Source organism: Comamonas sp. BIGb0124 (assembly GCF_003752175.1).
GTDB lineage: Bacteria > Pseudomonadota > Gammaproteobacteria > Burkholderiales > Burkholderiaceae_C > Comamonas_F.
In genome coordinates this window covers 1-56,853 of sequence record NZ_RJVF01000010.1, presented here as the reverse complement: position 1 = coordinate 56,853, position 56,853 = coordinate 1, and the positions used below count along the sequence as shown (strand labels likewise).

The window sequence follows — 56,853 nt, the reverse complement described above, 5'->3', positions numbered from 1 at the left end:
GACTGCTGCGACCGTGAGGTGATGGCTTGGCGCGCGTGGGAGGGCAAAGGGCTGCCAGGTGAGCCGGTGCGCGAGATGCTCATTGAAGCTGTGGAGCGCCGCTTCGGCTCGGTCGAAGCGGTCCCGCAGGGCCAGGAGTTGGAGTTCCTCAGTGACAACGGCGGTGCCTACATCGCCGCTGAAACGAGGGCACTGGCACGTGCGCTGGGCCTGAAGCCCATCAACACGCCCGTGTGCAGCCCGCAGAGCAACGGCATGGCCGAGAGCTTCGTCAACACCTTCAAGCGCGACTATGTGGCGCGCATGGACCTGCGTGACGCGCAGACGGTACTGGCGCAACTGCCAGCGGCCTTCGAGCACTTCAACGAGGTGCATCCGCATTCTTCGCTGAAAATGCGTTCGCCTCGGGAGTTCAGGCGGCAACAGGCTGCAGGCGCTGACCAGGCGCTTTATTGCGAATAGGGTGGGGCCGGGAATACAGGGGCAACATCAGGTGCAACTCTTGCCGGGCTACACACAATATGCGTATGGCTCCGATCAGCCTTAAGCTGGCGCACGCCGCGACGACCTCAAGGGCAGTTTCCGGCCAAAAGCGGTCATCAATGTTTCCCTCACAGCGGGCACTAGGTTAGTGTGCCCCTGAACAAGGTCGGTGACCGCGGCTGTGCGGTGTCGAATCCCCTGGCCACACAAACTATCGTTCGTAGAGGAGGCGGTTCCCCGAAGCATGTTCACATGTCATCCCCCGCGATCCATACCCACAGCCCTGAGGGTCGCGCGATCCTAATGATCGTCGACGAGCAGTCGACAGGCCATCTAGCATCTGCGTTCAACCCCTATCCGACCAACGCGACGATGCTACCTTTGGTCAGTTGCCCCCCAGCGCCAGACCAGATAGTGCGTAAGGTCTTACACGCGGGCGGTATGGAAGAGTCCACCGCGAAAAGTGGGCCGACCTTGCCGCCGGATCAACCTCCGTGTTCTCGGCGGATGGCAAGACATTCCGCTTCACCGCCCCCTGCTCAGTTTGCATGGCCTACCGCCTGATCTCCGCACCCATCTTGCGGCGCATGAAACGGCCTGTTCGGGCTGGGGCGGGCCGCTCCTACACGACCTCGATGTGGTCGACCTGACCAACGCCAGTGTGGAGAAGTATGTATCGCTGCCGCAAGCGGCCATACAGCCGCTCGTCCCGCTGCTGGCCACTGCCCCCATGACTTTCGGTGCCTAGTGGTTGCCGCCCCGGTCTCATAGGTTCGCAGCGGATCGCACGGCAGTTGATGAACCGAGGACTTGCGCCCCCCTCAGCGGACATTCACTTTAGTTTCTCGAGGGCATCAACGAACGCCGTAGCCGCTTCGGCGTGGCGGCTGGAACGCTCCATGATCGATGCGAACCTGTTAATAACGCTTGATCGCTGCTCGCCTGCAGCCTCGAGTTTTTGCAGACCAGCAAGCAATTTTTGCAAATTATCACTATCCTTTTTCATATGCCCGGTTTCAAACCGCGACAGTTGGCTGACATCAACTGAAGTAACGTTAGCGATCTCTGTAAGCGTTTTTCCCAGTGATTTTCGACGTTGACGAAGCAGTGCACCGAAGGTCTTCGGATCATCGACGGGCTTGCGTGGCTTTTTCATTTTGCATAAAATTATGCAAATAAATTTGCAAAACATCAAGCATGGCCATTTACGTCGACGACGAGCTAATCTCCTGGCGCGGCAAGTTGTGGTGCCACATGGTGGCTGATACACTCCCCGAGCTGCATACGTTCGCACGGCGGCTTGGACTGCGCGAAGCCTGGTTCCAGGCGAAGTCCGCCTACCCTCACTACGACGTGACCGTGAGCGTGCGCGATCGGGCCCTGGCAATGGGCGCCAGCCTAGGTGACCGACAGACCATCATCTCGCGTGCACGACTACTCAAACACGAGCTTGCGTCCAAGCAAGTTGTTGTGTCACAGGCCTAATCCATATGGAGGGAGCACAACGACATGAAAAACAATATGAGCGCGGCCAACGCAAAGCCACCAATGTCGCTGAAGGACTATCAGATGCGCGCCGATTCGGCGAACCAATTCAAGGGCAAGCCTGATGCACTCGGTCAGTTGCGATTCGGACTCTTCGGCGAGGTAGGTGGTCTCCTCGCCGCCGTCAAGAAGTCCCACCGAGACTTCGGCGCGGCCACGCAGGCCGTCGTCAAAGAAGAGCTGGGCGATTGCTTTTGGTATCTGACCGAGTTGTCATCCGAGTACGGCCACTCGCTCCAAGAGGTCGGGGCCACCGGCCTCAGCGAGTTACAGCGGCGATTCCGTGTCACGAGCCCAGCACCCACGGGACAACTCACCTTCTTACCGTTTGACAGCGTTCACGGCCTGTGCGTGGAGCAACTGGTTGAGCTCGATCGCAGCAAGCAGTTGTCGGATCTTGGAAGCCACGTTGGGCTATTAATGACGGTCTCAAGTAATCCGGATCTTGCCGACCCCGCCCCCATCGGCCTGCTTGCTGGACTTGTGGCGGACATGGTGACAGTGGCCTGGATGTTTAACCTCCAGTTTGCCGATGTCGTCAGTGCCAATTTGGAAAAGTTCGAGTCACGCTGGCCTCGGGCCGGCGCGCAGTACGTGCCGCATTTCGACAGTGCATCGCCGTCGCACGAACGTTTCGAGCGCCAGTTTTCGATGCACTTCGTCGAGCGCTTCTACAACGCGGGCCAGCCAAACGAGCGCGCGTACGTCATTCAGCAGCTACGCCAAGTCAACATCGGCGAGCGCCTCACGGACAATCGCACTATTGCGGACGGCTACCGCTTCCACGATGTCTTCCACCTCGCGTATGTAGCCCACCTGGGCTGGTCGCCCGTCATCCGCGCCCTCCTCAAGCTCAAGCGTAAGAGCAACCCCGAGCTGGACGAAAATGAGGATGGTGCCCGCGCTGCCATCATCGAAGAAGGCATCGCAACTTGGATCTTCAACCATGCCGACCGGCACGACTACTACGAAAACACGGACATGGGCAAGCTTGAATACGGCTTGCTCAAGCAGGTACGGGGCATGGTCGACGGCTACGAGGTTGCGGCATGTCCTCTCTGGCAGTGGGAGCGAGCGATTCTTGAAGGCTTCAAAGTGTTTCGACAACTGCGCGATGCCGGCAGTGGTATCGTCACCGTAGACATGGACGCCCACACCATCTCGTTCGAGGCTGTCGTACAGCCTTCAGACCCTGCACCTGCACCAAAACCACGCAGAGAAATTGGCGCCGCTCTGCTGCCCCAATCCAAGAGGAAGTCATGACTCCGCGCTCATTTGTTACCGCCCTTGCGGATGTCCAATTGCATGGCGTGTTCAATCCATATCGCGACCAGTGCGCGGTGCACGATCTGGCGAACGCGGCTGCAACCAGACGTAAGAACCTACGCGACTACCTCGCTGCCGTTGAAGAGCTTGGCACGGACACGCTCTGGATGGGCCGAGACCTCGGCTATCGCGGCGGTCGTCGAACAGGGTTAGCTCTGACGGACGAGGCACGGTTGCCGATGTTCGCCGCACATTACCCAGGCTCCGCGCCCAGCAAGGCAACAAAGGGCCCATCCGTTGCCGAGCGCACCGCAGCGGAAATCTGGGCGGTGCTTTCGCGACTCGAACTCCCTCCCCTGCTCTGGAATGTTTTCCCCTTTCATCCGCACGAACCGGACGATCCGATGACCAACCGGCGATTCGCTGCTCGCGAGCTTTCCGAAGTCACTGACCTGAACAACATTCTGATCACCTGGCTCGGCATTAAGCGCATAGTGTGCATCGGGCAAGACGCCACTTCTTACGCCGCCACGTTCGGCATTGAGGTCGAATGCGTCCGTCATCCCAGCTACGGCGGCGTCAACGAGTTTCGCCAGGGCATGCAGCGGATCTACGGAAAGCAAATGAAACCAGCCACAGCCTCACTTCAGGAAGCCCTGTTCTAAAGGTACCGGCGAGCACTTTAGACGTTTAAGATGGCGTTCGTTGGCCCTACGCCCCCCCACTCTTTGACGTCTAGTTCGGCGTGCGTCGACAGGCAACTGAGCTTACCGACCTCCAAGCCGCTCTCCTTCGCCACGAACGACAGCAATTGTCCCAAGCCGATGAGATTGCCGAGCGCGCGGGCGCAGTAATGATGCGCTCGGTACACCGCAGTTAGATCGACCGCGTGACCTTTGTTCGTGCCACTCGGCATTCGCTTGAAGCTGAGGTGTGATAGGCACGGGAGGCCCAGCCACTCGCGCATGTCGAGTGCCGGGTCGTAGGTCGGCACGTCGCCGCCAGCGTCAGCCTGCGGCAGCAAATCTTCCTCGGGATCGGCCACGCTCAGCTCATATGTCGAAGCGAACGAAACCTTCACCCCATCCTTGCGTTGCGGCTGACCTTCCGCTTTCAGCTTCTCCACAAGGAAATCGAGCGGGTTGATCGTCGTGCCGACATCCTTGCCGGGCCGCTCGATCATGCGATGGGCGTAGGTTCCCCAAGTGTTCTTCTTCTGGCCACGCTTGAGCATCTCCGTGTACTGCGCGTAGTAGCCGGGTCGACCATACTTCTGATACATCGCGATAGGGAAGATCGTGCCTGCCACCGTCCGCAGCGTAAGGCCCTTTCTTGCCAACGCCACATCTACACGGACCATGATCTCCCTGTCTTCGTCGGTCAGATCTAGCGGTCTTTTGATCTCGAGCAGCAGATTCTGCGCGTTTCGACCACGCTGCGCGTTTAAATGCTGAGCAGCAGCCAGCCAAGTAGGAACGATGCGTTCGTAGGTGTCAAAGAGCTTTGCCATGGTCAGATCAAGAAGCCTTCTATAAGGAGGATTTCGAGCAAGGACAGCGATAGCCAGGCGTGCCCGGCAACGCCCCATGAAGTGCCCCAGGAATTGCGCACTAGGACATGAACTTCGCCGGTGCCGGCGTGCACACCTATACCGACGCCAATGACCGCGTGATACACATCAGGCAGTACGAAGGAATCGAATTTGACAACGCCATTCAGAGGCGACATTAATGCTTGGCAAACTTGGATGACCAGACCGACGGGCTTCTTCGCCTTCAGATGCTGCATTGCTACAGCCACCGTCACATCAGTCCTGCAAGCGCCCGCCGAGGCGTACAGGTCGAACTCGCCCTGCGGCTCAGTGAGCGGCCCTTCGTGGTTGTCCGGCTGATAGGGGTAGTACATCTCCAGCGGCTGGCCCGGCGAGCGGATCGCGCCCAGCACCTCGTCCATCATAAAGCCGCGCCCCGGCTGCCAATTGTCTGCCAGCTTCGCAGCGTGATGACAAAGGAATTCGGCGCTCAGCGCTCCGACGCCATGGGCTGCGGTGTTCAAGTCCGAGCCCGCGAGAACCAAGCACGTCGGCCGCTGCCCTTGATCACGTGCCTCGCCTAGGGTCGATGAGAAATCGATTTGAGTCGAGATCATCGTGCCTGCCGCGTCCTCGTCAGTCGTCGATCACGCTCGGCTTGGGGCAGGCCGTTGCCGAGGCGTTCGAATTCCGCGAATAAGCTGAACTGACCGATGGCGTCGCGTTCGGAATCCCACGGCGTCCTTTCGGTCAGCGAGATCGCTCTTTGCTTCGAGTCTAACGATTGAACGGTTCCATCAGGATCCGACTCTCCAGCAGTGGGCGACACGGGTGGAGTCGTCAATTCGTAGCGCAAGGTCGAGCCGGCTCCTCCGACGACGATGTCTGCTGCACGAGGCTGCGGGGCAATGCAGGCGTCCCGCACGAACGGCTTGAGCATGAATCCTTCGCTTCGCGCCTCGTCGATCGTCCAAAGGTGCCCCGAACCTGCGTGATTGGGCAGGTCGAAAACCATCTGGTCGCCGAGTCCCGGCTCAAGAATCCTGCCGCGATCGGCATCCGTGAGCAGCCAGACGTCGCTTCTAGAATTGTTAGGCGCTGTACCGAGGACGTCATGTTTTAGCCCGATCGGCTGGGTATCGACAATCTCGAGGGACTCCGAAACACTGAGGTGGCCAAGCCGATTGAGCGACCAGACCATCGCCTTGTAGCTCATCCCAAGCCGCAGTGACATCTGGTAGACGATAGCGGGGATGCGCAAGTGACTGCGCGCCCAACGATGACGGCGCATAGTCTGCACCACAAGCCACGAAGGTGCCAGCAAAGCATAGGCAAACTGGTTCGCAGCACGCTCGACAAGATTCGCTTCTTTCGGGATGTCGACGGTGATGTCGGAGGTACTTGCGTGTCCAAGGGAAAAGTGACCCAGCTCGTGGGCGCAGGTCATGTGCACCAAGCCGCGCGGGCGATCCCAGTTGACGATGATCCCCGGGATTCCATCCTCTTCAAGGAAGCCACCCAGCAGCCGTTCGAACTTCCGGTACATGACGACAACGTCCGCGGCCCCGGCGATTTGCTCCGCATCAATGCGGGTGTAGCCCGCCTCCATGCGCTTCTTGGCCTCAAACTCCTCAAGCACTTCAGACGCTCGGCGCGCCGCGTCCAGCAGAACATAGTCATCTCTCATGAGGTACGCCTCTTGGCCTTCGGCGAGTTCTTCAGGAACGCAGCGAAGCGTGCAAGCTCATCGATGTCAGATTCAGAGAGTCCCTTGGTTGCCCTGGCCAGAAATGCCAACCTTGTTTCGTCCGCGGGCGCACCGCCTGTGAGCAGGTAGTCGACAGTCCGCCCGTACAGCTCGCTGAGCTTGCTCAGCTCGGTTGCCTCGACCTTCCGAGCGCCTGACTCAATGTGCCCCACCGCCGGTCGAGACACTGCAAGTGCAAAGGCAACTTCCTCTTGAGAAAGACCGATGTACTCGCGGGCGTCCCGTAACCGCTTAGCGAGCGCCATCCGATCCCGATCATCGAGGCCAGCGGATTCGCTACTCATGACTTTGACTTCTTCGCGACGTAAGCCATGGTGGCCTCCCCAAGTTTTTTTACGAATTCCGCCCGGCTCTCGTAGCCACCGGCCCGGATTAGTGAGTTGGGGAGCTTCATGCCGGTGATTTTATCCAGAGTCACCAAGACAGCCACCGCCGTCATGGATTCAACCGGTCCAATCAGTTCGTCGACAGTGGTGGCTTCACCGCCCTCAGTCGGAAGGGCGTTTTCGTCCCAGAACTCTTTCAGAGCGGCCTTGATCCTGCTTGCCATGTCACTCATCGTAGCCTCCAATAAATTATCATTGACCGTACGAAAATCGTACATCAATATCAGCGACAACGCAAGCGATCGATGTCGGCGAGCTGAGTTCCGAATAGTCCCTAGGATCGCTGCATCACGTGTCCGAGATTTCCGCCGCATCCCTATAGACACCAGGCACGAAAGGTTCCGGACACAATGATTCCCAATAGCTGCCACTGAGTTGTGGGAAACAAAATTCTCACAGTAAAAACTATCCCACCCGCTATTAGCGGAGGGATATGCGCTCCTGTTTGTAGTTAGCAATGAATTCACTAGGCACCCGCTTACGCTTGCTCATCACTATTAGTGATTACAGCCGAAGGTGAAAAGTGCAGGTTGATCAGAAGATGGTAGAAAACGATGTCTTTACGCCCCCTGCGGCGGGTCTCGCTTCCCAACCAGATATGGTCCACATCATGAATTACTTCCAACACACCAAGAGTGCCCTCAACAGCCGTGTACCCTTTGTAAGCCTGATCCGAAACGTACGACTTGTAGCCCTCCACAAGGTTGGAGAAATTCTCCACACCGCAATACCCGACCATCACAACAGGACTGAGAGACTCACCGTCATACCCTGCGATCTTGTTTAGGTGCGCTCCGATCGTCGTAGTGTCGACGGAGAAAAGACGAAACGCTTCAAAGATCCCTATTCGTGTGCTATCACTTGAGGTGATGAAACCGTCTATCTCGCCAGGACCTTTGCCTGAAGCCGAATACCCGCCCCTTTTTTGATCACGCAGCGATAGTCTGGCATGCGACATTCGTTGATCGAACAGTGAGACAAACCAATCGTTGACCCAGTCCTCCAACTTCATACCTTTAAAACTAACGTTGCCTTTTTCATCCCTGTACCCGTACTGCAGGTTGCGTTTGCGAAGGACAAGTTCACTCGCTACTGCTAGCATGGCATCTCTAAGATACTCATAGGGCTTTTGGTGTGGCTTGACCACGTCCACGTAGGCTTCAAAGTCTTTCGCAATGATCTCGTTGTAATGCTTTCGAAGTTGCACAACCGTTCGTTGGGACTTCTCGGTCATGAGCAAAATAAAATCCTTTGTCGAAGGTGCATCTTTCTCAATTTCGGCCAGTTCGAATATCAAGTCATCAATCTCAAGTTCATCCAGCGTCGCATGGTTGATTTCCTTGTAGCGTGCCAAGATTTTCTTGACTGTGAAGGAGTCTCGACGGGCTAAAAGCGCCCTGCAATAGGGGGTAAAAATACGTCTATTCCCTTGCTGATCGGGGCTGAGCTGGGTCCAAAAGTGATCAACGTCCGCCGCTCCGCTGAATTGGTACGCCTCTAAAACGGTTGCAACCCAATACTCATTCATACGATCAGGCGGCCCCTTTCCCGCGCCTGTAAGGAAGGTGGTCAAAGCACTTTTGAGCTCAAGCTTGTTCCGGTCGACGGCGAACAGCTTGACGTGCCCATAAAGCAGTACAAAGCCGTGGTGCTCGCGCCCGGTTTCCTTATATAGCTGTTTCATGAAGCGTACGGTCTTGGCTGGATTCGTATCGCAAAATGCTGTCGCGGTGACCTGGCGTCTGAAATAGTCGCACTCATAATAATGTGCACGGTCATCTGAATGAAACTGAGAGTCGTGGGGCGTTGGAAGGTCGTTCGCGAGCTTTTCAAAGCCGACAGGATCTTGCTTATGGACTTCATACAGCTCAAGGAGCTGGAATTTGTATTCATAGCTCTGCCAAACTTTTCGAATGGGGAAAAAGATACTGCGAGTGGCGTTGGTAAGCCGATCCTGAGTGAGCACTTTCTTCGCAGAGGAAATTATCCGCGATGCGATTTCCATTCGGCCAGCATTAATTGCAGAGGTAAACGTCTCCTCCATCGCACGCAGGCCAAGACCATCATCTGGATCAGCACAGCGCTTATCGATCGCTTCGTGTAGCAGTTGCACCCGAGAGATGACTGACGTCCTCTCCAAGAGCGCGAATAGATGATTCAGAGGCATGTAGGGGACGCACCGATGGATGAAGTCCTTATACAGATTATCTTTAAATGAGTTTGAGTAGATGCACACCTGTTGCCAGAGATCGAATTTTTCCGACCGAAGTCCATCAAAGAGTTGCACATACTTTTCGCGAGATCTGAATCCGCATAGTCGAATAATCTCCTGGACTCTCGACGCTATCGCCTGCTGTGCGCTGATTTCGGCTGAAGCCCGTCCGGCGCTTATCAGGACTTGCAGGTAATGGCAAATTGCATACGCGACTGCGAACGATTGTGGATTTTCGTGGGCGAGCTTTTGAGTCCATTCATCACAGGGGCTAGAGAGTTCAAGCATGAAGTTTTGACCTACTCCTGCGAAAAGCTGTTTCCACGAGAGCGTCGCGAAGAACGAGCTCGCCTCAAGGCTTCGCAAGCCCTTCATGTTGGCGAAAAATTCCGCTTCGTATAACGCACGCAGGGAATCACGGACGGCATCGCAGATGGTCTCTGAAGGGTCTACGCCTGTGCTTTCCATTCGATCAATCAGCCAAAATCCCACAAAATATCGGAAGTGCTGACGCGTGTGCTCGTGAGAAGAATTCACCACATCGAAACCAAGTTCTGCGAATGCCTGCGCAAATACAGAGACCTGTTTTTCTGTCAGTGAATCCAATAGTGTGAGCAAAAGGCGATATTCACGCTCTTTGAAAAAATCAGGTGAGTGAAATGCGCATTTCTCGCCGAGCATTTTCAGCGCGACGACGAAACGAGGTAAAAAATCTGACCTATCTTGAATCGCCTGGACATATTCGCGACACAGCAACTGCTGGTATCCGTCTTCAAGGCATTGAATATAGGCAGTCCCAGGGGATCGAGATCGATCGAAGCTTAGCTTTGTCAGGTGGAAGAACGCGACGTCACTCGTCTCGTTTCGCGCCAACAATAGGGTCATGTAGTTGGGAAGGTCGTAATTTGGCAGGATTACATAAAGTAAGTATTTGAGAACCGGCCGACGGGCATTCGCCAGATCAACCAGCTTCTCCACGAAGCCTGAGGAAGCGAGATGCGCAACTTCAATGCGAATACTGGCTTCTACCACAGTCGAAACTAACCAGCTGTAGAAAATCTCTGGCCCTCGTATCCGCATTTCGTGCGAGCGGATGACGAATTCTAGAGTGCTTGTTGCTTCGCCCGATGATAAGGGGTAGATCCCTTCAAGCGAGCTTAATGTACGCTTCGGCAGCTCTTTCTCCGAGGTGGTTGACGCTGATCGATTTCCATTCTGGTCAATGACATTATCGCTGTGCGCCTCCTTGGCCGAAATTAGGCCTGAAAAATTATGTTCATTGATTGATTGCCTGACAAAGCAATCTAGGGTGGTAGATAACGCCGAATCTTCTGCTATAAACTTAAGCAGCTGTTCGTTGAATTCTTCACGTCCCTCGTACTGGTTTCGATCAAAAATGACGGGCATTGCCCAGTCACAATTCACGCAAAAGCACATAATCCAGCGGCTGAACGTCTCCTCAGGATCATGATGACGTCGTAAATCTACCCACAACTGGGTGCTTATCTCAGCGCTGAAATTCTGATTGCCTGGCTTCAATCTGAACATGTCACCCTCTAATTCAACCTCGGGTAAGAGTTGCTCTACGGAAAGGCGATCACCAAACTCGGTCCGAAGTAAGTTTTTTAGGACACTTTCGTCACAGGCGTAATGAGGCTGGATGCACCCATTCCTACCCCATCGGATATCCTTCAGATGCTCAACGGCCTGAATCACCGGAATCAGAGTCGGATCGACGACACTCTCATCTCTAACAGAGCTTACGTGGGTAGCGCACCAACCTGCATAGAATGACACCAACCCCAACTCTTCGAATCGGGAAAGAGGAATATTGGTGCCGAGATATGGCTCCCCTCCCGTCCGCGACCATTGGATCCGACCAGCCAGAATCGCGTCCACAGTTTCGCGATTTAGCCTAGGGGTCGCCAAGTCGGCATGAGTGAGGAAAATCGATAAGGCCTTGGCATGGCGTTGATCCTCATACGATGGAGCTTTGACTTCTGAATCCCTTTTAGCATAACCCGCCAGCAATGCCTTCAAGTGCCGCCAGCTTTCCGAATACTCATTCATTATGGTGTCTGCCCTTTGCATAAACGTGCACTTCTATCATCCAATATGTTTATTCGCCTGTCCACCCGAAAAGAGAGCGAGATGTCGCGCATTTTATTCGGCGCGTAGGTTTGGATCTGGGAAGGCAATCAGGCTGCGACCACGAACTGGGCTTCCCCCGGCTTCCCGGACGCTTTGCCTAGCCCTTTAAGCGCTGTCGTGACGTGTCCCCCATATCCGGACGCTTTTTAAACTGGAGTTGGGCGGCTTCTCAGCTGTTGATCTGACCTCTTTTTGACGAACTCACTCGGGGTCCGGTGGCCCAGTGAGCCTTGCGGACGGTGATGGTTGTAGTCATGCTGCCAAGCCCTCAATTTCTCACGCGCATCCTGCATCGTAATGAGCTCGTTCACGTTCAGGAACTCGTCACGCAGCCGACCGTTGAATGACTCGATGAGCCCGTTGTCCGTGGGCTTTCCGGGTCGTGTGTAGTCGAGCTTCACACCGCGGCGCCAGGTCCATTCATCGAGTGCCTTGGATGTGAACTCCGTGCCGTTGTCTACGGTGATCGCCCGGGGCCATCCGCGCTGCAGCGCAGCCTCCTCCAGGGCCTTGCCGACGCACCGGCCGGTGAGCCGGAAGTTGGTCTCTAGAGTCACACTCGCGCGACTCCATTGATCGATCACCGTGAGCACCCGAAATGCCCTTCCGTCGAACATCTGATCGTGCACGAAGTCCATTCTCCAGTTCTGATTCGGTCCTGTGGCAGGCGTTGGCCGACCACGTTGCAGGCTGATGCGCTTGCGGCGCTTGACCTTCATGCGCAACTGCAGTCCTTCCAGCCGGTACAGGCGATAGACGCGCTTCTTGCCGATTTCCCAGCCCTCACGATTGAGTATCACCAGCACGCGCAGATACCCGAATCGTGGACGGTCCATCGCGATCTCTCGGATGCGCAGGAGCAGCGCGCTCTGATCGCGTGCCTCGCTCTTTGCATACCAGACCGATGGCCGCAGCAGCGCCAGCCGGCACGACCGGCGCACATTCACTTTGAAGCGTTCTTGCATCCAGGCCGCCAGCTCACGCCGCTTGACAGCCTTCAAAGCTTTTTTCGGACGACCTCCTGCAGGATCTGTTTGTCCAACGTCAGATCGGCCTCGATGCGTCCGAGCCTGGTGTTCTCGTCCTCGAGCATCTTCAGGCGTTTGAGCTCGCTCACGCCCAAGTCCCCGAACTTCTTCTTCCACGTGTAGTACGTCGCCTCGGACACGCCGATCTAGCGGCACACGTCGACCACCGGTGTGCCTGACTCAGCCAATCGCAGTGCGTACGTGTATTGACCCAGCAGAATCTGCACAGGTCAGGCCGCTAATGCGTATGCCTCAGCGGGAGTCTTCATCGCCAGCGCCTGGTGAGGCCGGCGAGTGTTGTAGAAACCAGTCCAGTCACCAATCACCCGGCTCGCGTGCTGGAGACTTTCGAAATCGGTGCCGATGCGTGCACTGCTCCTTGAGTGCGCGAATCACCCGTTCGACCATTCCGCTTTGCTGAGGGCAATGGGGCGTGATGAATTCCTGCTGCAGGCCATAACTCTTGACCAACGCCGTGTAGTTCCGGCTGCAGAACACCAATCCATTGTCAGACCTCAGAAGGAACGGCTGCGGCACACGCCCGAGCCTGCCGAACCGGGCAATCAAGGCCTGCTCCAATGCGCTCGATGCCGTTGTCGCCTTGCCGCTGCGCGAGAGGTGCCAGCCCAGTAACTCCCGGGTATGGCAGTCGATCACCAGCGCCAACGCGGTACAGCCGGCACGGCCGGCACAGATTCGACAAAGATCGGTCGACCATCGCTCGTTGGGCGCTGTGGCCACAGAGGGCAGAGCCTGGATCCGCGGTCGCATGCCAATAGCCCGTTTGCGAACCTGCCAGCCCTTGATCTGGAAGATCCGTTGCACGGTATTCTTGTTGAAGCCCAGCAGATGTGCCACGGTCCTGTAGCCAAACGATGGCGACTCCTCGATCAGCGCCTTGATGGGCTCGGCAAACCGGGGATCGACTTTGGGAGGCACCTTGACTGTCTTGTAATAGACCGTGCGTCGAGGTACTTCAAACCACCGGCATAGTTGGCTCAGGCTGACCGCAACGCCCTCATCGGCCAAGCCTTGCTGTAAGCGCAGGATCACTTCCCGTCCTCGTCCAGCAAGGCGTGTAGCTTTTTTCTCGCACGCAGCTCCAGAATGGCCTCCCCGTAAGCGTCCTGCAGATCACGCAGCTGGCGTTCGTACTGTTCACGAACGTCCTCGGGTTTGGCCCGCAGGGCGTTCTCCATGCCCCGCTTGGCGTCGTCCACCCAGCTCTCTATCTCCGAGGGCGTCAGATCATGCGCTCGGCTGGCCTCTGCCACCGTCGTCTTGCATTGAATGATGTCCATCACCAAGGCGCTCTTGCGCTTGGCCGTCCACCGTTTGATCTCTTCTTCCATCTTCATGCTCAGGTCTCTTTCTTCAAGTTTAAGACCTGTGCAGCTTTTCAGTGGGTCAATACATACGCGATCTGCTCTTCTGAAAATCTCGACCTCTTCATTGCTTCTCCTTGCGCCCCCTGCGGGCATGCTGGAAAGCAACCGTACCTCTAGTTTTGATAAGTCCGGAATTCGGGGGAGATGTCAGGCTCGCACATACGGCAAGAGACGGCCGCACATGAACATGTGATCGCCAATCGCTTGCTGAGCAGTCTCATAAAAAGAAAGAGCCACGGATGCAAACGTACTGTATCGAATTCAACCGCAAGAATCGGGGTGCACCAATGATGAGTAAGTGAAACACTGCTGCGATCGAAGATTGAGAGCACTCATGCAGCCAAACCTTCCTCGCGCATTTCCTTCTTTGGCCTTTACCAATTTGGCCGCCCAATCGGCCGAACAAGTGAGCTTGGCGGCAGCGCCGCTTGTGGCTGTTCTGGCCTTTGATGCTGGGCCCGGAGAAATCGGCCTGCTGGCCGCTGTACAAACCCTGCTATTCCTCTTATTAGCGCTGCCGTTGGGAGTGCTGGCAGACCGGATGCCGCGCCGGCGATTGATGCTTGGCGGCGAAGCGCTGCGCTTGTTGTCGTTGCTGCTCATGCTTGCCGGTCTACTATCCTCGCAACTTTCTATAGCTTGGTTGGCGATACTGGGCTTTTTCGGCGCAGTTGGCACCGTTGTGTCCAGCGTGGCGGCGCCCGGCCTAGTCGCTTCACTGGTTCCGCGAAATTACCTTGCATATGCCAATGCGCGCTTAGAGCTAGCCCGAAGCGTCGCTTTCGCCACTGGGCCAGCACTGGCAGGTTCTCTCGTCTCTTGGGCGGGTGCTTCGGCAGCATTCGTCCTGGCGGCCATACTTTCGTCGGTCTCCATCAGCCTCCTCCTACGTGTGGCTGCATCGACCGCTACAGCACGCGCCGCGCACGGGCACCCATTGCGAGAGATCACGGATGGGGCTGTCTTCGTGTGGCGCAACACGCCTTGACGCTATATCACCAGGCCTCGGGTTGTAATAAACCAGTGCCTGGTCCATTCGAGTCCAGCCAAACATCTTGCACAGATCCATCACCGCCTGCTGGGCCGGAACGTCTTTGGACCGCAAACGGCCCGCGATGTGGGTCGCAGCTGTATGCCGACTGTCATGGAACGTGAAACCCGACAGGCCTGCCCGGGCGCGATACTTCCTGAACATGGCATCTAGCGACTGACTGGTCAACCCAAAGACCAGTTCATCGTCCCAGCCGCGCATCCTCTGGAAAATCAGCCGAGCACGGGTCGACAGCGGCACCTCTCTCCTCCGGCCATTCTTCGTAATCTTCAGTACGCAGTGGTCTTCCTTCACGTCCTCCCAGGCCAATGCACACAGCTCGCCCGCCCGCATGCCAGTCAGCAGTGCGGCAACAAAAGCCATAGCCACAGCCTGTCGGATTGACCGCACCTCTGTCGCATAATCCAGCGCACGTAACATCGTGACAATCTGCCGGCGGGAAATCACGACTTCACGGTGATCAGGCTCTTGCGGCCGTCTTACATCCGACATCGGCGTACCGTTGATCCAGCGCCACTCACGACGGGCGGTGTTCAGAATCGACGATATCAGGTTCATATCCCGAAGCACAGACCCTCTTGAGACAACCTTAAGGCGAGAATCACGCCATGCAGCCAAGTGATCGGGAGTCAACGACGAAAGCTTCACATGGCCGGGAAAATTGGTATGTCCCTGGATCGCATTGATCCGGATACCCTCCGCACGCCAACCTCGCTTGGTCGTGGTGACCTCCTCAGCGTAGCGGGTCATGGCCAGGCTGAGGGTCTTGAGCTCCCCCGTCGTGCCGTTGGTAGCAGCCTTGGCTTCCATTCTGGACCGGGCAATCCAGTCGTCGGCCTCGCGCTTGGTCGCAAAGGTGCTGCTGAGCCTCTGCCCGCCCAACTGCATCTGCACCCGCCAGGTGCCTTCGGAGGTCTTTTTAGGTGTCGCCATGCTGTTCCGTGAAGCGCCCGATCCGTGAAGTTCCCCGTGCATTTCCCGGGAAATACGGATAAAGAACTCTGGATCCAGGTCGTTAAGTCCGGATAGATGGTACACGTAACCCCATGAAATCTAACAACATCCATGAGGTGTTGTCAGACTTCGCGAGGCCGTTTCTTATAAATGGTGCCCGAGACCGGAATCGAACCGGTACGCCTTGCGGCGAGGGATTTTCTTACCCACTACGGCTTTCGCCGCCAGCGCCGGCCTGTGTCGAAGAACGACTGGCCGGCCCTGTTCGGGGTCTGGAGTACGCCTTTACCGTGGCCTCGGGCTTGGTTGAAAAGCCCGGGGCTTTAGGTACCCGCCGTCTACTCTCTACACCTTCAACCTGCATGGCGAACCATTCAGGCGCTTGGCTCGGCGTTGGCTCGAACCTGTCGTCAGACAGATCCAGGGCGTTCGCCGAATTTGACGGGCGTCACCCTGCACGTTTCCATGCAGGGGCTCAAATTGCAATCGATCGTGTGTCCGGCTCATCCGACCACCGCTCGATTGAAGCGATGGACGATTGAACCGGGTTGCGTTCAAGTCCCTTGTGTCTACCAATTTCACCACTCGGGCAGCACCGCACGGAGCCATCAGGCACTGCACGGGCGCAGCGCATTCTAACCGCTCGCGGCCCGCCATCCGGCACTGGCGGGCCGCCTGCCATGCCAGAGCCATGCACCGCGTACTCTTTGCCGATGACTCCCATCGAAGGAGCAGGGCTTCCGCTAAACTGGTCGTGATTCCACAGCAGGCTGCGTCCCTCACATTCGGATATGACCTTCAGCCAAAGCGTGCTAGCCCTCCTGGCGCTCATCGCCGCATGCGCCTTCTTTTCCATTGCAGAAATCGCCATGGCGGCCTCGCGCCGCCTGCGCTTGCGCCAGATGGCCGACGACGGCGACGCGCGTGCCCAGAAAGTCATGCGCATCCAGGAACAGCCCGGCAACTACTTCACGGTGGTGCAGGTCGGCGTGAACGCACTGGCCATCCTCGGCGGTATCGTCGGCGAAGGCATGCTGAGCCCTTATTTCACCGATCTCTACCTGTGGTGGCTGCCCGAGCCCACCGCCGGCACGATGGGTTTCCTCACCTCGTTCCTGCTGGTGACCTCCCTCTTCATCCTGGGCGCCGATCTCATGCCCAAGCGCCTGAGCATGGCCATCCCCGAAGAACTGGCCGTGCGCGTGATCGGCCCGATGATCCTGCTGATGACCGTATTCCGGCCGCTGGTGTGGTTCTACGCCAAGGTTGCAGAAAAACTCATGAAGCTCTTCAAGCTGCCCCAGCAGCGCGACGAGCGCATCACCTCCGACGACATCCTCGCCCTTACCGAGGCCGGTGCCCTCTCGGGGGCACTGGCGCGGCGCGAGCAGCAGGTCATCGAGAACGTGTTCGAGCTCGACACACGCACCGTGCCCAGCGCCATGACGCAACGCGACCGCATTGCGTTTTTTCTGCGCGACGATCCCGACACGGTCGTCCGTGCGCGCATCGCCGCCGAGCCCTACTCCACCTATCCGGTCTGCGATCACGACATCGACCACGTCATCGGTTATGTCGACGCCAAGGATCTGTTCCAGCGGGTGCTCAACAACCAGCCGATCTCGCTCTCGGACGGGTCGTTGCTGCGCAAGGTGCTGATCGTGCCCGACCGCCTGACGCTGGCCGAGGTGCTCGATCAGTTCCGGCAGGTGGGCGAAGACTTCGCCATGATCGTCAACGAGTACAGCCTGGTGGTGGGCGTGGTCACGCTCAACGACGTGATGAGCACGGTCATGGGCGACCTGGTCTCGCCCTGGGACGAAGAACAGATCGTGCGACGCGACGAGAACTCGTGGCTCATCGACGGCGTCACGCCCATCCAGGACGTGCAGCGCGTGCTGGGCATCGACGCCCTGCTGCACGAGGACGAGTACGAGACCCTGGCCGGTTTCCTCATGGTCATGCTGCGCCGCGTGCCCCGTCGCACGGATACCGTCACCTGGGGCGGCTACCAGTTCGAAGTCATGGACGTCGACAGCTACCGCATCGACCAGGTGATGGTCACGCGCGTGGCGCCGCCAGAAAAAAAGGCCTGAGTCGGACTCAGGCCTCGCGACACGAAGACACCGGCCAGGAGCCGCACGCGGGTCGTCGGCGACGACCTGGGTGATACCGCCGGGACCGGGCCCGCTTGCCTCAGGCCTCGCGCTTGAAGAACGCCTCGGTCAGCCGCACCCAGTAGGTGGCGCCGATGGGCAGCAACGCATCGTTGAAGTCGTAGCTCGGGTTGTGCAGTTCGCAAGGGCCCGGTCCCCGATCGGTGGCGCGGTGCGTGCCGTCGCCATTGCCCAGAAACAGATAGCTGCCGGGCACCGCTTCGAGGAAAAACGAGAAGTCCTCGGATCCGCTCATCGGGTGGGCTTCGCGCTGCACCTTGTCTTCGCCAAAGGTCGCTGCCGCCACGTCGGCCGCAAAGTGCGTCTGGGTGGCATGGTTGACCAGCGGCGGGTAGGCGCGGATGAACTTCAGCTCGCCGCGCGCACCGTAGACCTGAGGCAGCGTCGTCGCCACGCGCTGCAGGTTGGCCTCGATCTGGTCGAGCACGTCGCGGTTGAAGGTGCGCACCGTGCCGCGGATCACGGCCTGGTCGGGGATCACGTTGTAGGCATCGCCGGCGTGCACCTGCGTGATCGACAGCACGGCGGTCTCGAACGGCGACTTGTTGCGCGAGATGAGTGTCTGCAGCACCCCGATCATTTCGGCGGCGATGATGATGGGGTCGACCGCCTTTTCGGGCGTGGCGGCGTGGCCGCCCGTGCCGTGGATCACGATGTCGAAACGATTGCTCGAAGCCATCATCGGGCCGGCGCAGAAACCGAAGGTGCCCACCGGGGTGCCGGGCATGTTGTGGATGCCGTAGACCTCGTCGCAGGGAAACCGGTCGAACAGGCCGTCGACCATCATGGCGCGGGCGCCTGCGTTGCCGCCCTCTTCCGCCGGTTGGAAAATGAAGTTCACCGTGCCGTCGAACTCACGGTGCTGCGCCAGATACTGCGCCGCGCCCAGCAGCATGGTGGTGTGGCCGTCGTGGCCGCAACCGTGCATGCGGCCCGGGTTGGTCGATGCGTGGGCAAACTTGTTGTATTCGGGCATGGGCAGTGCGTCCATGTCGGCGCGCAGGCCGATGGCGCGGGTGCCGGTTCCGCCCGTGCCCTTGAGCACGCCGACCAGGCCGGTCTTGCCCAGGCCGCGGTGCACCTCGATGCCCCACGAGGTCAGCAGTTCGGCCACCAGCGCCGAGGTGCGCACTTCTTCGAAGGCGATCTCGGGGTGGGCATGGATGTCGTGGCGAATGGCTTCGAGCGAGGTCTTCTGCTCGGCGATTTCCTGGATGATGGTCATGGGTGTTGCTCCTTCACATAGTCAGCGATATCACGTGAGACGATGGCCAGCTTGCGCTGCAGGTCGTCGAACCCGGCACTGCGCTCACGCGTCATCTCGTCGAGGTACAGCCCGCGGTGGATCTCCACCTGCAGGCTGTGGCGGTTCTCTGCCGGCCGGCCCAGTCGAGCGATCAGGGCCACGCCCTTGAACGGATCGTTGATCGCCACGCTGTAGCCCTGCCGCCGCAGCGAGCCGGCGACCACGTCGATGAACTCGGGCGAACAGGTCGTGCCGTCGCGGTCGCCCAGCACGAAGTCGGCCAGCGGGTGATCGGATTCGATCTGCAGGCCCTCGTACGAGTTGGCGGGCATCGAGTGCAGATTCAAGTGCCACACCCCGCCGAAGCGTGCGTAGGCCGCTTCGATCTGCTCGCGCATGGCGGCGTGATAGGGCTTGTGATAGGTGTCGATGCGGGCCTGGACTTCGGCGGGCGTCAGCAACCGATCATAGATGGGCTTGCGGCCGTTCTGACCCGAATGCCGCCAGATCAGGCCGATGCCCAGGCGGGTCTTCTCGCTGGGCTTGAGCTCGCCGGGCCAGGGCTGCGAGAGCATCTCGGGATCGATGTCCTCGATGTCGCGATTGGGATCGATGTAGCTGCGCGGAAACTCGGCGGCCAGCAGGGTGGCACCGACGCCGGGCAGCGACTGCCACAGCTCGTGCACATGGGTGTCTTCGCCGGCACGCAGAGCCTCGAACGCCAGCACGTGACCGAAATCTTCCGGGTAACGGGTGCCGCTGTGCGGCGAATCCGCGACCAGTGCAATCGGATCGCCGGGCGGCAGGCTCAGCGTGTACGGAGGAAACGGGGTCTTGGCGCGAGGGTCGACGGCTGAATCGGTCATGCGGGTAGGGGCTCGGGTATGGATGGAAGGGTGTGCACCGGCACGGCAAAACGGGCAGCGGCTTGACCGCCGGGCTCGTCGTTGAGGTGACAGGCACTCTGATGGCCGCCCGAAATCTGGCGCAGGGCGGGAACCTCGCTCTTGCAACGCGCCATGGCATGCGGGCAGCGGGGGTGAAAGGTGCAGCCCGAAGGCGGCGACAGCGGCGACGGCAGTTCGCCGGCAATGGGTTTGTAGGCGCGGCGCACGGTGTCGAGCGTCGGCAGTTCGGCCAGCAGCGCGCGGGTGTACGGATGGTTGGCGCCGCCGAAGATCACATCGGTCGGGGCCACCTCGACGATGCGGCCCAGGTACATGATGACCACGCGATCGGAGATATGCCCCACCACGCCCAGGTTGTGGCTGATGAACAGGTAGGTCAGATCGTGCTGCTCGCGCAGTTGCGTGAACAGGTTGAGCACCTGGGCCTGAATGGACACGTCCAGCGCCGCCACGGCTTCGTCGCAGACGATGACACGCGGCTTCAGGGCCAGCGCACGGGCGATGCCGATACGCTGGCGCTGGCCGCCCGAGAACTGGTGCGGATAACGCTGGGCGTACTCCGGATCCAGCCCCACCTGGCGCATCAGGTCGGCCACGTAGGTGGCTTTGTCGGCGGCTTTCACCAGTCCGTGCACCACGGGTGCCTCGCCGACGATGTCGACCACCCGCATGCGCGGATTGAGCGAGGCCATGGGGTTCTGGAAAATCATCTGCACGCCCAGCTCATAGGCCTTGCGCTGGGACGCCGTCATGGTGCGGGTGTCTTGGCCCTGGTAGCTGACGTGGCCCGATGTGGGCGGGTTGATGCCGGCCACCACACGGCCCAGCGTCGACTTGCCGCAGCCGGACTCGCCCACGATGCCGATGACCTCGCCGGCCTGCACCTCGAGGTCGACACCGTCGACCGCATGCACCACTGTGGCACGGTTGCCCGCGCCCAGCAGATTGGCGATGCGTCCGGCCAGGTCCAGCGGATTCACAAACTTCTTTTCGATCCCCGACAGCTTGAGCAAAGGTTGCTGCTGTCCGGCGGCCTGGTCCGCGCGTGCAGGCGGTTTGGCTTGATTCATCGTCATCGTGGCTCTCCGGATAGGCTCTCGTCAGGCTGCGGCATGCCAGCAGCGCACCGTGCGCGCGGGCACGGGATGGCTGGGCACGGGCACGTCCAGGCATTGGTCGGTGGCGCGGTCGCAGCGCGGGCGGAACGCACAGCCCTTGGGCAGATTCAGCAGCGACGGCGTCATGCCCGGAATCTGCTGCAGCGGCTGGCCATGGGTCTCGCGGGTGGGAATGGAGTGGATCAGCCCCTGCGTGTAGGGGTGACGCGGTGCATGGATGACATCCGCCGTGGCGCCCGTCTCGACAATGCGACCCGCATACATCACGGCGATGCGGTCGGCCAGGCCGGATACCACGGCCAGGTCATGCGTGATCCAGATCATGGCCGTGCCGGTCTCGCGGCACAGTTTCTGCACTTCGTACAGGATCTGGGCCTGGATGGTCACGTCCAGCGCCGTGGTGGGCTCGTCGGCGATGATGAGTTTCGGATGGTTGAGCAGCGCGATGGCGATCGCCACCCGCTGGCGCATGCCGCCCGACAACTGGTGCGGGTACGCCATCAGCCGCTCCTCGGGCGACGGAATGCCCACCATCGCCAGCGCCTGCCGTGCACGATCGCGCGCCGCGGCGGCCGAGACTTTCTCGTGCGCCAGGATGGTCTCGGTCATCTGCGTGTCGATGCGCAGAACCGGATTGAGCGTCATCATCGGATCCTGGAAGATCATGGCGATCTCGTTGCCGCGCAACTGCCGCATGGCCCCATCGGACAGGGTCGTCAGGTCGCGGCCCTGGTAGCGGATGTGACCGCCGGCGATGCGGCCGGGCGCATCGATCAGGCCCATGATCGAAAAACCGGTGATGCTCTTGCCCGAGCCCGACTCGCCCACCAGGCCCAGGATCTCGCCGGCACGAACGTGCAGATCGACGCCGTCGACGGCTTTGACCACGCCGGCGCGTGTGTGGAAGTGGGTCTGCAGGCCCGACACCTCGAGCACCGGGGCAAGCGTGGCTGCCGGGCTGCCGGCAGCGGATGTGTCTGAGTGAAAAACGTCCATGGCGGTCAGTGCGCGTTGTGCGGATTGAGGACGTCGCGCAGGTGGTCGCCCACCAGGTTCAGCCCGATGATGGCCAGCGCCAGGGCGATGCCGGGAAAAAACGAGATCCAGTAGGAACCCGACAGCAGGAACTCGAAACCGTTGGCGATCAGCATGCCCAGAGAAGGCTCGGTCACCGGCACGCCCACGCCCAGGAAGGACAGCGTCGATTCGAGCGCGATGGCGTGCGCGAGGTCGATGGTGGCGATCACGATCAGCGGCGGCATGCAGTTGGGCAGCATGTGGCGCAGCATCACGCGCGGCCAAGACAAGCCCATGCACTTGGCGGCCTCGACATACTCCTTGGCCCGCTCGACCAGGGCCGCGCCGCGCGCCGCCCGGGCAAAGTAAGCCCACTGCACGATGATGAGCGCGATGATCACCTTGTCCACGCCCTTGCCCAGGGCCGCCAGCAGCACCAAGGCGACCAGGATCGACGGCAGCGACAGCTGGATGTCCACGATGCGCATCAGCAGCGCGTCGACCCAGCCGCCGAAATAGGCCGCCATCAGGCCGACGAAGGCACCGATGGCCAGCGCCGCGCTCACCGAAACGCCGCCCACGATGAGGCTGGTGCGCATGCCGTAGAACATGGCCGACATCAGGTCGCGCGCCTGCCCATCGGTGCCCAGCCAGTAGGTCATGGTGCCGTCCGCATTGGCGCTACCGGGCGGCAGCTTGGAGTCGAAGATGTCCAGGTTGCCGATGTCGTAGGGGTTCTGCGGCGAAATCCAGGGTGCCAGCACCGCAACGCCGACCGCCAGCAACAACAACACCAGTCCAAAAACGGCCGTGCGGTTGGCAAAGAAATCACGACGAATGCGTTGCCACGGGGTTTCGACAGGTGCGCGCACCGGGGCCGTCTCGGCAGACGCAGACGCTGCGGCAGAGGCAGCCGAAGCCGCACCGCCGTCACGGGTCGCCGACGGCGCCGACGAGGGATGCAGGGTACTCATGCCTTGGCTCCTTGCAGGCGCACCCGCGGATCGAGAACGGAATACAGGATGTCCACCAGCAGGTTGAGCATCACCAGGAAAAACACGATCAGCATCAGGTACGCGACCACCACCGGCCGGTCCAGCGTGACGATGGAGTCGAGCAGCAGCTTGCCCATGCCCGGCCAGGCAAAGATGGTTTCGGTCACCACCGCGAACGCCACCACCTGGCCGAACTCCAGCCCGCCGATGGTGACGATGGGAATCATGATGTTCTTGAGCAAGTGCACCCGCAGGATGCGGCTCCAGCTCAGGCCCTTGGCGCGCGCGAACTTGATGTAGTCCATGGGCAGGGCTTCGCGTGTCGCCGCCCGCGTGACACGGATGATCAGCGCCGCCTTGGTCATGGCGATGGTCAGGGCCGGCAGCAGGATCTTCTGCCAGCCATCGAGCGTCAGCACGCTCAGGCTCAGCGAGCCGATCGAAGCCGTCTGCCCGCGGCCGCCGGCCGGCAGCCAGCCCAGGTAGACCGAGAAGATCATGATCAGCATCAGGCCGACCCAGAAATTGGGCAGCGAGAAACCGAGCACCGAACCGGTCATGATGCCGCGCGAGCTGATGGCCTGGGGCCGCAGACCCGCCCAGATGCCCAGCGGCACGCCGACCAGCAGTGCGATCAGCATGGCGACGCAGGCCAGTTCCAGCGTGGCGGGCATGCGCTCGAGGATCAGGCTCATGGCCGGCTGGCCGGTCAGGAAACTCTTGCCGAAGTCGAACTGCACGGCGTGCCCGATGAAGGTCGCGTACTGCGCCCACAACGGGCGGTCGAGACCGAAGGATGCACGGATGGCTTCGCGTTCGAGTTCGGTCGCCTCCGGGCTGGCCATCATGGAGACGGGGTCGCCGACGACGAACAGTCCGAGAAAGACGAGGCCGGACATCACGACCATGACCAGCATGGCCTGAAGCACGCGGCGGATGATGAATGCGAGCATGTGGGGCTTATGGTGAATGGGCGCCGCCGCCAGCGGACGCCGAATCAAAAACAGGGCATGTTGCCGATTCGCGGGCCCGCGGCACTTGGCTCGCCGGGCCATCGGTCCGCAGCAATCGAACCGATCGGAAAAAGAGCGGCCTTGCCGCCGGATGCCGGAAAGCCTGTTGCAGCAGTTCGGCAGCGCGGCTGCGTCGACCGCCGATGCGGCCGACGGGGCGCATGGCGATTACTTCGCCGGCGTGATGGAGTGCACCATGGTCTGCTGGTCGGCACGGCCGGCAAACTTCACGTCCTTCTTCATGGCCCACACCGAGTGTTCGTAATGGATGGGCAGCATGGCGTAGTCGGCCATGGCGACTTCGCTGGCCTTGGCCAGCAGCGCGGCGCGCTGGGCGTCGTCCATGGTGGTGGCCGAATCGGCGACCAGCTTGTCGACCTCGGGGTTGGAGTAGCGGCTGCGGTTGGTCGTGCCCACACCCTTGTCCTTGTCGGGCGTGACCAGCAGCGAGTTCAGCGTGTTCGACATCTCGCCCGTCGACGTGCCCCAGCCGGCCAGATAGGCGCTGTAGGCGTAGCTGTCGCGGTTCTTGAAGAACACCGCAGGCGCCACGGCATCGACCGAGGTCTTCACGCCGATGCGCGACCACATCGAGGCCAGCGTCTGCGCGACCTTGCTGTCGTTGATGTAGCGGCCGTTGGGTGTACCCAGCGTGATGGAGAAACCGTTCGGATAACCGGCATCGGCCAGCAACTGCTTGGCCTTGGCGGCATCGGCTTTCTCGGCCTTGACCAGGTTCTTGCTGGTGCCGAACATGGGCGGGGGCAGCAGTTGTGCGGCCGGCGTGGCCACGCCGCCCATGATGCGGTCGACCAGCGCCTGGCGGTCGATGGCCAGCGACAGCGCCTGGCGCACGCGCTTGTCGAGCAGCGGGTTCTTGCCGGCGGTGTCCGGAATGCCGGGCGTGGTCTCGCCGTTCTGGTCCAGGGCCACATAGATCACGCGGTTCGACGGCTTGGTCGTGACCGTGAGCTTGCTGTCCTTGCGCAGGCGTTCCAGATCGTCCGTGGGCGGATCCTCGACCAGATCGACGTCGCCCGACAGCAGGGCCGCCACACGAGCGGCCGGATTGCTGATCGGCCGGTAGATCACCTTGTCCCAGGCGGGCTTGCCGCCCCAGTAATGATCGTTGCGCTCGAACACGATCTCGGCGCCGCGTTTCCAGGACGCGAACTTGTACGGGCCCGTGCCCACCAGACCATTGCCGCCGTTGAGCTCGGTGGTGGTCTTGCCTTCAGGTGCCGATCCCGAGGCGGCCTTGGCCGACATGATGGGCACACCCACCAGGTTGTTGGGCAGCAGCGGATAGGGCTCGTCGGTGGTGATGCGCACGGTCATCGGATCCAGCGCCTCGACCTTCACGATGTGCTGCAGGTAGATCTTGAAAGACGACGGGCTGTTGGGCACCTTGGGCACGCGGTCGTAGGTGAAGAGCACGTCTTCTGCCGTGAACGGCGAGCCGTCCGAGAACTTCACGTTGGGGCGCAGCTTGAAGGTCCAGGTATTGCCGTCGGCTTTCCACGATTCGGCCAGCCCGGGCTTGATCGCCAGGTTCTCGTCGGACACCACCAGCGATTCGAACAGCGTCTGCGACAGCTGGATGTTCGGGGTCAGCGCATGGTACTGAGGATCCATCGAGGTGGGCTCGGTCTTGAGCGCGACCACGAGGTCGCGTGCCATGGCGGAGCCGCCCCAGGCCATGGCGACGGCCAGGGCTGCGGCAGTCCAGGCGCGCACCGCGGGACGGCTGCTGGAGTGGGTGGAATGTCGTGGTCGCATACTCATACTGACTCCTCAAATTGGTGCATACAAAGATGACGGGGTTCTCCGGCTTTGCCCATCAGGAGAACCCTGAACTGGAAACCACGCAATTTGCGAACCAACCCGACGCAGGCGAAGCGCATGCCGTCAACCTATGATTGACACTTGCGCATTCGATTCACACCCCCGCCATGAAACTCCACCAACTCCTCTACTTTGCCGCGACCGCCGAACAAGGCAGCGTGCGCAGCGCGGCGCAGGCGCTGGGCATTTCCGCGGCAGCGGTCAGCCGCGCCATCATCGAACTCGAAGACGAAGTGAAGACGCCGCTCATCGAACGGCAATCGCAGGGCACCTCGCTCACCGAGGCCGGACGCACGCTGCTGATGCATGCCAAGCTGATGCGCAGCCAGATGGAAAAGGCCGAAGACGAGATGCGGGCCGTGCGCGAGGGCCGCACGACCCGCCTGACGATCGGCGTCACGCCCTGGTTCTCGCTGTCGCTCATGCCCATGGTGGTCACCGAGTTCCTCCGGCTGCGCCAGGACGTGAAGATCGAGATCCAGGAAATCCTGGGCACGGGCTACGCTTCCCTGCGCGACGGCACGCTGGACCTCGCCATCGGCCTGGGACCGCGCCAGCCGCTGCCCGATCTCGATGTCGTGCCGTTGTTCTCGTATGCCTCGACCATCGTCTGCCGCAACGACCACCCGCTGGCCCAGGCGCGCACCATCGCCGAGCTGCAGGGACAGAGCTGGACGCTGAGCCGCGACGCCTACGAGTTCGAGTCGCCCTACGACGAGCTGTTCGGACAGAGCCTGCCGGGCAAGGCCGCGCCCCGCGTGCATGTCATCCGCTCGGCGCTGCTGTCCATGACCATGGTGGAGATGACGGACATGCTGTCGGTCACGCCCTGGCCGCTGCTCGAAAGCCCGTGGCTGCGCGGGCGCATCCAGCCCATCAACCTGGCGGTGCCGCTGGCCGACCGCCAGACGGCACTCATCACGCGGCGCAACAACCTGCCGACACCGACCTCACGTCAATTCATCGACTGCCTGGTCCGCACCATCGGCCGGGCCCGCCAGGCAGAGGACGGCGTGCTCAAACGCATCTTCCGGACCATCGACCTTCACGACAATCTCGACCGGATGATTCAGGACAGGGCCTGAGTCCCGGGCAGCTCGACATGCCAACGCTGCCGGGCGGCCAGCACGGCCTGCGGATAGGGTGCCCTGCCCCGGCTGCCGTTGTAGCGGCCCAGGGCCATGAAGAGGTCGCCCCGTTCGCGATCCAGGTAGTAGCGCAGGATCACGCAGCCAAAACGGATGTTGGTCTGGGCATGGAAAAGCTTGCCCTCGTCGCCGTCGCCGATGCTGCGCACCCAGAAGGGCATGACCTGCATGTAGCCGCGCGCACTGGCGCTCGAGATGGCGAACTTGCGGAACCCGCTCTCGACTTCGATCAGGCCCAGCACCAATGCGGTCTCGAGGCCGGCGCGGCGGCTTTCGTACCAGACGGTGTGCAGGAAATCCTCGCGAACCCGTGCCTGCGGCATGCGCCGGGCCAGACGTTCGTCCATGTGAGCCAGCCACTGGCTGAATCGCAGGCGTTCGGCTTCGGAAGAAAAAACCGGTTTCGGCGGCGCGGCAAAGGCCACGGCAGCGCTGAGCGCCGTGCGAACCGAATCGGCCAGGTCTTCCTCGACCTGGCCATTGGCATGGACGGTGAGCGGCAGCAGGCCGGCCACGCCCGCGCAACCGTATCCCAGGCCCGCGCCCAGCCAGCGCAGCAGACCGCGCCGGGGCCATGCGGACCAGCCGTCCGGGTCGACGCGGGGCCGCGGGCTCACATCGCGCCTCAGATCTTGAGCTGCGACAGCACCTTGGAGAGCACATCCGTCAGCGCGACCTTGGTGGCCTGCGCGTCGCGGCGCTGCTGGTACTCGACTTCGCCCTCCTTGAGACCGCGGTCGGACAGCACCACCCGGTGCGGCACGCCGATCAGTTCCCAGTCGGCGAACATCGCGCCCGGGCGCTCGCCGCGATCGTCGAGGATCACGTCCACCCCCTTGTCGAGCAGCTCGGCATGCAGGTTGTCGGCGGCGGCCTTGACCTCGGCGCTGCGGTCGTAGCCGATCGGGCAGATCACCACGGTGAACGGGGCGATCGCATCCGGCCAGATGATGCCGCGCTCGTCATGGTTCTGTTCGACGGCGGCGGCCGGCAGACGCGTGATGCCGATGCCGTAGCAACCCATCTCGAAATGCTTGGGCTTGCCGTCCTCGTCCAGGAACGTGGCGGCCATGGCCTTGCTGTACTTGGTGCCCAGATAGAACACGTGGCCAATCTCGATGCCGCGCTCGATGGCCAGCACGCCCTTGCCGTCGGGCGACAGATCGCCCTCGACGATGTTGCGGATGTCGGCCACCAGATCGGGCTCGGGCAGGTCGCGGCCCCAGTTCACACCGGTGTAGTGGAAGTCGGCCGCATTGGCACCGCAGATCCAGTCCGCCATCAGCGCCACGTCGCGATCGGCAACGATCTTGAGCGGCTGGGCCAACGCGATCGGTCCCAGATAACCGGGCTTTGCACCGAAGTGGGCCTCGATCTCGGGCACGGTCGCGAAGCGGAAGTTGGCCAGGCCCGGCAGCTTGCCGACCTTGACTTCGTTCATGTCGTGGTCGCCGCGCAGCAGCAGCAGCCAGACCTGCGTCTTGACCACGGCACCCTGCTCGTCGAGCGTGTCGGTGGCCAGCACCAGCGACTTGACGGTCGTCTGCAAGGGCACGCCCAGCAGTTCGGCGACATCGGCGCAGGTGCTCTTGCCCGGCGTGGGCGTCTTGACCAGATCGGCGCCGGCCGCAGGGCGGGCATGGCTCGGCGCCAGGGCCTCGGCCTTTTCGATATTGGCTGCGTAGTCGCTCTCGGGGCAGTAGACGATGGCGTCTTCGCCGGTCGAGGCGATGACCTGGAACTCCTCGGACAGGTCGCCGCCGATCGCACCGCTGTCGGCGGCCACGGCCCGGTAGCGCAGGCCGAAGCGATCGAAGATCTTGCGGTAGGCGCCGGCCATGACCTGGTAGCTGGCCTTGGCCGCCTCCGGGCTGCGGTCGAAGCTGTACGCATCCTTCATGATGAACTCGCGCCCGCGCATCAGACCGAAACGGGGCCGGCGCTCGTCGCGGAACTTGGTCTGGATCTGGTAGAAGTTGCGCGGCAGTTGTTTGTAGCTGCGCAGTTCCTGGCGAGCGATGTCGGTCACCACTTCCTCGCTGGTGGGCTGGATCACGAAATCGCGGTCATGGCGATCCTTGATGCGCAGCAGCTCGGCGCCCATCTTGTCGAAGCGGCCGGTCTCCTGCCAGAGCTCGGCCGGCTGCACCACCGGCATGGTCAGCTCGACGGCGCCGGCGCGGTTCATTTCCTCGCGCACGATGGCGTCGACCTTGCGGATCACGCGCAGCCCCATGGGCATGTAGCTGTAGATGCCCGTGCCCAGTTTCTTGATGAGCCCGGCGCGCATCATCAGCTTGTGGCTGACCACTTCGGCATCGGCCGGTGCTTCCTTGTAGGTGGAAACAAAAAATTGAGAGGCTTTCATGGCACTTTCGTTGCTTTTCCGTCCGGGTCCCGGGCACGGTTCATGGGACTGTCATGGCAATCGGCGAGGCCCCCAGGCATTGAAGGCCCGAACTTGCCGTGCATAATGGACTCAGTTTAAAAATTAGGGGTTTGATTATGCTCGACCGGGATGGCTTCAGGCCTAACGTCGGCATCATCTTGCTCAACCAGAACAACCAGGTTTTTTGGGGCAAGCGGATCCGCACCCACTCCTGGCAGTTCCCGCAAGGCGGCATAGACCGGGGCGAAAACCCCGAGCAGGCCATGTTCCGCGAACTGCACGAGGAAGTCGGGCTGAGGCCGGAACATGTCCGCATCCTGGCCCGCACACGCGACTGGTTGCGCTATGAGGTGCCTGACCGGTACATACGCCGCGACGCCCGCGGCCATTACAAGGGTCAAAAGCAGATCTGGTACCTGCTCCAGTTGGTCGGTCACGACTGGGATCTGAACCTGCGTGCCACCGATCACCCCGAGTTCGACGCCTGGCGCTGGAACGACTATTGGGTGCCGCTGGATGTCGTGGTGGAGTTCAAGCGCGGGGTCTACCAGATGGCGCTCAACGAACTCGCGCGTTACCTGCCGCGCGGCGATTCGCGCAACCGTTATCTGCGCGGCAACCTGCGCCATCGCGACGACGGCAGCCCGGCCCAGTTTCTCGACGCCGAGCACCCGGAAGGCGTGCAAGCCCAGCCGTCCCAAGGCATGGCCGTGCAGCAGCAGCCCCGGCCGCAGACAGCCGGACTGCGCCGTCAGGGCGCCATGCCCGAACTGCCGCCGGGCGCCACCTTCGAGCCGCCGCCGGCCAGCCGGCAGCCTCGCCGCACGCCCGCCGACGACTGAGCGTGTCCATCCGCGCACTGAACGATTGGTGCGCGGACGACTCTGTCCTGAGTCTGCCATGACCGCATGGCTGCGAGCCACCGGCCTGCCCGGTCGTGCAGCCCTTGCCCGCGAACGGTGCAGCCTCACTTCTTTCGGAATGTTCTCGACATGAAATCCCAGGCCTCTGCCCTGCTCATCCTCTCCCTGCTGTGCGGCGCCGCATCGGCACAGGAGATGCCGCCTCCCGACGACTACCTCGACAAGCAATGGACGGAAAGCGCCACGCCGCCGCCGCCCACTTTCGATATCGACCACCTGATCCCGGTCTACGTGGGTCCGAAATCCAGCCTCTCGTACGGCGTCGACCCCAAGACCCTGAACATCACGCTCGAAGACCGCCTGGTCCGCTACGTCATGGTCGCCCGCAGCACCAGCGGCACCCTCAACGTCACCTACGACGCCATCCGCTGTGCGACCGGCGAGTACAAGACGTATGCCCGCTACAACGAGGGCTCGGGCTGGACCACCATGGACAACGCCGAATGGCGGCCGATGAGCGGACAACGCATGGGCATCAGCTATCCGCTGGCACTGGCCGACAGCGGCGTGTGCGTGGGCACCGTGGTCAACGGCCCGGTGTCGCGCATGATCGAATCGCTCAAGCGCGGGGGCATGCCCGAACACCCCCTGCGCTGATCTCGGGCTCGTCAGATCCGGACGAGCGTGAAGTCAGACGAGCACCAGATTGGAGCGATGGATCATTTCCGGCTCGGCCACATAGCCCAGCACACGCTCGATCTCGCTCGAGGCCAGCCGGCACAGCTGCTGTGCCTCGGTCGCCGAGTAGTTGGCCAGGCCGCGTGCGATCTCCTTGCCGGCCTGATCGTGCACCGCGATCACGTCGCCGCGTGAAAACGAGCCCGTGACCCCTGTGATGCCGATCGGCAGCAGGCTCTTGCCATCCTCGCGCAGCTTGGCTGCCGCACCCGCATCGACGATGACCGATCCCACCAGTTGCAGGTGATCGGCAATCCAGCGCTTGCGTGCATGGGCCTTGCGCGTCTGCGCCACCAGATGGGTGCCGATGGACTCGCCGGCCACCAGGCGGATCAGCACGTCGGACTCACGCCCCCACGCGATGACGGTCGAGGCCCCCGAACGGGCGGCCCGCTTGGCGGCCAGAATCTTCGTCAGCATGCCGCCACGGCCGATGGCCGAACCGGCCCCCCCCGCCATCAACTCGAGCTCAGGGTCGCCCGCACGGGCCTCGTGCACGAACTGGGCATCGGGGTTCTTGCGCGGATCGGCGGTGTACAGGCCGGGCTGATCCGTCAGGATGACCAGGGTGTCGGCCTCGATCAGATTGGCGACCAGCGCACCCAGGGTGTCGTTGTCGCCGAACTTGATTTCGTCGTTGACGACGGTGTCGTTCTCGTTGATCACCGGGACCACGCCCAGCTCGAGCAGCGTGAGCAGCGTCGAACGTGCATTGAGATAACGCTCGCGATCGGCCAGATCGGCATGCGTGAGCAGCACCTGCGCGCTGCCGATGCCGCTTTCGCGCATCTTGCTTTCGTACATCTGGGCCAGACCCATCTGGCCCACGGCGGCTGCAGCCTGCAACTCGTGCAGTTGTTTGGGACGAGACGCCCAGCCCAGCCGTTTCATGCCTTCGGCCACGGCGCCGCTCGACACCATGACCACTTCGCGGCCGTCGCGCACCAGCGCCGTCAGTTGCCGGCACCACTCGCCGATGGCCTGTTCGTCCAGCCCGCGGCCCTCGTTGGTCACGAGGCTGGAGCCCACTTTCACCACGATACGTCGGGCCTGACGCAGATCGTGGCCCTCAATTTTCTGAATCATTGCCGTTGTCGCCATTCACCACAAACAAATCATCCCAGGGCCGGAACGAGGCCCCGGCCACCCGACGGACACCGGCCAGCGGTGCCCGTGCCCGTCACGGCTGCGCAAATCGCGGGTCGACTTCCAGCTGCGGCTGCTCGGCCTCGAACGTCGTGCGCACGTGTTTGTAGATGTCGCGGATCAGGGCTTCGCAGCCTTCGCGCGTCAGGGCCGAGATCTCGTACACCGGGCCCTTGTAGCGCAGGCGCTTGACGATGCCCTTGACCAGTGCTTCACGCTCTTCGAGCGGCACCATGTCCAGCTTGTTCAACACCAGCCAGCGCGGCTTGGCATACAGCTCGGGATCGTATTTCTTGAGCTCGGCCGCGATCGCCTTGGCTTGCGCGACCGGATCCACGTTGTCGTCGAAAGGCGCGACGTCGACGATATGCAGCAGCAGACGGGTGCGCTGCAGATGACGCAGGAACTGGTGTCCCAGGCCCGCACCATCGGAAGCGCCCTCGATCAGACCCGGCACGTCCGCGATCACGAAACTCTGCTCGGGCCCCACCCGCACCACACCCAGGTTGGGGTGCAGCGTGGTGAAGGGATAGTCGGCGATCTTCGGGCGGGCATTGGAGACCGCGGCGATAAAAGTCGACTTGCCCGCATTGGGCATGCCCAGCAGGCCGACATCGGCCAGCACCTTGAGCTCGAGCTTGAGGCTCTTGCGTTCACCCGGCCAGCCCGGCGTCTTCTGACGCGGCGCGCGGTTGATCGCGCTCTTGAAACGCATGTTGCCGTAGCCGCCGTCGCCGCCCTTGGCGATCATCACGGTTTCGCCCGGCACCAGCAGTTCGTACAGATGGTCGCCCGTCTCGGCGTCGGTGATGATGGTGCCGACCGGCACCTTGAGCAGGACATCGTCGCCCGCCGCGCCAAACATGTCCGAACCCATGCCGTGCTCGCCGCGCTTGGCTTCGTGACGCCGCGAGTAGCGGAAGTCGACCAGCGTGTTGAGGTTGGGGTCGACGTAGGCAAACACGTGCCCGCCACGGCCACCGTCACCGCCATTGGGTCCGCCGAATTCCTTGTATTTCTCGTGGCGGAACGACACACAGCCGTTGCCGCCGTCGCCAGCGGCAACGTCGATAAAAGCTTCGTCGACAAATTTCATGGTGTTCCCATCTAGGTTTGCGGGCGGCTGCCTCAAGGAGGCGGCGGCCTTGGCCGGGCCGAATGTGCGCCGGCCGACAGGTGCCACACGCGCCGTCCGGGCCAGTGGCTCAGCGGCAAGTTTGGCACAGAGCACACGCCGAGCGTGCACTCCGGGTTTTCAAAAACAACAAAGCCCCGGCAATGCGGGGCTTCGCGACAGTCACGGCCTGCGCTTATTCAGCAGCGGGCGTCACGATCACGGTGTGCTTGTTCAGCGCACCCTTGGTGGCGAACGACACGTGGCCGTCGACCAGGGCAAACAGCGTGTGGTCCTTGCCCACGCCGACATTGGTGCCGGGGTGGAACTTGGTGCCGCGCTGGCGAACGATGATGGAACCGGCGCTGATGAGTTCACCGCCGAAAGCCTTCACACCGAGCATCTTGGGCTTGGAATCGCGCCCGTTTCGCGTAGAGCCGCCGCCTTTTTTCTGTGCCATGTCAATGCTCCTTAAGCAGCAATTGCACCGATTTGCAGTTCGGTGAACTGCTGACGGTGGCCTTGACGTTTCTGATAGTGCTTACGACGACGCATCTTGAAGATGCGAACCTTGTCGTGCTTGCCATGGGACAGGACCGTTGCCGTCACCGTAGCGCCGGACACCAGAGGCGTGCCGATCTTGATCTCGCTGCCGCTTCCGACTGCCAGAACTTGGTCGATCACGATCTCTTGGCCTACGTCCGCAGCAATCTGTTCTACCTTAATTTTTTCGCCAGCAGCAACACGATACTGTTTGCCGCCGGTTTTTATGACCGCGTACATAATGAACCTTTGAAAGGATGGATTCCCCAAAACGATTTCTGAGGAACCCAGGATTCTAGCACCGATTGGCACAACTGGCCACCCCTTCGTGCTACAACCCCGCATCGTGTGCAAGCCCTCGCGGCGTGTGATACTTTTTGCCTGTCGGCAGCCACTGCCTTCCGCCCAGCGCCTGGCGCTTCCTATAATTCGGCGCAGTTTTGCCGGTGACCGCCTTGACCCTCACAGCCCCTCCTTCATACCTCACCCTGATCGCCGACGACATGCGCGGCGTCGATCGCGTCATTGCGCAACGCCTGGATTCGGGCGTGCCGCTGGTCGGCAACGTGGCCCAGCACATCATCTCGGCCGGCGGCAAGCGCCTGCGGCCCGTGCTGCTGCTGCTCATGAGCCGTGCCCTGGGCTACCAGGGCAGCCAGCACCACAATCTGGCGGCGGTCGTCGAGTTCATCCACACCTCGACGCTGCTGCACGACGACGTGGTGGATGAATCCAGCCTGCGCCGCGGCCGCCCCACGGCCAACGAGACCTTCGGCAATTCGGCCAGCGTGCTGGTCGGTGACTTCCTGTATTCACGCGCTTTCCAGATGATGGTCGAAGCCGACGACATGCGTGTCATGCAGGTGCTGGCCGACGCCACCAACGTGATCGCCGAAGGCGAAGTGCTGCAGCTCATGAACATGCACGACGCCGATCTGGGCGTCGAGGGCTACCTGCAGGTCATTCGCTCCAAGACCGCCAAGCTCTTCGAGGCCAGCGCCCGCCTCGGCGCCATTCTCTGCAAGGCCGACCCCGACACCGAGGAAGCCTGCGCCCAGTATGGCCAGGCCCTGGGCACGGCTTTCCAGATCATCGACGACGCACTCGACTACGACGGCGAAGCCAACGAACTGGGCAAGAACCTGGGCGACGACCTGCGCGAAGGCAAGATCACCCTGCCGCTCATCCTGGCCCTTCAGCGCGCCAGCGCCGAAGAACAGGCGCTCATCCGTGCGGCCATCGAAGAAGGCGGTGCCACCGAACGCCTGGGCGACATCCTGTCCATCATTCAGCGTACGGGCGCCCTCGAATCGTCGCGCGAAGCCGCAGCCGACGAAGCCAAGCGTGCAATTTCTGTAATTGGCCCGCTCGAACAGAACGCATACACCAAAGCCCTGCTACAATTAGCGGCTCAGCTACTTGAGCGGCGTTCATAAAGACTGCCGTTTCGACGTGAGCATCGGGGTGTAGCTTAGCCTGGTAGAGCGCTACGTTCGGGACGTAGAGGCCGGAGGTTCGAATCCTCTCACCCCGACCAGATTTCCTGGTCGATCGAGAATCGACAAACAAAAGCCGCGGTTTCCGCGGCTTTTGTTGTTTCTGGCAGGCACCGGCCGTCCATCACCGCCTGTGCCGGGGCCGCCATGGCCCCTCCATCCGAACTCGATCAGAACTGCGCGCGCACCGTCAACGTGGCATTGGCCGGCTCGCCGTAGTAGGTCTGGCGGGCAGAACCACCGGCGAAGCGTTCAAAATACTTCTTGTCGAAGACGTTGTTGAGCGTGAGCGATGCGCTCCAGCCCGGTGCCCACGAATAACCCGCCTGCAGCGCGAACACCGAGAATCCGCCCTGCGTCCAGCGCGAGCCGCTGTAGTCCGCATAGGTCTTGCTGCTGGAGCGGACGCCCCCGCCGACAAAGGCGCCCCGCAGCAGGGCGGTGGGCAACTGGTAACGGGTCCACAGCGAGAATTGATGGCGCGGGAAGGTCGAGTCGAAAGGCTGCCCGACATCTGCGGCGGCGCCGTTCCGATGCACGGTGTGGGTGTAGGCATACCCCGCGATCAGGTTCCAGCCCGGCGTGATCTGTCCACTGATCTCGGCTTCGATGCCCTGGCTGCGCACATGGCCCGCGGCCACCGAGAAGTCGTCGTTCTCCAGGTCGTCGATGGCACGGCCGTTGTCTTCGATGCGGAACACGGCCAGGTGCGTGTTGACCCGCTGGTCGAACAGTTCGCCCTTGACACCCACTTCGTACTGCTCTCCGGTCCGGGGAGCCAGGTACGCGCCGCTGGCCTGCCGTTCGGTCTGCGGACTGAAGATCCTGTTGTAGCTGCCGTAGACCGACCATTGCGGATGGAAGTCATGGATCACGCCCAGATTGGGCACAAAACGCGAGCTGATCGACTGGCGCTCACCCGACTGGCCGGGGTCGCGGCTGTCCCACCAGGCCAGCCGTCCACCGGCCAGTACCGTGAGCCGGTCGACCGGATGCAACCGCACGCTGCCGTACAGCCCCCGATCGCGGGCGCGCGGCTGCGGCACTTCGCCGAGGTCGGTCTCGGGCAGGGACAAGTCGTGCTGCGGCGCATCGACGTTCTGGCGCCAGATGGCATGACGGCGCTGGATCTGTCCGCCTTTGAATATCTGATGGCTGGCGCCCACGGTGAACTCGTGCGACTGTCCGCCCAAAACGAAGGGCTGTGTGTAGAAGCTGTCGAAGCCCCGGTTGACCTGCAAGGACTTTTGCCAGGCCCCTTCGAGATCGAATTGACGGGTCACCGGGTCGACCATGCTGTTGGCGATGAAACGATCCAGGGTGTTGCGCGTCACGTACTCGTTGAGATGGGTGCGCCAGACGCCGCCGGCGTCCGTGCGGTGCTCGAGCTCGGCAAAACTGCTGCGCCCCCGGTCCTGCTTGATGCCGTTGCGCGAGCCGAGGAAGGTCGATCGGGCGTAGTCGGGCGACTGGCCACCTGCGATCAGCGGCAGGCCGGCAAAGGCCACCGAGCGCCCGCGCTGGGCGGTGTGCCCCACGGACACGGTGGTCGACGGGCTGAAATCGTATTCAAGGGTTCCGTAGACCGTGTTGCTGCGCTGCATGACCTCGTCGACAAAGCTGTCGCGCTGGTCATGCACGGCCACCACGCGGCCACGAAGACTGCCCGCCTCGTTCAAGGGGCGGTTGAGATCGAGTTCGGTGCGCAGCTTGTTCCAACTGCCGGCCATGCCTGCCGCCTGCAGCGAGGGCTCGCCGTGCGCGCGCTTGCGCGCCAGATTCAAGGTGCCGCTGGGCTCGCCGGCGCCTTCGAGCAACCCCGCCGGACCACGCCAGACCTCGATCCGGTCGTACAGCGCGACATCCATCAGCGCACTGCCCCACATGCCCTGCCCGCCCCTCAGCGGCACGCCGTCGAGCAGGTAGTTGTTGAGGCGGAATCCGCGTGACCGCAGATTGACCACGCCCGTGGACGTGCTGAGCACCCGAATGCCGGTGACATAGGACATGGCATCGCCCAGCGACGCGGCATTCTGGTCGTCGAGCTGCTGGCGCGTCACCACCGACACGGAATACGGCGTCTCGCGCAGCGTCGCCAGCCCCTTGCCCATGGACATGAACGCCGCGCCATACGAGCCGCTGCCCTGCGTGTCTGCGCTGACCGGTGCGGCCGTGACGATCACGGGAGCCAGTTGCGGAGTTCTTTGAGGAACGCCCTGGGACGACGGAGCGGCGACGGGCGCAAGGGTCAACGCCCCGCTGGGCGTGGTCACGACGGCCAGGCCCGTGCCGGCCAGGGCTTGCCCCAAGGCCTCGCGCGGCGAATAGCGCCCCTGCACGCCCTGGCTGCTGCGGCCCTCGATCAGCCCGGCCGGAATGGCCAGCGCCAGCCCGCTGCCCGAGACGATCCGATGCAGAACCGTGCCGAGATCGCCTGCTGCAAGCGCGTAGCTCTGCGGACTCTCGGAGAGGGCGTTCGCAGCATTCTGGGCATGCGCCCCAGGGAAGACGATCGCCAAGGCGCCCGCGGTCAGCAGGGCCAGCGATGAGTGGCGGACAAACATGAATGTTCCTGAAGTGATGAGAGGATTCACTTGAGGAGTGCCTTCCCGTCCCGCGGATCGGACAAGGCGTTGCAATTTCTTACAAAAACAGGCCATGGAATGGCCGAGGGGCCATCAGCGCACATCGATGCGCGTCCACCATCCTCCCCACTGGCGGATCCGGATCGGCAGCACGTCTTCCAGCGCACGCAGCGACCGGTCCACATCGTCGAGCGGCAGGCTGGCCTGCACGGCCAGACGCGCCGCATCGGCCGAGACCTGCATCACCCGAGGCGTGTAGCGCTGCAGGGCAGCGATCACGTCGCCCAGCGAGAGCGGCGCGGCCGTGAGATACCCGCGCAGCCAGTCGGCCTCGGTCGCAACCACCGGCGCAGCCGGGCGCACGCCCTGAGCGTCCAGTTCGGCCCCCTGAAGGGCATCGAGGAAACGCACCTCGCCCGCGGCCGTGACCACACGCATCGGCGCTTGCAAGGCAAACAGCCGGGTGTACCCGTCCTGCACCTGTGCATAGACCTGGCCCCGGGTGTAGGCCGCAGCGTGCCGGGTCGAGAGGCACAGCGGCAGCCGCGAGCCTGCCGCCCCCTCGGCGGCCTGGACGACCGCCTCGCCCGTCAGCAGTTCGACACGGCGCACATCCGCGCCGAATGCCAGGTCGGCCGCGGAGCGCGCATTGAGGTCGAGCCGGCTGTTGTCCGGCAAGCTGAAGGTCCGGCGCTCGGCGGTCCGGGTCCGCAGATCGGCCATCAGGTGAGTGACCGGGGCATAACGATCGACCGCCAGGGTGAGGCCGCCCGAGCCGGTCGCCAGCAGTGCCACGGCACCCAGCGCCGAACGGCGTGTCGGCCGGACGAGCATGTTGCGGATCCGGGCCTTGCCGCCGGGCAGGTCGTTGTCGAGCCGGGCAATGGCCTGGACCGGCTGCGCCAGCTTGTCCTCCAGGCGCTGCCAGGCCTGGGCATGCCGGGCATCGCTGTCGCACCATCGCTCGAAACGGCGCCGCTCGGCCTCGGTGACCCGACCCGACCGCAGCAAAACCATCCAGTCGATTGCGGCTTCCATCACGGCATCCGGCGGTGTCGTGAGCGGGTTCATCAGAAGAACCCGTTGCGCCAGCAGCAGCTCAGGGCCTGCTTCATGTAGCGCGCCACCGTGCGCGAAGAAATCTGGAGTTGGACGGCGATCTCGTCGTAAGACAGGCCGTCGAGCTGACTCAGCAGAAAGGCTTCACGCACCGATGCCGGCAGGCCATACAGGGCCTCGTCCAGGCGCACCACGGCCTGTGTGACGCTGGCCAGTTCCTCGGCCGACGGAGCCGTGTCCTCTGCCAGCAGGGCAACGGCTTCGAGCAGGCGGGCCTGCAGTTCCCGCTCGCGCCGCCGACGGTAGACCACACGCTGGCCGATCTTGATCAGAAACGCCCGCGGGTGCTCGATGAGCCCCGGGTCCATGCGCCCTGCCACGACCTGTTCGAAGGTTTCCGACGAAATGTCCTGCGCGTCGTGAAGGTCGTCGGCGTGCCTCAGCAACCGCGAGGTCAGCCAACGATGCTGGCTGACGAACAGCTCGTGAAGCAACAGATTCCGACTGACATCAACCATGGGTCGCCAAGCGCTTTGATAATGCGAATGGATTGCATTGTAATTTATTCCTCGCAACGCGCGCCGTCCCAGCGCAGGGCCGTGTTGAACACGAAGGGCGTGTCCGGCAGATGGGTGTAGCGATCCACCAGCTCGCGGTAACTGCGGTCGGCATCGATGTCTGGAAAGAGCGCGGGATGAATGACTTTGGCCAGGAACTCCACGGCCACGATGTTCAACGGCGTGTCGTAGAACTGGTGGGTGACGGCGTGCACGCAAGCCTGCGGCGCGTTTGCAGCCCACGACAATCCCTGCCGTGCCATGAGTGCCTGCAGCGCCGCGCGTGTCGTGTCGGGCTCGGCGCCGTAGCCGAAAGGAATGAGGCGGCTGCCCTTGCGATTCTGGGGCGTGCCGGTCATCAGATACACCTCGGGCTTGTCATGGATCAGCCGTTCGATCGGCACTTCGCCGGTACGGCCCCGCAGCAGCTCCGAGCCCAGGTTCCGTCCGCCGGCGGCCTCGATCAACCGGCCCCAGGTGGTGTCGCCCTGGGTGTAGCAGCATTGATCGAGCCCCATGCGCCCTGCCCTGGCCTCGATGAACACGCGGGGCCGCACGGCCGTGCCGGCAAGCCCCTGCCGGATGCGAGCCAGGCGGCGGCCGTAGTCCTGCACGAACGCGGCGGCACGCGTCTCGTGCCCCAGCGCACGCCCCAGGACGGCAACGGTCTTCGGCGCGTGCTCGACGGCATCGCGCGAGGTGTCGACATACAGGATCGGAATCGCCAGGCGCCGTGCCACCGAGGCCAGGGGGCCGGATTCGATCTCGGCTTGTTTTTCGACATTGAAGACGAGCAGGTCGGGCCGGAGTGCGAGCAGTTGTTCGATGCCGGCGTTGATGTCGCCGTTGAGGTTGAGAACCGGCACCTGCGCGGTTTCGGGCCAGCGCTCTTGCAAGACTCGCCACAGGCTGGGATCGGAGGCGCGAATGCCGTCGTTCCAGCCGGCCAGGCGTTGCAGCGGATTCTCGCGGTCCAGCAGCGCCAGCACCATCAGATGGTTGCCATTGGCGAGGTAGATACGGCGCGGCGCCTGGCTCAGCACCACGTCGCGGCCGGCCAGGTCGGTCACGCGGCGAGGATAGCCCGGGTCGACCGAAAGAGGGGCCGGGGCGGTCTGCCCTGCCTGCGCGGTTCGAGCCGAACGCGCCGCCGGCAGCGATTGGGCCGCCTGCGCAAGCTGTGTCGCCTGCGCGGCCTGCACGACCAGAAGCACGAGCAGGAAAACGATCTGCATCGGGCGTGTCGTCATGCCGGCACGCCCTCGAGCGCGCCGTCCACGGCCACATGCAGCCAGCCCCGGCTGCACGCCTCGATGCGGGCGTCGACACGGTACACGCGTGCCAGGGTCTCAGGGGTCAGCACCTCTTGCGGCGAACCGAAGGCCATCAGTTGCCCGTCTTCGAGCAGCGCCAGCCGGTGGCACCAGCGCGCGGCCAGGTCGAGGTCGTGCAGCACGGCCACCACGATGCGCCCCTGGGCCGCATAGGCCTGAACAGCCGCCATCACCCGGGCCTGGAAACGCAGGTCGAGCGCACTGGTCGGCTCGTCCAGCAGCAGCACGGCGGGTTGGCGCACCAGCGTCTGCGCCAGGCTGACCAACTGCCGCTGCCCCCCTGACAGGCTGCCGATGGACTTCAGCGCGAGTGGGCGTATATCCAACTGGGCCAGCACGGCGTCGATCCGCAAGAGCACCTGGCCGTCGTCGCCGACGTCGCCGGTGGCACGCAAGACGCTGACCATGCTGTCGAGCACCGACAAGCCCAGGTCGTCGGATGCGGATTGCGGCATGTAGCCGACCCGGCCGGCCCACTCGACGGGCGTGCAGTGCGCGAGATCGACACCGGCGAGACGCACGATGCCACGCAAAGGGATGAGGCCGGCCAGGCTTTTGAGCAACGTGCTTTTGCCCGCGCCGTTGGCCCCGAGCAAACCCACGACCTGCCCCCCTGTCACCGGCGGCAGGCTGAAGGCGCGGATGATGGCCGTGCGTCCATAGGCCACGCTCACGGACTGCAGCGACAGTTGCAACGAAACCGACCCGGCGGCATTCAACGGACGCGATGTCGTCATGTCCGGCCTCCCTTGCGAAAGATCAGCCACAGCAGCACCGGCACCCCCACGATCGCCGTCACGATGCCGATCGGCAGGACGGCGCCTGCGACCAGCGTCTTGCTGGCCATGGAAGCCAGCGACAGCAGCAAGGCGCCCACCAGTGCACTGCCGGGAACGAGGAAACGGTGGTCTTCCCCCAGCAGCATCCGGGCGATGTGGGGGCCGACCAGTCCGACGAAGCCGATGGTGCCCGCAAACGCCACCGCAGTGGCCGCCAGCACACTGATGCGCAGCAGGCTCCAGAATTGAATTTCACGGACATCCAGCCCCAGGCTGCGCGCACGCGGCACACCGAGCCGCAGCACATTGAGCGACCAGGCCGCTCGCATGGCGAACGGCAAGGTCAGCAGCAGCACCGCGGCCATGATCTGCAGCTTGGGCCAACTGGCGCGCGAAAGACTGCCCATGCTCCAGAACACCAGTTGCTGCAGTGCATCCGGGCTGGCGACGTACTGCAACAGGGCCACCAGCGCATTGAAGGTGAACACCATGGCCACGCCGCACAGCACCAGCACGTGACGGTTGCCGGCCACTGCGCGTGTCGCCGCCTGCAGCAGCAGCACCGATCCAAACGCAAACACAAACGCATTGACCGAGACCAGCCATTCGACCGGCACCCCGGGCAGGCCCAGCCCCAGCACAAAACCGAGGGCCGCGCCCAGCGACGCGGCCGACGAAACCCCGAGCGTGAACGGACTGGCCAGCGGGTTGTCGAGCACCGTCTGCATTTCGGCGCCCGCCAGCGACAGACTGGCGCCCACCAACACCGCCATCAAGGTAAAAGGCAGCCGCAGTTCCTGCACCACGATGCGTGTCTGCGCATCGACCGTATCGGGCAACCCGACGGCGCGCAGGATGTCTCCCGCACCGATGTCGGTTGCGCCCAGTCCGACATCGGTCAGCACGGCCCACAGCAAAGCAGCGAGCAGCGCCGCCAACCCACTCATGCGCCGCCGCTGGGTGCGGCGGTATTCGAGCCTCAACGTGCCCACGGACTCGGGCACCACCGGCGCCCCCTGTGGCAAAGGCCTTCTTCGATCGAGCTGATTCATCCTGTCCTCTCCAAGTCTTGCGATCTGCTTCAAGACGAGTGCGAAGGGGACAGAAAAACATGACAGCCTATTACATTTTGTTTCAATTTATGGAATGGCGGAAAGACGATAGCCATGCACACGCAGTTGCAGCGAATCGATCGAATCGGTCGAATCGGTCGATGGCCGGCTACTCCGCCGTCGCAGAGAATCGGCCATCGTCGTCTTTTTGAACGGAGACCTCGGTCACGGGAATGGGTGATGCAGCCCCCTGATCGCTTCTTTCACCACCCACATCCAGCGCTTTGATCAAAGGCTGCCCGCCTTGTGCAAAATCGATCTGCACCGTTGCGATGCGCCCGTTGGCCCTTGCATAGTTGTTGATGCCGATACGGTACACACCCTCTTCGAGCACATTCGGATCACATGAGGCGTAGTCATGCTCGGGACCGCTGGCCGAGGTGTGGTCGACATCGAGCTCCCCGACCGGTCCTCTTTTATGGGCATAAAAGACATGTGTCCCGTTGGGCTCGAGCGCGTGCAGATCGACATCCCCTTCGCCATCCCAGGTCAGGGTGGCGGTGAAGAATCCTCGGTGGCCTTTTTCGTCTTGAGGTGAACTCAATTCCTCAAGCGTCGCCGTGATGATACTTTTGATGACCACCAGCGAAGCTCTCAACTCGTGAAGATACGTATTCGCAAGGGTATGACCTGAAATATCCGCACTTGAAAAAGCAAGATTCATATTCACTGGCGGAACGGAAGTGAAGCCCTGCATACGTAAACTATTGATGACCGTATCGATGTCTGCCAGCACGTAGTCACCCCGCACCGTCGGAGACGCCGGGGCAATATGCACCACAGCCACGCTGGACTTACCCAGCTTGGGGGCCACGTAATCGTAAGCCTGGTTGACAAAAAGATTACCCTGAGAATGAGCGACCCGGAGAATTTTCCGCCGCTCGACAGCCAGGGTGTCAAGCATGATTCTGTGCTTGGCCTACGTTTCCTGTAGTGGGGGATGACTGATCATCGATGCCACGGCAGCCATGACTCGACTGATCACGCTCGTATAGATGGCCTCGAAAAAAGACAGGCTGGCGCCCATCGCACGAGCCAGTCTGGTGAAAAACGGCTTGTCTGCAGACATGCTTTCCCAGATGTATTCGAATCGCCGCCCCAGCTCTCCCGATGCATCGATTTCATCCGCTCGTTGCATGAACACCTCTGCAACGTCTTGCCCCATCGTCGAGTCATTCTCCGAGCCGGTCTCGTTGTGAAAAACGCGATACTCGATCGGCTCTTCCTCATATTTCTCTCCGATGACACCTGCAACCAGCTGAGTGCTATCCGTAGCCGTCAGAATGGTATTCCAGACACCGTTGAAAAAGCCGACCGTATACCCCGTCTTCGAACACATATCGGCCTGCGCATGCACAGGCATCTGCACGAATACAAAGACAACCACGAACACCCGTCGCACGGCCATTTGCACAACACGTTCAATCGACGTCATCTCAAGCACAGACGGGACTCCGCGGAAGGGCGATGACAATCCCGGACATCGACTGATTGAATCTCAGGTAGACATCGTATCGAGCCCGGGTATTCACCGTCAACTTCTGCATCTCTTGTGATTTATCGAATGCAATGCGCTCTATATCGTATGCACGGAACACGCAGGCGGAAGCGATATTGATTTTATCGACGGCCATACGAGACATTTTCACATCCCCGGATTCGCCGGCCTCGAGAGCCGATTGGACTGCACGGGCCGTTCGGCGCAACGCCTTCTTCTGCACTTCCGTATCCGGCAAAGAATCGATGTAGGCGGCCAAATCGTCACGGACCCCATCCTCATTCGAATCGATACCGAGCAGGGCATCCGTTCTATCCAATTTCGGAAGGCTGCCATTCGCTTCGAGCGAAGCCAGAGCCTGCTGCACGGTGAAAGGCTTGGCTTCGTCGATGCGTCCTTCGACCAAGCCCGTTTGAGGTTCATCCGAACCGCCACAAGCGGACATCGAGAAAACCAGCACCGATACCATCGATATTGTTAAATATCTCAATTTACACTCCATTGATAACATGCATTGGAGCTATATTGTCACAACACCCGTCTGGTAAAAAATTCAGAATCTCACATGAAGCCCATCGAATCATCGACAGCCCCCAATATCCCTATAAAATCACTAGCCCTCACAAAAACCGACACATCCCATCGCCCATAAATTAATATTCTTCTTTTTATTATTAATTTCAAATCACCGGAATCAGAAGGTCGCATGATCAATGCAAAAACGCTTCAGGCCATCAGGACGGCCATCGACAGCGCACCCAGGAACGCCTATGTCGCAGAGCTCCACCTCCAGATCGTCAAATACGCCAACGAATTGCAGCCGCTGTCGGGCAAGGCGTTTTGCGAGGCCCTCGGAATTTCCCAGGCCTACGGCACCGAGTTCACGAAGATGTTGAAAATCGCCCCGCGATTGCGCTTGGCAGGCATGGATCAGACGAGGATCTGACGATCGGAAACGCCGGACCGAGCCCGCGCCCGCAAGGACAGGACGCGATCAGATCACGCCGTCGAATCGCGCCGCCAGCCACTGCGAGAACACCCGCACCCGCGCCGACAGTTGCCGATGCTGCGGATACAGCACGGAGACCGGCATGGGCGCCGGCGGATTCGCGGGCAACACGATGCGCAGGAGATCCTGTGCGATGGCCTCTTCGATGCGATAGCGTGGAATCTGGACCAGGCCCATGCCCGCCAGCGAGGCGGCGGTGTACAGATCGGTGCCGGTGACGGCGATCCTCGCCTTCAACCGGCGTTCCACCTGCTCCTTGCCGACCTGGAAATCCAGGACGACGGGGCGGCCGGTGGCGCTGGACACGTAGTCGACCGCGTAGTGATGCTGCAGATCGTCCAGGGTCTGCGGCACGCCGTGGCGCGCCAGATAGGACGGGCTGGCCACGGTGACCTGCTCCAGCGAAGCCACCTGCCGTGCGATCAGCGAGGAGTCCTGCAGCACCCCGGCGCGCAGCACGCAGTCGACGCCTTCGCGCACGAGATCGACCAGCCGGTCGTCCTCGCCCACATGCAGGCTGATGTCCGGGTACAGGTCGAGGAAATCGCCCAGCGCCGGCACGACGAAGTGTTGGGCCAGGGTGCCCTGCAGGTTCACGCGCAGCAGCCCCTTGGGCGGCGCCTGGTGGAAGAGGTTCTCGGTTTCCTCGAGATCGGCCAGCAGCCGCGCGCAGCGATGGTAATAGGCCTCGCCCTCGTGGGTGAGCCGGACATGCCGTGTCGTGCGTTCGAGCAGGCGTGCGCCGACCCGGGCCTCCAGCCGCTTGATGAGATGGGTCACGGTGGCACGCGGAATCTGCAGATCGTCGGCGGCCAAAGAGAAGCTGTGGCGCTCGGCGATCCGCACGAACACCCGCATCTCCTGAAAGCGGTCCATGTCGGGCTCTCACTGGTTCATGAAAAATTCATGGGTTCGGGAAATTCTAGACACTCGCAGCAGCCTCCCGGACCTGGCCGCCGCTCAAGGCCTGCCCGGACAGGCCTGCGCGATCTGCCGGGCCTGCTCCGCAGTGCGTGCCTCCGGACCCGGTCCCAGCAGGGCGACGAGGCCGCAGCCCAGGCCACCTTGCCATTGCTGATAGTCGTGACCGCTGGCCCACTCGGCGTGGGTGACGGCATACCCCCGGGCTCGCAGCACGTCGCGCAGATGGCGGGTGCTCTCGAGGATGCCGCCTCCGCCCGAGCCGCTTTCGAACAGGCCGGCCTCGAGGTAAAAACGCAGCGGCAGGCGTTCGCGCGCCGCATACTGCCGTGTCAGCCAGCCGGGCTCGTAGGCCGCATCGAACGCGCTGGAGCCGGCCGGACGCTCGTCGGGCAGGCGCCACCAGAACGAACCCGAGAGGCTGAGCACCTGGCCGAACAGTTCGGGATGACGCAGGGCCGCATAGGCCGCGGCCAGGCCTCCGTAGCTGGAGCCGGCGACCACCGTCCGCCCGGCCGGTGCCGCCTGGCCGACGGTCCGCGCCCAGGGCATCAGCTCTTCGGCCAGAAAACGCGCAAACCGAGGATTGGGCGGCAGCTCGTCGCCCCGTGCCGATCCGGGTCCGTTGCCGACGATGAGGGCCGCCGTCCTGCCCAGCAGGCCGTCGGCCATGAGGTTGTCGAGCATGGTGGGCGTCGGCACCTGACGGGCATAGGCATGGGCATCGAACAGCACCAGCAGGTTCTGGTCCGCCGCACGGGGATCCCGGGGATCCTCGATCCACCCGGGGGGACGATAGAGCACGAGCTCGCGGCGATTGCCCAGCAGCGCGCTGTCGAACTGCACCCGTTCGACAACGCCTTGCGACACGCCCTTGCGCTGCGCCACCCAGGGCTGCGGCGGCGCATGAGGCAAGCTCAGCACGGATTCGCCGTCGTAGGGATCGACCGGAGGCTCGCCTGTGGCGGTCATCCAGCGGGGGTTGCCCGGGTCGCGCTGCGCGGTTGCAAGCAGGTTGCGCCTTTGCTGTGCGGCAGGCACCGGCAACCGGGGGACATCGGGTGCCAGCGTGTAGCCCATGTGGGTGCTGTCGGGCACCGCGTAGGTCCGCCACCAGATGTCGGTTCCCGCAAGCCGTGTCATCGGATCGTGATCACCCGAAGGGCTGCCCACCACCCGCACATCGGCACGGGCGCCACGCCACAGAAACGTGACCTGGACCAGGCAGGGCGCCCAGGGCTCGGCGCGGGTGGCGGCCGTCACGCCTGTTTTTGCTCCCGCCCGCAGGGGCGCGCCGGTCTCGCCGGACGGCACACGCTTCAGGCAGGCCGCACCGGGGGTGTCCTCGACCAGAGGGGTTCCACGCGTGGCCATGTCCTGCCAGAAGGCATCGATCAGTTGGGCGGGCCGCGCATCGGGCTCTGCCAGCCGGTCGGCCAACTGCTGCAACAGAGGACTGGGCAGGCGCTCGGGCAGGGATTGTTGCTCGGCGCGCGGCACCACGGGCGCGAGCGCCAGGACCAGCGCGTCGGCCCGAGGCCCCGTCGCCACCAGTTGGTATCGGCCCGCACCGGGTGCGACAAACATGAACCGGTCACGCCCCTCCCCCTCGGCAAGCAGCCGGCGGACCGGTTGGCCGTCGGCGTGCCGCAGGTCGAGCGGCGTGGGCGGACCCTCGACACGGCCCCGCACGAAGTCGCCGGCTTGCAGGTCGAGAGACCACGACTGCGTGTCCGCCTGCGCGGCGGCAGCCATCAGCGCCAGGGTGGATACGGCCACCCGCAAGGGCCATGGCACCTGGCGTTCAGCCGGGATCGGGCGTGGGCGAGTCCGTTCGAGCGGACTCCTTCGAAGTCCAGACAACAAAAAATCGAAGCAGACGGCCATCTCAAAATCACGTAACAAGAATTCTCTCCATTCTCACATGTCACGCCATGACACTGCCGAAGATCGATTGCCACCCCCCATCGGCCGTTGCAAAACCGCGCGGGCACGGCGCAGGCTTGTCGGACAACGCCTACCGGCACCGTCGGAAACGGGCTGCATCCAGGCTCCTGGCACGCGTTCGGCGCAATGCGGCGTTTAGCATGTGACGCTGTTGCATCGCAGCAAATCCAACGACAAGCCATGCCCTCATTCACACCATCGACTCCCGCCCTGCCGCACCGCCGGCCGATCCGTGGCCTTCTGACGTCGGCCGTCGCAGCCTGTCTGCTGACCGTCTGGCCGATCGCCCAGGCCGACACCATCTGGCTCAACAACGGAGACCGGTTGACCGGCACCATCAAGTCGCTCGACGGCGGCGTGCTGCTCGTGGGCACCGCGTACGGGGGCGATATCCGCGTGAAGTTCGACCAGGTCAAGACGCTGCAGAGCGACACGGCACTGGTCATCCGCGACACGACGCTGGACAACGAGTACCGAGCCAAGCTGGTCCGCGCCGACGAAGGCCTGGTCACGCTGAACGGGGTGCAGCAGGACGGCGGCACGGCGCAACCGGTGAGCCGCCCGGTGGAACTGAGCGAGCTCGAACGGGTGACCCGGCCGCATTTCCTGCTTCGCGACGTGGCGTTCAAGGGCAAGTTCGACCTCTCGGCCAATCGCAAGTCGGCCTCGACGGATGCCGAGGACATTGCTGCCGCAGTCGAGGGCGAGGCACGGCACGGGCTGTGGCGGCATCAGGCAGGCGCCAACTACGCACGCAGCGAAGACGACGACAACGTCAACACCAACAACTACGGCGCCAACTACACGCTCGACCGCTTCCTGACGGAAAAAGCGTTCTGGCAAGGCCGCGCGTCGCACAAACGCGATTTCGTGGAAGAACTCGACCGGCAGACCGCTTACGGCACGGGCCCCGGTTACCAGTTCTGGGATGACGAGCTGGGCGCCTTCTCGCTGTCCGGCCTGATCGGCCGCGTGCATTACGGTTACGCCGACTCGGGCAGCGAAGCCTTCTACGCTGCTAGCCTGCGCTGGAACTATGTGCGCTACCTGCGCGGCAAACAGTTCGAGCTCTACACCCGCGGCGAAGTCAGCCGGCCCCTGGGCAACAACGCAGAGTACGCATTCAATGCCGAAGCCGGACTGCGCTACAACGTGACGGACTGGATGGCGCTCTACGTGAAGTACATGCGCGACCGTGTGAGCGGCTCGCGTGAAAACCTCAACGAGTCGACCTACGGAACCGGGGTCGGCATTTCCTGGTAGGCCACTGACCGGCTGCGGCTGCCCCTGTGCTGAGAGCATGGAGCGCGGCCAGCACACAGCGCTGAAGCGCCAGAAACCGAGCCATCACGGCCCTGTCGACCTCCTGTCGATGGGGGAGCCTCGTCTGTAGGCGCCTCGTGTCCAAGGCTGCCCTCGCTTGGGTGTATTTTCATCGAGCGGCAGCCGGGTCGCGCAAATTCCGGACGCCCCAAGGCCAGCAGACGCTGGCCTTTTTTCATGCGCGTGGCGTGGGGTCGGTGCAACCTCGGGAAACTACTATGTAAGGCTCAGAGCCTTACATACAACAATCGCGGCACACGGTGAAAAACCCTGTCCGCCCTGGCAAGACCGGGCCGGCAGGCATGTTCCAAATCAAAGGATTCAATAAAGATGATTCGCAGATTCGACGTCGAGATGCCCAAGTCCCTGACCGAAATCGTGGCGGCGCGGCTGCGCCAGGCCATCATGGACGGCGAATTCGCACTGGGCGAGTTGATCTCGGAAGAGTCGCTGGCCGAGTCCTTCGGAGTCAGCCGCACGCCGGTGCGCGATGCCCTGACGCTGCTGCAGCACACCGGCCTGGTGCAGATCCGGCCCAAGCGCGGCAGCTTCGTCTACAGCCCGAGTGCCGACGATGTGCGCGAGATCTGCGACTTCCGCATCATCCTGGAGCTGCAGGCGCTGCGCCGGGCCCACAGCCTGGATCGCTCGGGCACGGCCCAGGCCCTGCAGTCGCTGCACGCGCAGATGCAGGCCGCCGCCCAGCACGACGATGCGGTTCACTACGGACGCCTGGATCTGCAGTTCCACGAAGCCTTCTTTTCGCACGCAGGCAACCGCTATCTGGAAGAGTCGTACGGCCTCGTCACCGGCAAGATCGGCGCGCTGCGCACCAGCATGTCGCAGCAGTTCTCCAATGCACGCGAGGTTTCGCTGGCCGAGCACCAGAGCGTCATCGATCTGTTCCTCCAAGGCGACTTCGACGGCCTGCACTCGCTCCTGGCCGATCACATCGGCCGCACCGTCGAGGCTTTCCGCCTGGCCAGCACCAGCGGCCAGCTCGGCGAACACCATGCGGCACTGGCGGCCCGGGCACGCCGTCCGCTGCGCATGGTTTCCGGCAATTGACCGCCGGCCCATCGATCGCCGGCATCCCGTCCTTCTCTGAAAGCAGTCCATGACCCCCGCCAGACAACTCGGCAACCTGATCGCCAGCGGCGACATCGTGATGGCCCCGGGCGCACCCGACGCGCTCACGGCTCGCCTGGTCGAACGTGCCGGTTTCCCGGCCGTCTACATGACGGGTTTCGGCGCCACGGCCGTGCGCCTGGGCATGCCCGACATCGGCCTGCTCAGCCAGACCGAGATGACCGCGCATGCCCGCAACATGGCGCTCGCGACACGCATCCCCATCATCGCCGATGCGGACACCGGCTATGGCGGTCCTTCGAACATCCACCGCACCGTGCGCGAGTACGTGCAAGCCGGCGTGGCGGCCATCCACCTCGAGGACCAGGTGGCCCCCAAGCGCTGCGGCCAGATGGCCGGCATCCGCCTGATGGACATGGCCGAGAGCGGCAAGCGCCTGCGCTGCGCCCTGGCGGCCCGCGGCAGCGACGAGCTCCTCGTCATCGGCCGCACCGATGCCCTGCCCGCGCAAGGGCTGGACGAAGCGGTGCGGCGCGCCCACCACTACCGGGAGTGCGGCGTGGACCTGGTCTTCGTGGACGGCGTCAAGAAGATCGCTGAAATCGAGGCCATCGCACGCGCCGTTCCAGGGCCCAAGGTGGTGTCCATCGTCGATGGCAACGAGACCACGCAGCTGACCGCGAAAGACCTGCAGGAGCTGGGCTTCTCGGTCGTCCTGTATGCCGTGACCACACTGTTCACGGCCGTGCATGCGGTCTCGCAGGCCCTGGCCGGCCTGCAGCGGCACGGCACGCCGGCCGCCTCCGCCGCCTCGCAGATCGACTACGCGGGCTTCACCGAGCGGGTCGACCTCGACTTCCACAAAGACCTCGACGACCGCTACGGCGTCTGAGCCGCATCGCCCCTTTTCCCGCTTTTTTCTGCTTGGATTCGTCCACCTCGCCATGCCCACGCCCCTCAACATCTCCCAGGCTCTCGAAGAGCTGACCGCCGCACTCGGCCCCAACGCCGTGTTTGCAGAGGCCGACGTTCCCCTGCGCAACCGAAACGACTACAGCGGCCTGCTGCCGACGCAACCGCTGGCGATGCTCAGGCCCGCCGACACGAAAGGTGTCTCGGATGCCCTGCGCATCTGCCATGCGCACGGCCTGTCGGTCGTGCCTCAAGGGGGCCTCACGGGCCTGGTCGGCGGAGCCCGCGCCGAAGCGCACGAGATCGCCCTGTCGCTCGAACGCCTGGTGGGCATCGAGGAAATCGACAGCGACGCAGCGACGCTCACGGCCTGGGCCGGAACCCCGCTCGAAACCGTCCAGCAGGCGGCACTCGACGCCGGCTATTTCTGCCCGCTCGACCTCGGCGCCCGCGGCTCCTGCGCCATCGGCGGCAATCTGTCGACCAACGCCGGCGGCAACCGGGTGATCCGCTACGGCATGGCCCGCGAGATGGTGCTGGGCCTCGAGGTGGTGCTGGCCGACGGCACCGTGATCACCAGCCTCAACAAGATGATCAAGAACAATGCGGGCTTCGACCTCAAGCACCTGTTCATCGGCAGCGAAGGCACGCTGGGCATCATCACCCGGGTCGTGCTCAAGCTGTTCCCCAAGCCCGGTTCCACCATGGTGGCGATGTGCGCGGCACCCGACTACGCCACCGTGCTCAAGCTGCTGTCGTCGGCGCGTGCCTCGCTGGGCCCTCTGCTGTCGGCCTTCGAGGTGATGTGGCCCGACTACTGGCAGTTCGCGACCACCCAGGCCCCCGGCGTGCGCAACCCGTTTGCAGGCGACGACACCGCCTATGCCGCGTATGTGCTGATCGAGGCCCAGGGCACCGATCCGGAGGCCGATGCGCCCCGTTTCGAACAATGGCTGGGTGGACTGCTCGAGGACGGCACCCTGCCCAACGCGGCGGTGGCGCAGTCGCTGTCCGGCGAAAAGGCCTTCTGGGGCGTGCGCGACGCGTGCGGTGAACTCCATCAGTTCTGGCCCCGCCACCTGGCCTTCGACATCGGCCTGCCGGTGACCCGCATGGACGAGTACGCACGGCGCTTCAAGCAACAGCTGGGCGACCTGGTACCGGGCTGCAAAAGCGTGTTCTACGGCCACATCGGCGACAGCAACGTGCACATCGTCACCCATCTCGACGGCGTGGCGGAACAGCCCAAGGATGCCGTCGAGCAGATCGTCTACGGCCTCGTGCGCGAGTACGGCGGCACGGTCTCGGCGGAACACGGCATCGGCACCATCAAGCGCCGCTGGCTCGGCCATGCCCGATCGCCGGAGCAGATCGCGCTCATGCAGACCCTCAAGGCAGCGCTCGATCCCAAGAACATCCTCAACCCCGGCAAGGTGATCTGACGACCCCCCTGGCCGATCTCGCCCGCACCCTGGAGCGCCGAAGCCGGCGCCCCTCAAAAAAAACCAACCCAAAACAGGAGACAGACATGACCATCGCCCAAACCCCGACCCTGCATCGCCGCCAGTTGCTCAAAGGAGCCGCCGCCGGTGCGGCCGCATCCTGCTTCCCGCTGCTGTCTCTGGCCGCAGCGCCCATCCGCATGCGGGTCTCGTCGTCTGCACCGCCCGAGCGCTTCGGTGCACATTACCTCTGGTACAAGCCTTTCGAGGAGCAACTCAAGCAGTTGTTGGGCGACCGGATCGTGCTCGAGTATTTCCCCAACGGCCAGTTGGGCAAGGAAGCCGATGTGGTGCAGCAGGTCAAGACCGGTTCGGTCGACATGATGCTCACCGGCCTGTCGATCTGGTCCACGGTGGTGCCCGAAGTCGGCATGCTCGACTACGGTTACCTCTTCGACAGCTACGCCCATGCCGCAACGGCGCTCGACGGCGGCGTCTCCGCGGCGCTCGAGCAGATGCTGATCCAGCGCACCGGCGTCTCCGTTCTGGGCTGGGGATTCCAGGTCGGTTCGCGCAGCGTCTACACCAAGGTTCCCAAGGACACGCTGGCCTCGCTCAAGGGCACCAAGCTGCGGGTGCTGCCCACGAAGGGGCTGATCGACACGTTCGATGCGATGGGGGCCACGCCCACGCCGATTCCGATCAACGAGGTCTATACCGCCGTGCAGACCGGCGTGGTCGACGGCTTCGAACACGACCCGGGCACGGTGCTGGCATACAAGTGGTCCGAAGTCTCGCGCCAGTGCCTGCTGACGCGCCACATGTACAGCACCATGTGCGCGTTCATCGGCAAACGCGGCCTGGCCAAGATCCCGGCCGATCTGAGGCCCGCTTTCATGCAGGCTGCCAAGGCCGCGACCGTCTCGGCTCGCGAACAGGCCGCCGCGACCGAAGACGAAGCCATGACCGAGCTCAAGAAGAAGGGCATCGTCTTCACGGAAATGAACCCTGCCGAACGCACGGCCATCAGCGAGAAGATCGCGAAGACCCTGCACCCCGAGTTCATCGCCAAGTATCCGGCCACCCAAGCCCTGTTCGACCAGATCGCCGCTGCACGCAAGGCCTGAAGCAGGCCGACCCGCACGACCGAGCCGCCCATCCTTCTCGCCTCTCGCATTGGGGAACACACACATGACTGCCATACTCCATGGCCAAGACACGCTGACCCCGCCCGCCGGCGGTCACGTTCGCCGGCTCAACGATGCCGTTCTTTTTTTCATCGAGCATCTGGCCGGCCTCATCCTCGCGGTCGACGTCCTGGTGGTGTTCGCGTCGGTGTTCTACCGCTATGCGCTGCACACGCCGCTCGAATGGGCCGAGGAAGTCGCCAGCGGGCTGATGACCGCCATCATCTTCCTGGGGGCGGGCAGCGTGCTGGGGCGCAACCAGCATGTGGGGATCGACTTCTTCCTCAACCGCTTCCCGGCCCGCGTGCGGCCGGTGCTGCTGCAGGTCGGGGCCTGGCTGACGGCCATGATGTGCGTGGGGTTCGCGCTGTCGACCTATGAACTCATCGTCGATTCCGAAGGGCAGACGACGCCCTTCGGTTTCCAGCAGGTGTACCTGCTCTACCCGGTGCTGTTCGGCTCGCTGGTGATGAGTCTGTTCTCGGTCTCCAACGCACTCAAGGGCGGCACGACCAGCCGCTGGGTCACGCTGGCCGCATGCACGCTGTTCGCAGCCGCAAACTACTACTGGAACCTGTCGCAGCCGGAGCTGGCGGTACCGCCCATCGTCTATCTGGTGGTGAGCTTTTTCGGCTGCATCGTGATCGGCATCCCCATCGCGTTCGCGATTGCGCTGTCGGCGATGCTGTACTTCCTGTTCGAGCCCTCGCTGCCCATGCTGATCTACTCGCAGCAGGTGGTCGCAGGCGCCAATCACTTCGTGCTGCTGGCGATTCCGTTCTTTGTGCTCGCCGGGCTGACCATGGAAGCCAACGGCATGTCGACGCGGCTGATCGAACTGCTGCTGCGCGTGTTCGGCCGCTTTCGCGGCGGCCTCAACCTCATCACCATCATCTCCACCACCCTGTTCTCGGGTGTCTCGGGCTCCAAGCTCGCCGACATCGCTGCGGTGGGCGGCATCATCGTGCCGGCCGTGCGCCGCACCAAGCAGGATCCCAACGACGCAGCGGCCCTGCTGGCCTGTACGGCCATCATGTCCGAGACCATCCCGCCCTGCGTGAACATGATCATCTTCGGCTTCGTCGCCAGCATCTCCATCGGCGGTCTGTTCATGGCCGGGGTGGTGCCTGCCATCATCCTCGCGATCTCGCTGTCCATCGTGGCCGTGATCTACGGCAAACGCATCGACCCCAAGGACGCCATCACCACCCAGCGCACGCTGATCCGCTTGATCGGGGGCTCCATGGTCGCCCTGGCCATGATCGTGATGATCGGCAAGGGCGTGACTTCGGGCGTGGCCACCTCGACCGAGATCTCGGCGTTTGCCGTCATCTACGCGCTGCTCGTCGGCGGCCTGGCTTTCCGCGAGCTCACGCTCAAGAAAGTCGTCCATCTGTTCGTCAAGTCCGCTTCGATGACCGGCGTCATCCTGTTCATCGTGGCCGCGGCGTCCAGCCTGTCGTATGCGCTGACCATCGAACGCATCCCGCACGCATTGGCCACGGTGCTGATCGACATGGGCCAGCACTACGGCGCCATCACCTTCGTCCTGCTGTCGGCACTGATCATGATCGTCTTCGGCATGGTGCTGGAAGGCGCGCCCGCCCTGATCCTGTTCGGCCCGCTGCTGACCCCGATCGCCACGCAACTCGGCGTCAACCCGCTGCAGTTCGGCACGGTCATGGTCATCGCCATGGGACTGGGCTTCTTTGCGCCGCCCCTGGGGCTGGGCCTGTTCGCCACCTGTGCGATCACGGGCACCCGCGTGCAGGACGTGGTGCGGCCCATGATGAAGTACCTGGTCGTGCTGCTGGCCGGACTGGTTCTGCTGATCTTCGTGCCCGAGTTCTCGCTCTGGCTGCCGCGCCTGCTCGGCTTGACCTGAGCCCGGATGCGCACCATGACGCCATCCGCCAACCCAGCGGCGTGCAAGTACTGCACGCCGCCATCGCAGCCCCGCGCGCACGACATGCCTTTCGTGCAGGGCCTGCGCTGCTCGGAGCTGTTCCTGTTTCCCGACCAGACCCACTTCGGGCGTGCCGTGCTGGCGCTCGACAGCCACCACACCGAACTCTTCCAACTGAGCGCGTCCAAGCTCGCGGCCTTCATGGCCGACGTGGCCGATGTCGCCGCCGTGATCCAGCAGATCAGCCGCTGCGACAAGGTGAACTACGCGTCGTACGGTGACGTGTTCAGCCATCTGCACATGCATGTGGTGCCCAAGCACCGCGAGGACTTCGACTGGGGACGGCCGTTCGACCTCGAATCCCGGTCCCCTTGCCTGCTCGATCCCACCCAGCGGGATGCGCTCGTCGCTCGTTTTCGCGACGGGCTGTCACTTCGCCTGCAGGCCTCGGCGTCCGCACGGCGCTGACAGGGCACACGCGAGTCGCTTGCGGCCCGAATCGCCGCGCCGGCAAGGCCCTTCGATTTCCCGTTTTTTTGTTTTCTTCAGGAATCCGACATGAAAGTATTGGTCGCCGTCAAAAGAGTCGTGGACTACAACGTGAAAGTCCGCGTGAAGTCCGATGGCAGCGGTGTGGACATCGCCAACGTCAAGATGAGCATGAATCCGTTCGA

Annotated in this window: 53 protein-coding genes, 1 tRNA gene and 2 pseudogenes (1 of these 56 only partly in view); 20 read left to right on the top strand and 36 right to left on the bottom strand. The window is 62.7% G+C overall.

Annotation, left to right across the window (positions count from 1 at the left end):
• Positions 1-462 (top strand): IS3 family transposase gene (locus EC845_RS10920; RefSeq protein ID WP_233598030.1) (it extends 797 nt beyond the left edge of the window). Within the gene, positions 1-462 belong to an annotated coding region that runs on past the window's edge; the region does not span the whole gene.
• A gap of 853 nt (positions 463-1,315) precedes the next feature.
• On the opposite strand, the gene EC845_RS10915 is transcribed toward EC845_RS10920, so the two are convergent.
• A complete protein-coding gene (locus EC845_RS10915) occupies positions 1,316-1,639 on the bottom strand; it encodes a helix-turn-helix domain-containing protein (protein ID WP_158615677.1) in 324 nt (107 codons plus the stop codon).
• A 41-nt stretch (positions 1,640-1,680) separates the two neighbouring features.
• On the opposite strand from EC845_RS10915, the gene EC845_RS10910 reads away from it, so the two are divergent.
• Genes EC845_RS10910 through EC845_RS10900 form a run of 3 tightly spaced genes read left to right on the top strand, consistent with a single transcriptional unit; the run spans position 1,681 to position 3,959 of the window.
• Complete coding sequence (locus EC845_RS10910) at positions 1,681-1,968, top strand: DUF4031 domain-containing protein (RefSeq protein ID WP_123298144.1); 288 nt, start codon at positions 1,681-1,683, stop codon at positions 1,966-1,968.
• Between the two features lie 24 nt (positions 1,969-1,992).
• Complete coding sequence (locus EC845_RS22475) at positions 1,993-3,291, top strand: nucleoside triphosphate pyrophosphohydrolase family protein (RefSeq protein ID WP_199739780.1); 1,299 nt, start codon at positions 1,993-1,995, stop codon at positions 3,289-3,291.
• Entirely contained in the window at positions 3,288-3,959 is a 672-nt protein-coding gene (locus EC845_RS10900; protein ID WP_123298143.1) for a uracil-DNA glycosylase, read from the top strand. The genes EC845_RS22475 and EC845_RS10900 overlap by 4 nt, the downstream gene beginning before the upstream one ends.
• Positions 3,960-3,976: 17 nt before the next feature.
• Here the strand turns inward: EC845_RS10900 and EC845_RS10895 are convergent, their stop codons facing one another.
• The 10 genes and pseudogenes from EC845_RS10895 to EC845_RS10855 all read right to left on the bottom strand — a co-directional run bounded on the left by EC845_RS10895 (position 3,977) and on the right by EC845_RS10855 (position 13,851).
• Positions 3,977-4,804 (bottom strand): hypothetical protein, encoded by an 828-nt coding sequence (locus EC845_RS10895; RefSeq protein ID WP_123298142.1) that lies wholly within the window; start codon positions 4,802-4,804, stop codon positions 3,977-3,979.
• Between the two features lie 2 nt (positions 4,805-4,806).
• Positions 4,807-5,349 (bottom strand): C1 family peptidase, encoded by a 543-nt coding sequence (locus EC845_RS10890; RefSeq protein ID WP_158615676.1) that lies wholly within the window; start codon positions 5,347-5,349, stop codon positions 4,807-4,809.
• Positions 5,350-5,438: 89 nt separating this feature from the next.
• Positions 5,439-6,512: an ImmA/IrrE family metallo-endopeptidase gene (locus EC845_RS10885; protein WP_123298140.1), complete on the bottom strand. Its 1,074-nt coding sequence runs from the start codon at positions 6,510-6,512 to the stop codon at positions 5,439-5,441.
• Positions 6,509-6,877 carry a helix-turn-helix domain-containing protein gene (locus tag EC845_RS10880; RefSeq protein WP_123298139.1) on the bottom strand — a complete coding sequence of 123 codons (369 nt, stop codon included), beginning with the start codon at positions 6,875-6,877 and terminating at the stop codon, positions 6,509-6,511. The genes EC845_RS10885 and EC845_RS10880 overlap by 4 nt, the downstream gene beginning before the upstream one ends.
• Positions 6,874-7,152: a hypothetical protein gene (locus tag EC845_RS10875; protein WP_148077285.1), complete on the bottom strand. Its 279-nt coding sequence runs from the start codon at positions 7,150-7,152 to the stop codon at positions 6,874-6,876. Before EC845_RS10875 ends, EC845_RS10880 begins: the two co-directional genes overlap by 4 nt.
• Positions 7,153-7,457: 305 nt before the next feature.
• Positions 7,458-11,261 (bottom strand): hypothetical protein, encoded by a 3,804-nt coding sequence (locus EC845_RS22470; RefSeq protein ID WP_199739779.1) that lies wholly within the window; start codon positions 11,259-11,261, stop codon positions 7,458-7,460.
• Between the two features lie 227 nt (positions 11,262-11,488).
• A pseudogene (locus EC845_RS10865) lies at positions 11,489-12,597 on the bottom strand (IS3 family transposase).
• Between the two features lie 3 nt (positions 12,598-12,600).
• Positions 12,601-12,696 (bottom strand): integrase core domain-containing protein, encoded by a 96-nt coding sequence (locus EC845_RS22630; RefSeq protein WP_233598029.1) that lies wholly within the window; start codon positions 12,694-12,696, stop codon positions 12,601-12,603.
• The gene (locus EC845_RS10860; protein WP_233598028.1) at positions 12,686-13,423 is read right to left on the bottom strand and encodes a DDE-type integrase/transposase/recombinase; all 738 of its coding nucleotides are present in this window, start codon (positions 13,421-13,423) and stop codon (positions 12,686-12,688) included. Before EC845_RS10860 ends, EC845_RS22630 begins: the two co-directional genes overlap by 11 nt.
• Positions 13,420-13,851 (bottom strand): DUF1153 domain-containing protein, encoded by a 432-nt coding sequence (locus EC845_RS10855; protein WP_255416907.1) that lies wholly within the window; start codon positions 13,849-13,851, stop codon positions 13,420-13,422. The genes EC845_RS10860 and EC845_RS10855 overlap by 4 nt, the downstream gene beginning before the upstream one ends.
• A gap of 241 nt (positions 13,852-14,092) precedes the next feature.
• Here EC845_RS10855 and EC845_RS10850 point away from each other — a divergent pair, with 241 nt between their 5' ends.
• Positions 14,093-14,746, top strand: coding sequence for an MFS transporter (locus EC845_RS10850; protein ID WP_123298137.1), 654 nt, complete (start codon positions 14,093-14,095; stop codon positions 14,744-14,746).
• Here EC845_RS10850 and EC845_RS10845 read toward each other — a convergent pair.
• On the bottom strand, positions 14,645-15,742 hold the full coding sequence (locus EC845_RS10845; protein WP_123298136.1) for a site-specific integrase: 1,098 nt from the start codon (positions 15,740-15,742) through the stop codon (positions 14,645-14,647). The genes EC845_RS10850 and EC845_RS10845 overlap by 102 nt on opposite strands.
• An 812-nt stretch (positions 15,743-16,554) precedes the next feature.
• Here EC845_RS10845 and EC845_RS10840 point away from each other — a divergent pair.
• Entirely contained in the window at positions 16,555-17,859 is a 1,305-nt protein-coding gene (locus EC845_RS10840) for a hemolysin family protein (RefSeq protein WP_123298135.1), read from the top strand.
• A 100-nt stretch (positions 17,860-17,959) separates the two neighbouring features.
• Here EC845_RS10840 and EC845_RS10835 read toward each other — a convergent pair whose 3' ends face one another.
• The 7 genes from EC845_RS10835 to EC845_RS10805 all read right to left on the bottom strand — a co-directional run bounded on the left by EC845_RS10835 (position 17,960) and on the right by EC845_RS10805 (position 26,022).
• Positions 17,960-19,165, bottom strand: coding sequence for a M20 aminoacylase family protein (locus tag EC845_RS10835; protein ID WP_123298134.1), 1,206 nt, complete (start codon positions 19,163-19,165; stop codon positions 17,960-17,962).
• Positions 19,162-20,052: an N-formylglutamate amidohydrolase gene (locus EC845_RS10830; protein WP_123298133.1), complete on the bottom strand. Its 891-nt coding sequence runs from the start codon at positions 20,050-20,052 to the stop codon at positions 19,162-19,164. Before EC845_RS10830 ends, EC845_RS10835 begins: the two co-directional genes overlap by 4 nt.
• On the bottom strand, positions 20,049-21,170 hold the full coding sequence (locus EC845_RS10825) for an ABC transporter ATP-binding protein (RefSeq protein ID WP_123298132.1): 1,122 nt from the start codon (positions 21,168-21,170) through the stop codon (positions 20,049-20,051). Before EC845_RS10825 ends, EC845_RS10830 begins: the two co-directional genes overlap by 4 nt.
• A 24-nt stretch (positions 21,171-21,194) precedes the next feature.
• Complete coding sequence (locus EC845_RS10820) at positions 21,195-22,208, bottom strand: ABC transporter ATP-binding protein (RefSeq protein ID WP_123298131.1); 1,014 nt, start codon at positions 22,206-22,208, stop codon at positions 21,195-21,197.
• A gap of 5 nt (positions 22,209-22,213) precedes the next feature.
• A complete protein-coding gene (locus EC845_RS10815; protein ID WP_123298130.1) occupies positions 22,214-23,203 on the bottom strand; it encodes an ABC transporter permease in 990 nt (329 codons plus the stop codon).
• Positions 23,200-24,177: an ABC transporter permease gene (locus tag EC845_RS10810; protein WP_123298129.1), complete on the bottom strand. Its 978-nt coding sequence runs from the start codon at positions 24,175-24,177 to the stop codon at positions 23,200-23,202. The genes EC845_RS10815 and EC845_RS10810 overlap by 4 nt, the downstream gene beginning before the upstream one ends.
• A 228-nt stretch (positions 24,178-24,405) precedes the next feature.
• Positions 24,406-26,022 (bottom strand): ABC transporter substrate-binding protein, encoded by a 1,617-nt coding sequence (locus tag EC845_RS10805; protein WP_370451299.1) that lies wholly within the window; start codon positions 26,020-26,022, stop codon positions 24,406-24,408.
• A 167-nt stretch (positions 26,023-26,189) separates the two neighbouring features.
• Here EC845_RS10805 and EC845_RS10800 point away from each other — a divergent pair, with 167 nt between their 5' ends.
• The gene (locus tag EC845_RS10800) at positions 26,190-27,167 is read left to right on the top strand and encodes a LysR family transcriptional regulator (protein WP_123298128.1); all 978 of its coding nucleotides are present in this window, start codon (positions 26,190-26,192) and stop codon (positions 27,165-27,167) included.
• Here EC845_RS10800 and EC845_RS10795 read toward each other — a convergent pair.
• Together EC845_RS10795 and EC845_RS10790 are read right to left on the bottom strand one after the other, a co-directional pair.
• On the bottom strand, positions 27,152-27,790 hold the full coding sequence (locus EC845_RS10795) for a lytic transglycosylase domain-containing protein (RefSeq protein WP_123298443.1): 639 nt from the start codon (positions 27,788-27,790) through the stop codon (positions 27,152-27,154). The genes EC845_RS10800 and EC845_RS10795 overlap by 16 nt on opposite strands.
• A gap of 65 nt (positions 27,791-27,855) precedes the next feature.
• Positions 27,856-29,598: a proline--tRNA ligase gene (locus tag EC845_RS10790; protein WP_123298127.1), complete on the bottom strand. Its 1,743-nt coding sequence runs from the start codon at positions 29,596-29,598 to the stop codon at positions 27,856-27,858.
• Positions 29,599-29,735: 137 nt separating this feature from the next.
• Here EC845_RS10790 and EC845_RS10785 point away from each other — a divergent pair, with 137 nt between their 5' ends.
• Together EC845_RS10785 and EC845_RS10780 are read left to right on the top strand one after the other, a co-directional pair.
• Entirely contained in the window at positions 29,736-30,461 is a 726-nt protein-coding gene (locus EC845_RS10785) for an RNA pyrophosphohydrolase (protein ID WP_123298126.1), read from the top strand.
• A gap of 150 nt (positions 30,462-30,611) precedes the next feature.
• Positions 30,612-31,139 (top strand): CNP1-like family protein, encoded by a 528-nt coding sequence (locus EC845_RS10780; RefSeq protein ID WP_123298125.1) that lies wholly within the window; start codon positions 30,612-30,614, stop codon positions 31,137-31,139.
• Between the two features lie 33 nt (positions 31,140-31,172).
• On the opposite strand, the gene proB is transcribed toward EC845_RS10780, so the two are convergent.
• From proB to rplU, 4 genes are all read right to left on the bottom strand, one after another.
• The gene (gene proB / locus EC845_RS10775; protein ID WP_123298124.1) at positions 31,173-32,306 is read right to left on the bottom strand and encodes a glutamate 5-kinase; all 1,134 of its coding nucleotides are present in this window, start codon (positions 32,304-32,306) and stop codon (positions 31,173-31,175) included.
• Between the two features lie 94 nt (positions 32,307-32,400).
• Positions 32,401-33,462: an Obg family GTPase CgtA gene (gene cgtA, locus EC845_RS10770; protein ID WP_123298123.1), complete on the bottom strand. Its 1,062-nt coding sequence runs from the start codon at positions 33,460-33,462 to the stop codon at positions 32,401-32,403.
• Between the two features lie 214 nt (positions 33,463-33,676).
• The gene (gene rpmA, locus EC845_RS10765; RefSeq protein WP_123298122.1) at positions 33,677-33,940 is read right to left on the bottom strand and encodes a 50S ribosomal protein L27; all 264 of its coding nucleotides are present in this window, start codon (positions 33,938-33,940) and stop codon (positions 33,677-33,679) included.
• Positions 33,941-33,951: 11 nt separating this feature from the next.
• Positions 33,952-34,263, bottom strand: coding sequence for a 50S ribosomal protein L21 (rplU, locus tag EC845_RS10760; protein ID WP_123298121.1), 312 nt, complete (start codon positions 34,261-34,263; stop codon positions 33,952-33,954).
• 200 nt (positions 34,264-34,463) lie between these two features.
• Between rplU and EC845_RS10755 the strand changes: the two genes are divergently transcribed.
• Positions 34,464-35,459, top strand: coding sequence for a polyprenyl synthetase family protein (locus EC845_RS10755; protein ID WP_370451297.1), 996 nt, complete (start codon positions 34,464-34,466; stop codon positions 35,457-35,459).
• Between the two features lie 24 nt (positions 35,460-35,483).
• Positions 35,484-35,560 (top strand) — tRNA-Pro (locus tag EC845_RS10750).
• A gap of 129 nt (positions 35,561-35,689) precedes the next feature.
• Here EC845_RS10750 and EC845_RS10745 read toward each other — a convergent pair.
• From EC845_RS10745 to EC845_RS10705, 9 genes are all read right to left on the bottom strand, one after another.
• On the bottom strand, positions 35,690-38,083 hold the full coding sequence (locus EC845_RS10745; RefSeq protein ID WP_158615675.1) for a TonB-dependent receptor: 2,394 nt from the start codon (positions 38,081-38,083) through the stop codon (positions 35,690-35,692).
• Positions 38,084-38,197: 114 nt separating this feature from the next.
• Positions 38,198-39,175 carry a DUF4880 domain-containing protein gene (locus tag EC845_RS10740; RefSeq protein ID WP_123298119.1) on the bottom strand — a complete coding sequence of 326 codons (978 nt, stop codon included), beginning with the start codon at positions 39,173-39,175 and terminating at the stop codon, positions 38,198-38,200.
• Positions 39,175-39,681, bottom strand: coding sequence for a sigma-70 family RNA polymerase sigma factor (locus tag EC845_RS10735; RefSeq protein WP_123298118.1), 507 nt, complete (start codon positions 39,679-39,681; stop codon positions 39,175-39,177). Before EC845_RS10735 ends, EC845_RS10740 begins: the two co-directional genes overlap by 1 nt.
• A 44-nt stretch (positions 39,682-39,725) precedes the next feature.
• Complete coding sequence (locus EC845_RS10730) at positions 39,726-40,970, bottom strand: ABC transporter substrate-binding protein (protein ID WP_123298117.1); 1,245 nt, start codon at positions 40,968-40,970, stop codon at positions 39,726-39,728.
• Entirely contained in the window at positions 40,967-41,791 is an 825-nt protein-coding gene (locus tag EC845_RS10725) for an ABC transporter ATP-binding protein (protein WP_123298116.1), read from the bottom strand. The genes EC845_RS10730 and EC845_RS10725 overlap by 4 nt, the downstream gene beginning before the upstream one ends.
• Entirely contained in the window at positions 41,788-42,885 is a 1,098-nt protein-coding gene (locus tag EC845_RS10720) for an iron ABC transporter permease (RefSeq protein ID WP_199739778.1), read from the bottom strand. The genes EC845_RS10725 and EC845_RS10720 overlap by 4 nt, the downstream gene beginning before the upstream one ends.
• A 169-nt stretch (positions 42,886-43,054) precedes the next feature.
• Positions 43,055-43,849 (bottom strand): hypothetical protein, encoded by a 795-nt coding sequence (locus EC845_RS22625; RefSeq protein ID WP_233598027.1) that lies wholly within the window; start codon positions 43,847-43,849, stop codon positions 43,055-43,057.
• Positions 43,850-43,864: 15 nt separating this feature from the next.
• Positions 43,865-44,389 (bottom strand): hypothetical protein, encoded by a 525-nt coding sequence (locus tag EC845_RS10710; protein WP_148077284.1) that lies wholly within the window; start codon positions 44,387-44,389, stop codon positions 43,865-43,867.
• Positions 44,382-44,933, bottom strand: a complete 552-nt coding sequence (locus tag EC845_RS10705) for a hypothetical protein (RefSeq protein WP_148077283.1) — start codon at positions 44,931-44,933, stop codon at positions 44,382-44,384. Before EC845_RS10705 ends, EC845_RS10710 begins: the two co-directional genes overlap by 8 nt.
• Before the next feature lie 216 nt (positions 44,934-45,149).
• Between EC845_RS10705 and EC845_RS10700 the strand changes: the two genes are divergently transcribed.
• The gene (locus EC845_RS10700; RefSeq protein WP_123298113.1) at positions 45,150-45,389 is read left to right on the top strand and encodes a transcription factor; all 240 of its coding nucleotides are present in this window, start codon (positions 45,150-45,152) and stop codon (positions 45,387-45,389) included.
• Positions 45,390-45,437: 48 nt separating this feature from the next.
• Here the strand turns inward: EC845_RS10700 and EC845_RS10695 are convergent, their stop codons facing one another.
• Complete coding sequence (locus EC845_RS10695) at positions 45,438-46,328, bottom strand: LysR family transcriptional regulator (RefSeq protein ID WP_123298112.1); 891 nt, start codon at positions 46,326-46,328, stop codon at positions 45,438-45,440.
• Positions 46,329-46,412: 84 nt separating this feature from the next.
• Positions 46,413-48,152, bottom strand: a complete 1,740-nt coding sequence (locus EC845_RS10690; protein WP_158615674.1) for an alpha/beta hydrolase-fold protein — start codon at positions 48,150-48,152, stop codon at positions 46,413-46,415.
• Positions 48,153-48,500: 348 nt separating this feature from the next.
• On the opposite strand from EC845_RS10690, the gene EC845_RS10685 reads away from it, so the two are divergent.
• From EC845_RS10685 to EC845_RS10650, 8 genes and pseudogenes are all read left to right on the top strand, one after another.
• Positions 48,501-49,583, top strand: a complete 1,083-nt coding sequence (locus EC845_RS10685; protein WP_158615673.1) for a DUF481 domain-containing protein — start codon at positions 48,501-48,503, stop codon at positions 49,581-49,583.
• Positions 49,584-49,973: 390 nt separating this feature from the next.
• Entirely contained in the window at positions 49,974-50,711 is a 738-nt protein-coding gene (locus EC845_RS10680) for a GntR family transcriptional regulator (RefSeq protein ID WP_123298109.1), read from the top strand.
• Positions 50,712-50,760: 49 nt separating this feature from the next.
• The gene (locus EC845_RS10675) at positions 50,761-51,624 is read left to right on the top strand and encodes an oxaloacetate decarboxylase (protein ID WP_123298108.1); all 864 of its coding nucleotides are present in this window, start codon (positions 50,761-50,763) and stop codon (positions 51,622-51,624) included.
• Positions 51,625-51,676: 52 nt separating this feature from the next.
• Positions 51,677-53,086, top strand: a complete 1,410-nt coding sequence (locus tag EC845_RS10670) for an FAD-binding oxidoreductase (protein ID WP_123298107.1) — start codon at positions 51,677-51,679, stop codon at positions 53,084-53,086.
• A gap of 86 nt (positions 53,087-53,172) precedes the next feature.
• On the top strand, positions 53,173-54,213 hold the full coding sequence (locus EC845_RS10665; RefSeq protein WP_123298106.1) for a TRAP transporter substrate-binding protein: 1,041 nt from the start codon (positions 53,173-53,175) through the stop codon (positions 54,211-54,213).
• 64 nt (positions 54,214-54,277) lie between these two features.
• Positions 54,278-56,158, top strand: coding sequence for a TRAP transporter large permease subunit (locus tag EC845_RS10660; RefSeq protein ID WP_123298105.1), 1,881 nt, complete (start codon positions 54,278-54,280; stop codon positions 56,156-56,158).
• A gap of 15 nt (positions 56,159-56,173) precedes the next feature.
• Positions 56,174-56,647 (top strand): HIT family protein, encoded by a 474-nt coding sequence (locus EC845_RS10655; RefSeq protein WP_158615672.1) that lies wholly within the window; start codon positions 56,174-56,176, stop codon positions 56,645-56,647.
• Between the two features lie 90 nt (positions 56,648-56,737).
• A pseudogene (locus EC845_RS10650) lies at positions 56,738-56,853 on the top strand (electron transfer flavoprotein subunit beta/FixA family protein); the annotation flags it as partial.

What these genes read in the sequence shown, in the direction of transcription:
- EC845_RS10665 (WP_123298106.1), top strand. Translation starts at nt 53,173, where the DNA reads ATGACCATCGCCCAAACCCCGACCCTGCATCGCCGCCAGTTGCTCAAA.
- EC845_RS10700 (WP_123298113.1), top strand. Translation starts at nt 45,150, where the DNA reads ATGATCAATGCAAAAACGCTTCAGGCCATCAGGACGGCCATCGACAGC.
- EC845_RS10830 (WP_123298133.1), bottom strand. Translation starts at nt 20,052, where the DNA reads ATGACCGATTCAGCCGTCGACCCTCGCGCCAAGACCCCGTTTCCTCCG.
- EC845_RS10910 (WP_123298144.1), top strand. Translation starts at nt 1,681, where the DNA reads ATGGCCATTTACGTCGACGACGAGCTAATCTCCTGGCGCGGCAAGTTG.
- proB (WP_123298124.1), bottom strand. Translation starts at nt 32,306, where the DNA reads ATGATTCAGAAAATTGAGGGCCACGATCTGCGTCAGGCCCGACGTATC.
- EC845_RS10835 (WP_123298134.1), bottom strand. Translation starts at nt 19,165, where the DNA reads ATGACCATCATCCAGGAAATCGCCGAGCAGAAGACCTCGCTCGAAGCC.
- rplU (WP_123298121.1), bottom strand. Translation starts at nt 34,263, where the DNA reads ATGTACGCGGTCATAAAAACCGGCGGCAAACAGTATCGTGTTGCTGCT.
- EC845_RS10895 (WP_123298142.1), bottom strand. Translation starts at nt 4,804, where the DNA reads ATGGCAAAGCTCTTTGACACCTACGAACGCATCGTTCCTACTTGGCTG.
- EC845_RS10900 (WP_123298143.1), top strand. Translation starts at nt 3,288, where the DNA reads ATGACTCCGCGCTCATTTGTTACCGCCCTTGCGGATGTCCAATTGCAT.
- EC845_RS10810 (WP_123298129.1), bottom strand. Translation starts at nt 24,177, where the DNA reads ATGCTCGCATTCATCATCCGCCGCGTGCTTCAGGCCATGCTGGTCATG.
- EC845_RS10850 (WP_123298137.1), top strand. Translation starts at nt 14,093, where the DNA reads ATGCAGCCAAACCTTCCTCGCGCATTTCCTTCTTTGGCCTTTACCAAT.
- EC845_RS10670 (WP_123298107.1), top strand. Translation starts at nt 51,677, where the DNA reads ATGCCCACGCCCCTCAACATCTCCCAGGCTCTCGAAGAGCTGACCGCC.
- EC845_RS10725 (WP_123298116.1), bottom strand. Translation starts at nt 41,791, where the DNA reads ATGACGACATCGCGTCCGTTGAATGCCGCCGGGTCGGTTTCGTTGCAA.
- EC845_RS10815 (WP_123298130.1), bottom strand. Translation starts at nt 23,203, where the DNA reads ATGAGTACCCTGCATCCCTCGTCGGCGCCGTCGGCGACCCGTGACGGC.
- EC845_RS10875 (WP_148077285.1), bottom strand. Translation starts at nt 7,152, where the DNA reads ATGAGTGACATGGCAAGCAGGATCAAGGCCGCTCTGAAAGAGTTCTGG.
- EC845_RS10660 (WP_123298105.1), top strand. Translation starts at nt 54,278, where the DNA reads ATGACTGCCATACTCCATGGCCAAGACACGCTGACCCCGCCCGCCGGC.
- EC845_RS10730 (WP_123298117.1), bottom strand. Translation starts at nt 40,970, where the DNA reads ATGACGACACGCCCGATGCAGATCGTTTTCCTGCTCGTGCTTCTGGTC.
- EC845_RS10685 (WP_158615673.1), top strand. Translation starts at nt 48,501, where the DNA reads ATGCCCTCATTCACACCATCGACTCCCGCCCTGCCGCACCGCCGGCCG.
- EC845_RS10800 (WP_123298128.1), top strand. Translation starts at nt 26,190, where the DNA reads ATGAAACTCCACCAACTCCTCTACTTTGCCGCGACCGCCGAACAAGGC.
- EC845_RS10745 (WP_158615675.1), bottom strand. Translation starts at nt 38,083, where the DNA reads ATGTTTGTCCGCCACTCATCGCTGGCCCTGCTGACCGCGGGCGCCTTG.
- EC845_RS10885 (WP_123298140.1), bottom strand. Translation starts at nt 6,512, where the DNA reads ATGAGAGATGACTATGTTCTGCTGGACGCGGCGCGCCGAGCGTCTGAA.
- EC845_RS10740 (WP_123298119.1), bottom strand. Translation starts at nt 39,175, where the DNA reads ATGAACCCGCTCACGACACCGCCGGATGCCGTGATGGAAGCCGCAATC.
- EC845_RS10790 (WP_123298127.1), bottom strand. Translation starts at nt 29,598, where the DNA reads ATGAAAGCCTCTCAATTTTTTGTTTCCACCTACAAGGAAGCACCGGCC.
- EC845_RS10720 (WP_199739778.1), bottom strand. Translation starts at nt 42,885, where the DNA reads ATGAATCAGCTCGATCGAAGAAGGCCTTTGCCACAGGGGGCGCCGGTG.
- EC845_RS10695 (WP_123298112.1), bottom strand. Translation starts at nt 46,328, where the DNA reads ATGGACCGCTTTCAGGAGATGCGGGTGTTCGTGCGGATCGCCGAGCGC.
- EC845_RS10880 (WP_123298139.1), bottom strand. Translation starts at nt 6,877, where the DNA reads ATGAGTAGCGAATCCGCTGGCCTCGATGATCGGGATCGGATGGCGCTC.
- EC845_RS10855 (WP_255416907.1), bottom strand. Translation starts at nt 13,851, where the DNA reads ATGCCCGCAGGGGGCGCAAGGAGAAGCAATGAAGAGGTCGAGATTTTC.
- EC845_RS10915 (WP_158615677.1), bottom strand. Translation starts at nt 1,639, where the DNA reads ATGAAAAAGCCACGCAAGCCCGTCGATGATCCGAAGACCTTCGGTGCA.
- EC845_RS22470 (WP_199739779.1), bottom strand. Translation starts at nt 11,261, where the DNA reads ATGAATGAGTATTCGGAAAGCTGGCGGCACTTGAAGGCATTGCTGGCG.
- cgtA (WP_123298123.1), bottom strand. Translation starts at nt 33,462, where the DNA reads ATGAAATTTGTCGACGAAGCTTTTATCGACGTTGCCGCTGGCGACGGC.
- EC845_RS10675 (WP_123298108.1), top strand. Translation starts at nt 50,761, where the DNA reads ATGACCCCCGCCAGACAACTCGGCAACCTGATCGCCAGCGGCGACATC.
- EC845_RS10735 (WP_123298118.1), bottom strand. Translation starts at nt 39,681, where the DNA reads ATGGTTGATGTCAGTCGGAATCTGTTGCTTCACGAGCTGTTCGTCAGC.
- EC845_RS10840 (WP_123298135.1), top strand. Translation starts at nt 16,555, where the DNA reads ATGACCTTCAGCCAAAGCGTGCTAGCCCTCCTGGCGCTCATCGCCGCA.
- EC845_RS10655 (WP_158615672.1), top strand. Translation starts at nt 56,174, where the DNA reads ATGACGCCATCCGCCAACCCAGCGGCGTGCAAGTACTGCACGCCGCCA.
- EC845_RS10805 (WP_370451299.1), bottom strand. Translation starts at nt 26,022, where the DNA reads ATGAGTATGCGACCACGACATTCCACCCACTCCAGCAGCCGTCCCGCG.
- EC845_RS22475 (WP_199739780.1), top strand. Translation starts at nt 1,993, where the DNA reads ATGAAAAACAATATGAGCGCGGCCAACGCAAAGCCACCAATGTCGCTG.
- EC845_RS10680 (WP_123298109.1), top strand. Translation starts at nt 49,974, where the DNA reads ATGATTCGCAGATTCGACGTCGAGATGCCCAAGTCCCTGACCGAAATC.
- EC845_RS10825 (WP_123298132.1), bottom strand. Translation starts at nt 21,170, where the DNA reads ATGACGATGAATCAAGCCAAACCGCCTGCACGCGCGGACCAGGCCGCC.
- EC845_RS10845 (WP_123298136.1), bottom strand. Translation starts at nt 15,742, where the DNA reads ATGGCGACACCTAAAAAGACCTCCGAAGGCACCTGGCGGGTGCAGATG.
- EC845_RS10785 (WP_123298126.1), top strand. Translation starts at nt 29,736, where the DNA reads ATGCTCGACCGGGATGGCTTCAGGCCTAACGTCGGCATCATCTTGCTC.
- EC845_RS22625 (WP_233598027.1), bottom strand. Translation starts at nt 43,849, where the DNA reads ATGCTTGACACCCTGGCTGTCGAGCGGCGGAAAATTCTCCGGGTCGCT.
- rpmA (WP_123298122.1), bottom strand. Translation starts at nt 33,940, where the DNA reads ATGGCACAGAAAAAAGGCGGCGGCTCTACGCGAAACGGGCGCGATTCC.
- EC845_RS10820 (WP_123298131.1), bottom strand. Translation starts at nt 22,208, where the DNA reads ATGGACGTTTTTCACTCAGACACATCCGCTGCCGGCAGCCCGGCAGCC.
- EC845_RS10780 (WP_123298125.1), top strand. Translation starts at nt 30,612, where the DNA reads ATGAAATCCCAGGCCTCTGCCCTGCTCATCCTCTCCCTGCTGTGCGGC.